47 protein-coding genes (1 of these 47 running past the window's edge) are annotated in these 57,671 nt (G+C 74.0%); 23 read left to right on the forward strand and 24 right to left on the reverse strand.

The window, feature by feature from the left end:
• Positions 1 to 543 (forward strand): hypothetical protein (locus FHL80_RS25220; RefSeq protein WP_216870425.1); only part of this gene is annotated, 543 nt, incomplete at its 5' end.
• Between the two features lie 12 nt (positions 544 to 555).
• On the opposite strand, the gene FHL80_RS04670 is transcribed toward FHL80_RS25220, so the two are convergent.
• Together FHL80_RS04670 and FHL80_RS04675 are read right to left on the reverse strand one after the other, a co-directional pair.
• Positions 556 to 1,461 (reverse strand): GNAT family N-acetyltransferase, encoded by a 906-nt coding sequence (locus tag FHL80_RS04670; protein ID WP_246078458.1) that lies wholly within the window; start codon positions 1,459 to 1,461, stop codon positions 556 to 558.
• Between the two features lie 198 nt (positions 1,462 to 1,659).
• Positions 1,660 to 2,010 carry a WhiB family transcriptional regulator gene (locus tag FHL80_RS04675; RefSeq protein WP_439331084.1) on the reverse strand — a complete coding sequence of 117 codons (351 nt, stop codon included), beginning with the start codon at positions 2,008 to 2,010 and terminating at the stop codon, positions 1,660 to 1,662.
• A gap of 295 nt (positions 2,011 to 2,305) precedes the next feature.
• On the opposite strand from FHL80_RS04675, the gene cofD reads away from it, so the two are divergent.
• From cofD to FHL80_RS04690, 3 genes are read left to right on the forward strand one after another with little or no spacing between them, the layout of a single operon-like run.
• Positions 2,306 to 3,256 (forward strand): 2-phospho-L-lactate transferase, encoded by a 951-nt coding sequence (gene cofD, locus FHL80_RS04680; protein WP_138732297.1) that lies wholly within the window; start codon positions 2,306 to 2,308, stop codon positions 3,254 to 3,256.
• Positions 3,249 to 4,316 carry a coenzyme F420-0:L-glutamate ligase gene (locus FHL80_RS04685; RefSeq protein WP_138732298.1) on the forward strand — a complete coding sequence of 356 codons (1,068 nt, stop codon included), beginning with the start codon at positions 3,249 to 3,251 and terminating at the stop codon, positions 4,314 to 4,316. Before cofD ends, FHL80_RS04685 begins: the two co-directional genes overlap by 8 nt.
• Positions 4,317 to 4,363: 47 nt before the next feature.
• Positions 4,364 to 4,966 (forward strand): dTDP-4-dehydrorhamnose 3,5-epimerase family protein, encoded by a 603-nt coding sequence (locus tag FHL80_RS04690; RefSeq protein ID WP_138732299.1) that lies wholly within the window; start codon positions 4,364 to 4,366, stop codon positions 4,964 to 4,966.
• Positions 4,967 to 5,017: 51 nt separating this feature from the next.
• On the opposite strand, the gene rfbD is transcribed toward FHL80_RS04690, so the two are convergent.
• Together rfbD and rfbB are read right to left on the reverse strand one after the other, a co-directional pair.
• On the reverse strand, positions 5,018 to 5,905 hold the full coding sequence (rfbD, locus tag FHL80_RS04695) for a dTDP-4-dehydrorhamnose reductase (RefSeq protein ID WP_138732300.1): 888 nt from the start codon (positions 5,903 to 5,905) through the stop codon (positions 5,018 to 5,020).
• Positions 5,902 to 6,897 (reverse strand): dTDP-glucose 4,6-dehydratase, encoded by a 996-nt coding sequence (rfbB, locus tag FHL80_RS04700; RefSeq protein ID WP_138732301.1) that lies wholly within the window; start codon positions 6,895 to 6,897, stop codon positions 5,902 to 5,904. Before rfbB ends, rfbD begins: the two co-directional genes overlap by 4 nt.
• A 123-nt stretch (positions 6,898 to 7,020) precedes the next feature.
• Here rfbB and rfbA point away from each other — a divergent pair, with 123 nt between their 5' ends.
• Positions 7,021 to 7,884 carry a glucose-1-phosphate thymidylyltransferase RfbA gene (gene rfbA / locus FHL80_RS04705; protein WP_138732302.1) on the forward strand — a complete coding sequence of 288 codons (864 nt, stop codon included), beginning with the start codon at positions 7,021 to 7,023 and terminating at the stop codon, positions 7,882 to 7,884.
• A 345-nt stretch (positions 7,885 to 8,229) separates the two neighbouring features.
• Positions 8,230 to 9,897 (forward strand): arabinofuranosyltransferase AftB family protein, encoded by a 1,668-nt coding sequence (locus tag FHL80_RS04710; protein ID WP_138732303.1) that lies wholly within the window; start codon positions 8,230 to 8,232, stop codon positions 9,895 to 9,897.
• A 29-nt stretch (positions 9,898 to 9,926) separates the two neighbouring features.
• On the opposite strand, the gene FHL80_RS04715 is transcribed toward FHL80_RS04710, so the two are convergent.
• Both FHL80_RS04715 and FHL80_RS04720 read right to left on the reverse strand, forming a co-directional pair.
• Positions 9,927 to 10,880, reverse strand: a complete 954-nt coding sequence (locus FHL80_RS04715) for a DNA-3-methyladenine glycosylase family protein (RefSeq protein ID WP_246078459.1) — start codon at positions 10,878 to 10,880, stop codon at positions 9,927 to 9,929.
• Positions 10,881 to 10,903: 23 nt separating this feature from the next.
• Entirely contained in the window at positions 10,904 to 11,674 is a 771-nt protein-coding gene (locus FHL80_RS04720; protein ID WP_138732304.1) for an SDR family NAD(P)-dependent oxidoreductase, read from the reverse strand.
• Positions 11,675 to 11,888: 214 nt separating this feature from the next.
• On the opposite strand from FHL80_RS04720, the gene FHL80_RS04725 reads away from it, so the two are divergent.
• Positions 11,889 to 13,853 carry an arabinofuranosyltransferase gene (locus FHL80_RS04725; RefSeq protein ID WP_138732305.1) on the forward strand — a complete coding sequence of 655 codons (1,965 nt, stop codon included), beginning with the start codon at positions 11,889 to 11,891 and terminating at the stop codon, positions 13,851 to 13,853.
• 53 nt (positions 13,854 to 13,906) lie between these two features.
• Here the strand turns inward: FHL80_RS04725 and FHL80_RS04730 are convergent, their stop codons facing one another.
• Both FHL80_RS04730 and FHL80_RS04735 read right to left on the reverse strand, forming a co-directional pair.
• Positions 13,907 to 15,022, reverse strand: a complete 1,116-nt coding sequence (locus FHL80_RS04730; RefSeq protein ID WP_138732306.1) for a mannose-1-phosphate guanylyltransferase — start codon at positions 15,020 to 15,022, stop codon at positions 13,907 to 13,909.
• 10 nt (positions 15,023 to 15,032) lie between these two features.
• A complete protein-coding gene (locus tag FHL80_RS04735) occupies positions 15,033 to 15,938 on the reverse strand; it encodes a glycosyltransferase family 2 protein (protein ID WP_138732307.1) in 906 nt (301 codons plus the stop codon).
• 186 nt (positions 15,939 to 16,124) lie between these two features.
• On the opposite strand from FHL80_RS04735, the gene FHL80_RS04740 reads away from it, so the two are divergent.
• From FHL80_RS04740 to FHL80_RS04750, 3 genes are all read left to right on the forward strand, one after another.
• Positions 16,125 to 18,095, forward strand: coding sequence for an arabinofuranosyltransferase (locus FHL80_RS04740; protein WP_216870426.1), 1,971 nt, complete (start codon positions 16,125 to 16,127; stop codon positions 18,093 to 18,095).
• A 129-nt stretch (positions 18,096 to 18,224) separates the two neighbouring features.
• Entirely contained in the window at positions 18,225 to 19,412 is a 1,188-nt protein-coding gene (gene glf, locus FHL80_RS04745) for a UDP-galactopyranose mutase (protein WP_138732309.1), read from the forward strand.
• A gap of 18 nt (positions 19,413 to 19,430) precedes the next feature.
• Positions 19,431 to 21,350: a glycosyltransferase gene (locus FHL80_RS04750; protein ID WP_138732310.1), complete on the forward strand. Its 1,920-nt coding sequence runs from the start codon at positions 19,431 to 19,433 to the stop codon at positions 21,348 to 21,350.
• Positions 21,351 to 21,362: 12 nt separating this feature from the next.
• On the opposite strand, the gene glfT1 is transcribed toward FHL80_RS04750, so the two are convergent.
• Genes glfT1 through wzm form a run of 3 tightly spaced genes read right to left on the reverse strand, consistent with a single transcriptional unit; the run spans position 21,363 to position 23,951 of the window.
• The gene (glfT1, locus tag FHL80_RS04755) at positions 21,363 to 22,283 is read right to left on the reverse strand and encodes a galactofuranosyltransferase GlfT1 (protein WP_138732311.1); all 921 of its coding nucleotides are present in this window, start codon (positions 22,281 to 22,283) and stop codon (positions 21,363 to 21,365) included.
• Positions 22,280 to 23,095: a galactan export ABC transporter ATP-binding subunit Wzt/RfbE gene (wzt, locus tag FHL80_RS04760; RefSeq protein WP_138732312.1), complete on the reverse strand. Its 816-nt coding sequence runs from the start codon at positions 23,093 to 23,095 to the stop codon at positions 22,280 to 22,282. The genes glfT1 and wzt overlap by 4 nt, the downstream gene beginning before the upstream one ends.
• Before the next feature lie 22 nt (positions 23,096 to 23,117).
• Positions 23,118 to 23,951, reverse strand: a complete 834-nt coding sequence (wzm, locus tag FHL80_RS04765) for a galactan export ABC transporter permease subunit Wzm/RfbD (RefSeq protein WP_138732313.1) — start codon at positions 23,949 to 23,951, stop codon at positions 23,118 to 23,120.
• Between the two features lie 150 nt (positions 23,952 to 24,101).
• Between wzm and FHL80_RS04770 the strand changes: the two genes are divergently transcribed.
• Positions 24,102 to 27,158, forward strand: a complete 3,057-nt coding sequence (locus tag FHL80_RS04770) for an arabinosyltransferase domain-containing protein (RefSeq protein WP_138732314.1) — start codon at positions 24,102 to 24,104, stop codon at positions 27,156 to 27,158.
• A gap of 19 nt (positions 27,159 to 27,177) precedes the next feature.
• Here the strand turns inward: FHL80_RS04770 and FHL80_RS04775 are convergent, their stop codons facing one another.
• Together FHL80_RS04775 and FHL80_RS04780 are read right to left on the reverse strand one after the other, a co-directional pair.
• Positions 27,178 to 29,031 carry an arabinofuranosyltransferase gene (locus FHL80_RS04775; protein ID WP_216870427.1) on the reverse strand — a complete coding sequence of 618 codons (1,854 nt, stop codon included), beginning with the start codon at positions 29,029 to 29,031 and terminating at the stop codon, positions 27,178 to 27,180.
• Positions 29,032 to 29,235: 204 nt separating this feature from the next.
• Positions 29,236 to 31,701: an N-acetylmuramoyl-L-alanine amidase gene (locus tag FHL80_RS04780; RefSeq protein WP_138732316.1), complete on the reverse strand. Its 2,466-nt coding sequence runs from the start codon at positions 31,699 to 31,701 to the stop codon at positions 29,236 to 29,238.
• 379 nt (positions 31,702 to 32,080) lie between these two features.
• Between FHL80_RS04780 and FHL80_RS04785 the strand changes: the two genes are divergently transcribed.
• From FHL80_RS04785 to FHL80_RS04795, 3 genes are read left to right on the forward strand one after another with little or no spacing between them, the layout of a single operon-like run.
• Positions 32,081 to 33,625 (forward strand): LCP family protein, encoded by a 1,545-nt coding sequence (locus FHL80_RS04785; protein ID WP_138732317.1) that lies wholly within the window; start codon positions 32,081 to 32,083, stop codon positions 33,623 to 33,625.
• Between the two features lie 23 nt (positions 33,626 to 33,648).
• Complete coding sequence (locus FHL80_RS04790; RefSeq protein ID WP_138732318.1) at positions 33,649 to 35,292, forward strand: LicD family protein; 1,644 nt, start codon at positions 33,649 to 33,651, stop codon at positions 35,290 to 35,292.
• Positions 35,274 to 35,717: a DUF6752 domain-containing protein gene (locus FHL80_RS04795; protein WP_138732319.1), complete on the forward strand. Its 444-nt coding sequence runs from the start codon at positions 35,274 to 35,276 to the stop codon at positions 35,715 to 35,717. The genes FHL80_RS04790 and FHL80_RS04795 overlap by 19 nt, the downstream gene beginning before the upstream one ends.
• 16 nt (positions 35,718 to 35,733) lie before the next feature.
• On the opposite strand, the gene dprE2 is transcribed toward FHL80_RS04795, so the two are convergent.
• From dprE2 to FHL80_RS04815, 4 genes are all read right to left on the reverse strand, one after another.
• Positions 35,734 to 36,489 carry a decaprenylphospho-beta-D-erythro-pentofuranosid-2-ulose 2-reductase gene (gene dprE2 / locus FHL80_RS04800; protein WP_138732320.1) on the reverse strand — a complete coding sequence of 252 codons (756 nt, stop codon included), beginning with the start codon at positions 36,487 to 36,489 and terminating at the stop codon, positions 35,734 to 35,736.
• Positions 36,486 to 37,871, reverse strand: a complete 1,386-nt coding sequence (gene dprE1, locus FHL80_RS04805) for a decaprenylphosphoryl-beta-D-ribose oxidase (protein WP_138732321.1) — start codon at positions 37,869 to 37,871, stop codon at positions 36,486 to 36,488. The genes dprE2 and dprE1 overlap by 4 nt, the downstream gene beginning before the upstream one ends.
• Complete coding sequence (locus FHL80_RS04810; protein WP_246078460.1) at positions 37,864 to 38,796, reverse strand: decaprenyl-phosphate phosphoribosyltransferase; 933 nt, start codon at positions 38,794 to 38,796, stop codon at positions 37,864 to 37,866. The genes dprE1 and FHL80_RS04810 overlap by 8 nt, the downstream gene beginning before the upstream one ends.
• Before the next feature lie 65 nt (positions 38,797 to 38,861).
• The gene (locus tag FHL80_RS04815) at positions 38,862 to 39,359 is read right to left on the reverse strand and encodes a phosphatase PAP2 family protein (RefSeq protein ID WP_246078461.1); all 498 of its coding nucleotides are present in this window, start codon (positions 39,357 to 39,359) and stop codon (positions 38,862 to 38,864) included.
• 127 nt (positions 39,360 to 39,486) lie between these two features.
• Here FHL80_RS04815 and FHL80_RS04820 point away from each other — a divergent pair, with 127 nt between their 5' ends.
• The 7 genes from FHL80_RS04820 to FHL80_RS04850 all read left to right on the forward strand — a co-directional run bounded on the left by FHL80_RS04820 (position 39,487) and on the right by FHL80_RS04850 (position 47,713).
• Positions 39,487 to 40,290, forward strand: coding sequence for a TIGR03089 family protein (locus FHL80_RS04820; protein WP_138732324.1), 804 nt, complete (start codon positions 39,487 to 39,489; stop codon positions 40,288 to 40,290).
• 36 nt (positions 40,291 to 40,326) lie between these two features.
• A complete protein-coding gene (locus FHL80_RS04825; protein WP_138732325.1) occupies positions 40,327 to 41,124 on the forward strand; it encodes a CoA transferase subunit A in 798 nt (265 codons plus the stop codon).
• Between the two features lies 1 nt (position 41,125).
• The gene (locus FHL80_RS04830) at positions 41,126 to 41,794 is read left to right on the forward strand and encodes a CoA transferase subunit B (RefSeq protein WP_138732326.1); all 669 of its coding nucleotides are present in this window, start codon (positions 41,126 to 41,128) and stop codon (positions 41,792 to 41,794) included.
• Between the two features lie 85 nt (positions 41,795 to 41,879).
• Complete coding sequence (locus FHL80_RS04835) at positions 41,880 to 42,701, forward strand: DUF1028 domain-containing protein (protein ID WP_138732327.1); 822 nt, start codon at positions 41,880 to 41,882, stop codon at positions 42,699 to 42,701.
• A 224-nt stretch (positions 42,702 to 42,925) separates the two neighbouring features.
• Positions 42,926 to 44,323: a glycosyltransferase family 87 protein gene (locus FHL80_RS04840; protein ID WP_138732328.1), complete on the forward strand. Its 1,398-nt coding sequence runs from the start codon at positions 42,926 to 42,928 to the stop codon at positions 44,321 to 44,323.
• A 247-nt stretch (positions 44,324 to 44,570) separates the two neighbouring features.
• The gene (locus FHL80_RS04845; protein ID WP_138732329.1) at positions 44,571 to 45,116 is read left to right on the forward strand and encodes a hypothetical protein; all 546 of its coding nucleotides are present in this window, start codon (positions 44,571 to 44,573) and stop codon (positions 45,114 to 45,116) included.
• Complete coding sequence (locus FHL80_RS04850) at positions 45,113 to 47,713, forward strand: lysozyme M1 (RefSeq protein WP_138732330.1); 2,601 nt, start codon at positions 45,113 to 45,115, stop codon at positions 47,711 to 47,713. Before FHL80_RS04845 ends, FHL80_RS04850 begins: the two co-directional genes overlap by 4 nt.
• Before the next feature lie 67 nt (positions 47,714 to 47,780).
• Here the strand turns inward: FHL80_RS04850 and FHL80_RS04855 are convergent, their stop codons facing one another.
• From FHL80_RS04855 to FHL80_RS04865, 3 genes are read right to left on the reverse strand one after another with little or no spacing between them, the layout of a single operon-like run.
• Positions 47,781 to 48,935 carry an acyl-CoA dehydrogenase family protein gene (locus FHL80_RS04855; RefSeq protein WP_138732331.1) on the reverse strand — a complete coding sequence of 385 codons (1,155 nt, stop codon included), beginning with the start codon at positions 48,933 to 48,935 and terminating at the stop codon, positions 47,781 to 47,783.
• Positions 48,936 to 48,977: 42 nt separating this feature from the next.
• Positions 48,978 to 49,490 carry a 5-(carboxyamino)imidazole ribonucleotide mutase gene (gene purE, locus FHL80_RS04860; protein WP_246078462.1) on the reverse strand — a complete coding sequence of 171 codons (513 nt, stop codon included), beginning with the start codon at positions 49,488 to 49,490 and terminating at the stop codon, positions 48,978 to 48,980.
• Between the two features lie 9 nt (positions 49,491 to 49,499).
• Positions 49,500 to 50,705, reverse strand: a complete 1,206-nt coding sequence (locus tag FHL80_RS04865) for a 5-(carboxyamino)imidazole ribonucleotide synthase (RefSeq protein ID WP_138732332.1) — start codon at positions 50,703 to 50,705, stop codon at positions 49,500 to 49,502.
• Positions 50,706 to 50,827: 122 nt separating this feature from the next.
• Between FHL80_RS04865 and FHL80_RS04870 the strand changes: the two genes are divergently transcribed.
• Positions 50,828 to 51,328, forward strand: coding sequence for a GtrA family protein (locus FHL80_RS04870; RefSeq protein WP_138732333.1), 501 nt, complete (start codon positions 50,828 to 50,830; stop codon positions 51,326 to 51,328).
• A gap of 32 nt (positions 51,329 to 51,360) precedes the next feature.
• Here the strand turns inward: FHL80_RS04870 and FHL80_RS04875 are convergent, their stop codons facing one another.
• The 4 genes from FHL80_RS04875 to FHL80_RS04890 all read right to left on the reverse strand — a co-directional run bounded on the left by FHL80_RS04875 (position 51,361) and on the right by FHL80_RS04890 (position 57,093).
• A complete protein-coding gene (locus FHL80_RS04875; RefSeq protein ID WP_138732334.1) occupies positions 51,361 to 54,321 on the reverse strand; it encodes an AAA family ATPase in 2,961 nt (986 codons plus the stop codon).
• Entirely contained in the window at positions 54,318 to 55,466 is a 1,149-nt protein-coding gene (locus FHL80_RS04880) for an exonuclease SbcCD subunit D (protein WP_138732335.1), read from the reverse strand. Before FHL80_RS04880 ends, FHL80_RS04875 begins: the two co-directional genes overlap by 4 nt.
• Positions 55,467 to 55,546: 80 nt before the next feature.
• Positions 55,547 to 56,113, reverse strand: a complete 567-nt coding sequence (locus FHL80_RS04885; RefSeq protein ID WP_138732336.1) for a PH domain-containing protein — start codon at positions 56,111 to 56,113, stop codon at positions 55,547 to 55,549.
• Between the two features lie 164 nt (positions 56,114 to 56,277).
• Positions 56,278 to 57,093, reverse strand: coding sequence for a biotin--[acetyl-CoA-carboxylase] ligase (locus tag FHL80_RS04890; protein WP_138732337.1), 816 nt, complete (start codon positions 57,091 to 57,093; stop codon positions 56,278 to 56,280).
• Between the two features lie 171 nt (positions 57,094 to 57,264).
• Between FHL80_RS04890 and FHL80_RS04895 the strand changes: the two genes are divergently transcribed.
• Positions 57,265 to 57,671, forward strand: the 5' end (the start) of a protein-coding gene (locus FHL80_RS04895; protein ID WP_138732338.1) for an acyl-CoA carboxylase subunit beta. It continues 1,222 nt past the right edge of the window; only the first 407 of its 1,629 coding nucleotides appear in the window; its start codon is at positions 57,265 to 57,267; its stop codon lies off the right edge, out of view.

Genomic DNA, 57,671 nt, shown 5'->3' on the forward strand with positions numbered 1-57,671 from the left:
GCCGTCCCCGCACCGGCCACCGACACCGCAGCGGCCGCGCTGGCCTTCGAGTCCGTGCCGCTCGGCCCGGCCGGCGTGGCCGCGAGCGTGACGTTCGAGGGCGTCGTGCTCGAGCCGCGCGCCGTCGGGCTGACCGTGACCTACCCCAGCGTCAGCGTCACCACCGACGGGCGCCGGTCGCTGGCCCACGTGCGGCTGCCCACCTTCAACTGCCTGACCACCGAGCCCCCGGCCGACCCGGTGGGCGCCGGCTGCGCCCGGTCGCTCACCGAGTACGCCGACCTCGCCGACCCGGACCTGCAGCTCTCCCGGGACGGCGACCGGATCGACCTGGTCGGGCGGTTCGCCACCTACACCCGGCCCAACGGCAGCGCGCCGGCCTACACCGGCCGGGCGTACCAGCTCACCGTGGCCGTCAGCGCCGCCGGAGCGGCCCCGGCCGCCGGGGCTCCGGTCCCGGCGACCGGCGTCGTGCGGCTCGGCCTGGACAGCGCCTCGACCACCGCCGACCGCGGGGTCAACGTGCTGCAGCTGCCCGGTTGACGGACCGGTCGACTACCCGGCCAGCTGGCGGGCGGCACCGCGGCGGCCGAGCCGGCGCAGACCTGCCGAGGCGGTGAGCGCCACGGTGGGCGAGCCGAGCTCCCGGCGCAGCCCACCGACGTCGCTCGACCCCCACCACGGCCACCGGTCCTCCCCGGCGGGGCGACGGTCCAGCAGCGTGAGCAGGACGGCGGCCGGCCCGTCCACCGCCGGGACCACCGCCACCTCCAGCTGGCCGATCGCCGCGTGCAGCCGGGCCGCGGCGCGCACGAAGGTCCGCTGCCGGTCGGGCACCCGGGCCAGCACGTCGGGCAGCCGGCGCTCCACCTCGGCGGGGTCGCGACTGCGGCGCACCTCGCCGACGGTGTCCAGCTCGTCGACCAGCCGGCGGCTGCGACTGGTGGCCAGCGACGAGTCGGGCATCGCCGCGGCGAGGCGTCGCAGCGTGGGGTCACCCAGCGGCAGGCCGGCCAGGTGCAGGGTCCACGGGCCGCGGAGACCGTCGAGCAGGTCGGCGACCCCCTCGGCCAGCCGACCCGCCACCTCGTCGTCCCGCGCGTACAGCCGGCCGGTCGGTCGGCCTCCGGGGAGCGGACCCGGGTCCGCACCCAGCAGGGTGACCGCCGTCGCCGGACCGCGACGCCGGAGCGACAGCAGGGCCAGCCCGTCGGTGGGAGGACCTCCCTGCCCCCCACCGCTCGCAGGCTCGCGACGGGCCCCTGCAGGAAGGCCTGACTGCTCGACCACCACCGCCCGGGTGGAGACCGGCGCGAACGGGCGGACGGGCTGCGCGTTCAGGGTCGCGGTCAGCCACGGCCCTGAGGCGGGGACGGGAGCAGCGAGGTCGGCCATGAGGGGGGTGGCGGCGCGGATCTCCCGGACCACGCGGGCCCGGCCGTCGACGACCCGGGTGGACACGGGTCCAGTCGACCACATCAGGGCAGGTGCCCCGCGCGGAGGTCGGCCCACCCGCGAGCCGGCGCCTCGTTGCGCCGACCGTGCGAGGGGAGGTGGTGCAGGTGACGCGATGGAACGGCCCGAGGTGACGGGCTGGAACGGCTCCTCGCAGGGCCCCGCCGCGAGCTCGCGAGTGGTGGGGGGCGAGGAGGTCCTTCCTCAGACGGCGCGACGGCGCAGCCGGCGGCGCTCACGCTCGGACAGTCCGCCCCAGATGCCGAAGCGCTCGTCGTTGGACAGCGCGTACTCCAGGCACTCGGTCCGCACCTCGCAGCCGGTGCAGATCTTCTTGGCCTCGCGGGTGGAGCCACCCTTCTCGGGGAAGAACGCCTCGGGGTCGGTCTCGGCGCACAGCGCCTGCTCCTGCCAGCCCTGGTCGTCGGCGTCCATGCCCGGGAAGCCGGCGTCGAAGGACGCGGCCCTGCCCAGCACGTCCGCTCCGTAGGCGGCCGGCGTCGACTCTGCTGCTGCGCTCTTGTACTCGCTCAACCACGACACCTCGGCCATCACGTTGCGTCCCCTCGCTCCGTCACGGTGCTCGCTCCGGGCTCTTCCCGGACCGCCAGCGCCTGATGACAACGTCGGAATTACACGCGTGTCGTTGAGTCGGGGTCAAGTCGGGTCGGTGTAACGAGCGGTACCACGCGTCCCACCAGTCACAACATGTACTGATGTGGTGACAGCAGACCCCGACACGCCGTCTAGCACAGCACCATCTGCCGAGGTCATCGGGCGTGTTTCGTATAGATCGGCAAGAGCCCATCCGGTGCACAGTGCACATCTGACGATCAGGCACCATGGTGGCGTGCACATCGTCGTTCTCGCCGGGGGCGTCGGCGGCGCCCGGTTCCTCCGTGGCGTGCTCGCTGCAGTCCCTGCAGCGGAGGTCACCGCCGTGGTCAACACCGGGGACGACGTGACCCTGCACGGGCTGCGGATCTGCCCCGACCTGGACACCGTGATGTACACGCTGGGTGACGGGATCGACGAGGACCGCGGCTGGGGACGACGCGGCGAAACCTGGACGGTCAAGGGCGAGCTGGCCGCCTACGGTGCCGAGCCCACCTGGTTCGGGCTCGGCGACCGGGACCTCGCCACGCACCTCGTCCGCACCCGGATGCTCGACGCCGGCTACCCGCTCTCCGACGTGACCGCCGCGCTCGCCCAGCGCTGGCAGCCCGGGGTGCGGCTGCTGCCGATGAGCGACCAGCGGGTCGAGACCCACGTCGTCGTCACCGACCCCGGCACCGGCCGCCCGCAGGCCGTCCACTTCCAGGAGTGGTGGGTGAGGCACCGCGCGGCCCTCGATGCGCAGGCCTTCGTCCAGGTCGGGGTGGACGACGCACGCCCCGCCCCGGGCGTCGTCGAGGCCCTGACCTCCGCCGACGCCGTCCTGTTCGCCCCGTCCAACCCGGTGGTGTCGATCGGCACCGTGCTGGGCGTGCCGGGCATCCGGGACGCCGTCCGCGCGGCCGCCGGCCGCGTCGTCGGGGTCTCCCCCATCGTCGACGGCGCGGCGCTGCGCGGCATGGCCGACCGCTGCCTGCCCGTGGTCGGGGTCGAGGTCAGCGCCGAGGGCGTCGGCAGGCACTACGGAGCCCGGTCGGCCGACGGCGTCCTGGACGCGTGGCTGGTGCACACCGGGGACCGCGCCACGGTGCCGGGCGTCGACGTCCGCGCCGTCCCGCTGCTGATGAGCGACCCCGAGGCCACCCGCGCGCTCGCCCGCGCCGCGCTCGACGCCGCCGGTGCCTGAGCCGACGGCCGGCATCTCGGTCCACCCGGTGCCGGGGCTGCCGGAGTTCGGGCCCGGTGACGACCTCGCCGGGGCGCTGGCCGGCGCGGCCCCGTGGCTGGCCGACGGCGACGTCCTGGTGGTGACCTCCAAGGTGGTGGCCAAGGTCGAGGGCAACCTCGTCCGGGTCGAACCGGGCACCGACCGGGAGACGGCCCGCCAGCGCGCCATCGACGCCGAGACGGTGCGGGTGGTCGCCCGCCGCGGCCCGCTCCGGATCGTGGAGACCCGGCACGGGTGGGTGGTGGCCGCGGCCGGCATCGACGCCTCCAACGTGGCCAGCAACGCGCTGGTGCTGCTGCCCGAGGACGCCGACGCGTCCGCCCGCCTGCTGCGCGCCCGGCTCCGCGAGCTGCTCGGTGTCACGGTCGCCGTCGTCGTCAGCGACACCTTCGGCCGGCCGTGGCGCGACGGCGTCAGCGACGTGGCGATCGGCGCGGCCGGGCTGCCCGCGCTGGTCGACCACCGCGGGTCCGTCGACGCCCACGGCAACCGGCTGGAGACCACCCAGGTGGCCGTGGTCGACGAGCTGGCCGCGGCCGGCGACCTGGTGAAGGGCAAACTCGCCGGGGTGCCGGTGGCGGTCGTCCGCGGCCTGGCCTTCACCGCCCCCGACCCCGACCCGGGGGCCCGCCCGCTGGTGCGGCTGGGGCCCGGCGACCTGTTCAGCACCGGCACCCGCGACGTCGTCCCCGGCCGCGCGCCGGCGGACCGGCTCATCGCCCGGGCCGGCGCGCTCGCCGCGGCCACCGACGCGTTCCGAGTCGCCGTGGCCGCGCTGCCGGAGTTCCCCGTGGTCTTCCGCTACGGGCCCGAGGAGGACGGCGACGACGGCGACGTGATCGACGTCCACCTGGCCGAGCCGGTGTCCCCCCGGGCCACCCTCGCCGTCGGTGCGATCGTCGGCGCGGCCCTGGTCCAGCTCTCCGCCGAGGGCTGGGCGACCCGCTGGCAGCCGGTGGCCACCCTGGGCGGCAGCGGACTGGTCGGCCGGCTGCGGATGGGCGCACTCCCCACCTGAGGGGGACGTCCCGCCGAGCGCCGACCGGCGGCCGTTAGCGTCGTGGCGTGCAGATCCGCGAACTCGCCGTCCCCGATGCCTACGTGCTGGACCTGGTGCCGCACGGGGATGCCCGTGGCCGGTTCACCGAGTGGTACCGGGCCGACGTGCTGGCCGAGGCCACCGGGTTCGGGCTGACCCTGGCGCAGGCCAACCACAGCGTGTCCGCCCGGGGCGTGCTGCGCGGGGTGCACTTCGCGCTGGTGCCGCCCGGGCAGGCCAAGTACGTGTACTGCCCGGCCGGGAAGGTGCTCGACGTCGTCGTGGACGTGCGGGTCGGCTCGCCGACGTTCGGGGTGCACGACGCGGTGCTGCTGGACAGCGAGCAACCGCGGGCGGTGTACCTGGCCGAGGGGCTGGGGCACGCGTTCGTGTCGCTGGCCGACGCCAGCTCGGTGACCTACCTGGTGTCGAGCGGGTACTCACCGGGCCGGGAGTTCGGGGTGCACCCGATGGACCCCGAGCTGGACCTGCCCTGGCCGGCCGACGTGGAGTTCGAGCTGTCGGCGAAGGACCTGGGCGCGCCGACCCTGGCCCAGGCCCGTGAGCAGGGCCTGCTGCCGACCCTGGAGCAGTGCACCGCCCGCTACACCGAGCTGCGCGACGCCTGACCCGTCCGCGGTTCGCCGAGAGCACGCCTGTGGCGAACTGCGGACGGCCGGTCAGGAGCGGAGGGCGCCGAGCTGGGCGAGGCAGGCCCGGAGCGACTCCTGCCAGGGCGGCAGCGCGGGGAGCCCGGCGGCGGTCCAGCTGGCCGGGTCCAGCACGCTGTAGGCGGGCCGGTGCGCCGGGCGGGGGAACGCATCCGTCGAGGTGGGGTGCACCCGCGCCGGGTCCGCGCCGGACAGCTCGAACACCGCCCGGGCCAGACCGTGCCAGGTGGTGGCGCCGCTGTTGGTGGCGTGCAGCAGCCCGGTGACGTCGGACAGCGCCGCCTGCACCAGCCCGCGGGCCAGGTCGGCGGACCACGTGGGGCTGCCGGTCTGGTCGGCGACGACGGAGACGGTGTCCCGCTCGGCCTCCAACCGCAGCATGGTGCGCACGAAGTTGCTGCCGTGCGCCGCGTAGACCCAGGCGGTGCGGACGACGACCGCCTCCCCACCGGCGGCCGCCACGGCCCGTTCCCCGGCGAGCTTGGTGCGGCCGTAGGCGGTGCGTGGTGCCGGGTCGTCGTCCACGGCGTAGGGCTCGGTGGCGGTGCCGTCGAAGACGTAGTCGGTGGAGACGTGCACCAGCCGGCCGCGGCCGGCGAGCTCCTGCGCCAGCCAGCCCGGCGCGGCGCCGTTCACCAGCTCGGCGGTGGCCTCGTCGGTCTCCGCGGCGTCGACGGCGGTGTAGGCCGCGGCGTTGACCAGCACCGGACGCCGTCCGGTCGACCCGTCCAGCCACTCCCGGACGACCGAGCGGACGGCGGCCTCGTCGGTGAGGTCGACCCGGTCCCGCCCCACGGCGGTGACGGTGTCCCCGGGGCGGCCGGCCAGCACGGCCTGCAGGTCGGTGCCCAGCTGCCCGGCAGCGCCGGTCACCAGCCAGGAGACGGGCGTGCTCACGCGCGGGCGGTGGCGGCGGCGGCCTTGAGCGGTTCCCACCAGGCGCGGTTGTCCCGGTACCACTGCACGGTCAGCGCCAGGCCGTCCTCGAAGCCCATCCGGGGGGCGTAGCCCAGGGCGGCGGTCTTGGAGTAGTCCACCGAGTAGCGCAGGTCGTGCCCGCCGCCGCGGGGGTCGACGATGTTGTCCACGTAGGACCAGTCGCGGCCGGTGGCCTCCAGCAGCTTCGCGGTCAGTTCCTTGTTCGACAGCTCCCGGCCGCCGCCGATGTTGTAGAACTCCCCGGTCGCGCCCTGCTCCAGCACGAGCTGGATGCCGCGGCAGTGGTCGTCGACGAACAACCAGTCCCGGACGTTGGCGCCCTCGCCGTAGAGGGGCACCTTGTGCCCGTCGAGGAGGTTGGTGACGAACAGCGGGATGACCTTCTCCGGGAAGTGGTAGGGCCCGTAGTTGTTGGAGCAGCGGGTGATGGAGATGTCCAGCCCGTAGGTCCGGGCGTAGGCGCGGGCGATGAGGTCGCTGGATGCCTTCGCCGCCGAGTAGGGCGAGTTGGGCTCCAGCAGGTGGTCCTCGGTCCACGAGCCGTGCTCGATGGAGCCGTAGACCTCGTCGGTGGACACGTGCACCACCCGGCGGACCCGGTGCCGCAGGGCGGCCTCGAACACCTGCTGGGCGCCCAGCACGTTGGTCAGCACGAACCCGGCCGCGCCGGTGAGGGAGCGGTCGACGTGGGACTCGGCGGCGAAGTTGACCACCACGTCGTGCCCGGGCAGCGCGGCGTCCAGGTCGGCGGCCACGCAGATGTCGCCCTGGACGAACCGGTAGCGCGGGTTGTCCGCGACGGGGGCCAGGTTGGCGAGGTTGCCGGCGTAGGTGAGCTTGTCGAAGACGGTCACCGCCGCGTCCTCGAAGCCGGGGTAACCCCCGGAGAGCATGGTGCGCACGTAGTGCGAACCGATGAAGCCGGCACCGCCGGTGACCAGGACGCGCATGACCGCAGACGCTAGCCAACCCGGCGCGCGCAGCGCCGACCGCCACGGCGGAGCTCATCCCGGAGGGTGACCTCCGCCTCCCCGCCGGCCGGGATCACCGCGCGGACCGCATACGGTCACCTGGTGCGCGGGATCATCCTGGCCGGTGGGACCGGCAGTCGGCTGTGGCCCATCACCCTGGGCGTGAGCAAGCAGCTCATGCCGGTCTACGACAAGCCGATGATCTACTACCCGCTGTCCACGCTGATGATGGCGGGGATCCGCGAGGTGCTGGTCATCACCACCCCCGACGACCGGGACGCCTTCGCCCGGCTGCTGGGGGACGGCAGCCGGCTGGGCATGCGCATCGAGTACGCCGTCCAGCCCCGCCCCGAGGGCCTGGCCCAGGCGTTCCTGATCGGCGCGGACTTCCTCGCCGGGCAGTCCGCGGCGCTCGTGCTGGGGGACAACATCTTCTACGGCGCCGGCCTGGGCACCGCCCTGGCCCGGCTGCCCGAGCCCGACGGCGGGCACGTGTTCGCCTACCACGTGGCCAACCCCACCGACTACGGCGTGGTCGAGTTCGACCAGGCCGGACGGGTGCTGTCGATCGAGGAGAAGCCGGCCACCCCGAAGAGCTCCTACGCCGTGCCCGGGCTGTACTTCTTCGGCCGCGACATCGTCGACGTCGCCCGGACCATCACCCCCAGCGCCCGCGGCGAGCTGGAGATCACCGCCGTCAACGAGCACTACCTGCAGGCCGGCCGGCTCACCGTCACCGTGCTCGACCGCGGCACCGCCTGGCTGGACACCGGCACCTTCGCCTCGCTGCGCCAGGCCACCGAGTTCGTCTCCGTCGTCGAGGAACGCCAGGGCCTCAAGATCGGCTGCATCGAGGAGGTCGCCTGGCGCAACGGCTGGCTCGACGACGACGCCCTGCGCGCCATCGCCGAACCGCTGGGCAAGAGCGGCTACGGCGCCTACCTGCTGGGACTGCTGACGGGCTGAGCGCCCCACGGGAGGCCGATGGCACGTGACAGCGGCGCCTCGGTCCCGCGGAGGTCCTCGCCCACCCTGCTGCGGAGCCGGACGGGTGGACGATTTCGCGCAGGAGCGTCCACCTCGTATCGTGCCCTGCGGGGGCCACTCACCGGGCGCCCGCCTGGGGTCTTGGCGGGCCAGACCGTACTGCTCGTCCGCCCGCCTTCCGAGGCGAGACATGCGAGAAGGGGCGAGCTCTTGTCAGGAAGCACGTCAGTCGCGACGCCACCGGACCGGTCCGGCCCTGCGCGATCCGCGGACGCTCCCGGCCGGCGCCGTCCCACGCTCCACCACGGGCTCACCGCCCTGGTCGTGCTCGCCGTGCTGGCTCTCGGCTGGAACCGGCGGTGGACCTCCGACGACGCCTTCATCAACTTCCGCGTCGTCCAGGAGCTCCTCGCCGGGCACGGACCGGTCTTCAACGCCGGCGAGCGCGTCGAGGTGGCCACCAGCCCGCTGTGGCTGTTCGTGCTCACCGTCGTCGACGCGATCGTCCCGGGCAACGCTGCGCCTTGGGCGAGCGTCCTGCTCGGGCTCGCCCTGACCGCCGTCGCGGTCACCCTCGCCTCCCTGGCCGCCGGCCGGCTGTGGTCGAAGGCGGCCTCCTGGGTGACCGTGCCCTTCGGCGTCGTGGTGTTCGCCGCACTGCCGCCCACCTGGGACTTCACCACGTCCGGCCTGGAGACGGGGCTGTCGTTCAGCTGGATCGCGCTGACCTTCTGGGGCATCGTGCGCTGGGTCCAGACCGAGCGGCCCGCCCCGCACCGGCCGGTGTGGCTGCTCGTCGTCCTCGGGCTCGGGCCGCTGGTGCGCCCGGACTTCGCGGTGATCGCCGGCATCCTGCTGCTGTTCGTGGTGATCGCCGGCGCAGGACGCTGGTGGCAACGGGTGCTGGGCCTCGTGCTCGCCGGCCTGCTGCCCGTCGCCTACCAGGTCTTCCGGATGGGCTACTACGGGCTCCTGGTGCCCAACACCGCCGTGGCCAAGGAGTCCAGCCGCCCCCTGTGGAGCCGCGGCTTCACCTACCTCGCCGACCTGGTGGCCCCCCACCTCCTCTGGGTGCCCGCGCTGATCGCCGTGCTGCTGCTGGCCGTGCTCGCCCCCCAGGCGCGCTGGCAGCGCCGGGAGTGGGCGCTCGTCCTGGTCGTCCTCGGCGCGGCTGCCGTGCACGCGCTGTACGTGGTCCGGGTCGGGGGCGACTTCATGCACGCCCGTCTGCTCATGCCCAGCGTCTTCCTGGCCCTGTGCCCGGTGGCCGCCCTGCCGCTGACCCGGCGTCGGCTGGCCGTCACCGGCGCGCTGGTCGCTGCGGCCGCGGTCTGGGCCGTCGCCTCCGTGTTCGCCCTCCGGATCAGCTACCCGGACGGCGTCGCCGACAGCGGCATCGCCGACGAGCGGGGCTTCTACGCCGCGCTCGCCGGGGTCGAGCACCCGGTGACCCTCGCCGACCACGGTGGCGCCGGTGTGTCCCAGTACTCCGACCAGGTCGTCCGGGCTGACCGCGAGGGCATGGACGAGATCGTCGTCCAGGTGGTGCCGGTGACGACGACGACCCCGTTGGAGGTGATCGGTCCGTCCTCCGGGGGGATGGTCTTCTCCGTCGGCAACGCCGGCTTCTACGGCGTCGCGGCGGGTCTCGACGTGTTCGTCATCGACGGGTTCGGGCTCACCGACCCGATCGGCTCGCACATCGCCCCCGGCCCACCCGGTCGCCCGGGCCACGAGAAGGTCTTCCCGCGGGAGTACCTGTTCGCGCGCTTCGGGGCCCCCGACGACGTCGGGACCGGCGCCCAGCCGGACACGTCCCCGGTCGGTACCGCCCGGCAGGTCCTGGCCTGCGGCGAGGCGGCGGAACTGATCGAGGCGACCAGCGGGAGGCTCACCGTCAGCCGGTTCCTCAGCAACATCGTCCACTCGCCGGAGCTGACGTCCTTCCGGGTGCCGGGGGACCCGGCCCAGGCGCGCGACCAGCTCTGCTGATCCGGCCGGTCCGCCGCACAGGCCGGGGGTCAGATCCGGCGGTGGTCCGTGGGGCTCATCCGCGGGCCCCGCTTGGGCGGCATGCTGCCGCCGACCTCGAGCAGCCGGACCACCCGCTGGCGGTGACCCCGCCAGGGCTCCAGCAGCTCCAGCATCCCGGCGTCGTCGGTCTTCCGCCCGGCCAGCGACCAGCCGACCAGGTTCTTGAGGTGGTAGTCGCCCACGCTCACCGAGTCCGGGCAGCCGATCGCCCGCTGGGCCACCTCGGCCGCCGTCCACACCCCGATGCCGGGGACCGACTGCAGCCGCCGGCGCAGGTCGGCGCAGTCCGCCGCGCAGCCGTCCTCCCCGTGCGCGGCCGCCTCCAGCCGGGACGCGACCGAGGCCACCGCCCGCAGCGCCCGCCGGCGCGCGCCGTCCAGGCCGCAGCGGTGCCACTCCCAGTCGGTCACCGCGAGCACCTGCTCGGGCGAGGGCACCACCCGCATCCCGGCCGGCGCCGGGCCGGGCGCCGGGTCCCCGGTCAGCCGCAGCAGCTCCCGCCAGGTGCGGTGCGCCTCGATGCCGGTCACCTTCTGCTCCAGGACGGCGGGCACCAGCGCGTCCCAGACCCGGCCGGTGCTGCCGAGGCGGAGCCACGGGGTGGTGCGGTGGACCCGGGCGACCAGCGGGTGGACGTCGGCGTCGAAGCCCGCCACCCGGTCCTCGGCGCCCAGCCAGCGCGGCACCCGCCGGCCGGCCCAGTCCGCCCCCGGCCCCCAGGCCTGCACCCGCAGCGCGGTCACCGAGCCGGTCAGCCGCACGGTGGCCGGCCCGTCCGGCGTCGTCGTGGTGCGCCACAGGCCGTCCTCGGCGATGCGCAGCGTGGGGTCGCCGGTGCCGCGCCTGTCCCGGGAGACCACCCGGCGCACGTCCAGCGCCCAGCCCGGCGCCCAGACGTCCTCGTACGCCGGCGCGTCGCGCACCAGCAGCTGCTCCCCCACGGCCCGTCCCTCGGTGCTGCGCGTCAGCGCGGCGCCATCCGGAGCGCGCCGTCCATCCGGATGACCTCGCCGTTCAGGTAACCGTGCCGCACGATGTCCAGCGCCAGCTCGGCGAAGTCCTCCGGGCGCCCCAGCCGCTTGGGGAACGGGATGCCGGCGGCGAGTGCCGTGCGGGCCTCCTCCGGCAACGAGGCCAGCAGCGGGGTGTCGACCAGGCCGGGGGCGATCGTGCACACCCGGACGCCGACCGAGGACAGGTCCCGCGCGGCCGGCAGCGTCAGCCCGACGATGCCGCCCTTGGAGGCGGCGTAGGCGATCTGGCCGATCTGGCCGTCGTAGGCGGCGATCGAGGCGGTGTTGACCACGACCCCTCGCTCGCCCTCCCCGTCGGGCTCGGTGCGCGCCATCGCGGCGGCCGCCAGCCGCAGCACGTTGAAGGTGCCGATCAGGTTGACGCCGACGGTGCGGGTGAACGCGGCGAGCTCGTGCGGCGACCCGTCGCGGCCCAGCACCCGGGCGGCGTAGCCGATGCCGGCGCAGTTGACCGCGATGCGCAGCGGCCGGTCCTTGCCCGTGGCGTCGTCGATCGCCGCCTGCACCGACTCCTCGTCGGTGACGTCGGTGCGCACGAAGGTGGTGTGCCCCCCGAGCTCGGCGGCGAGCGCCTGCCCGCGCTCCCCGTTGAGGTCCAGCACGGTGACCGCCACGCCCGCCGCGGTCAGCGCGCGGGTGGTGGCCTCCCCGAGGCCGGAGGCCCCTCCGGTGACGACAGCGGCGACATCGAGGTCCTTCACATCGGCGAGTGAACCACGCGTCCGGATGCCCCCGGGGGCCGGTGCGGCTCCGACCTCACGAGTCCCATCCGACTCGGCGTGCCCCACAGGACGAGACGCGCCCCACGGGTGGCCGCGGGTCGGCCGGGAACGGATGGCCCTCCGGTAGGACCAGTCCCGTGACACCCGTTCCCTCGACCCGGACCACCGGCGGGGCCACTACCCGAGGACGTGCATGAACCTCCAGGCCGACCTGGTCGTCCCGACGACCCCGCGCCTCGCCTCCGACGTCTGGAGGACCGCCCGAGGGGACGACCGCCTGGCATCACGCGTCCCTCGGGGCTGGTCGGTCCCGGTGGTCCTGCCCTGGGTGGTCGTGCCGCTGCTCGTGGCGGTGGTCTACCGCCTCCTCCCCAGCGCGACGGAACTCCGAGCGCACTACCAGGGGGCGGCGGTGGCCCTGGTCACCGCGCCGGCGCTGGCGTACCTGCTCACCCGCACGAGCCGTTGGGCCCACCACACCGCCGGCGCGCTGGTGGCGGCGGTCCTCCCCGGTCTCACCCTCATCTCCCTGCACGGCACCGGCTGGTTCTTCTCCGGTCCGTTCGGTGACCAGTCGTTCCGCCTCGAGTACGCCACCCGCTTCGCCGCCGACCTGGGCAGCCTGCAGGACTACACGTACCAGGACGCGCCGTCCTTCTACTCCCCCGGCTGGTTCTGGATCGTCGGACTCGTGGCCCGGGTGAGCGGCACGCCGGCCTGGCACGCCTACAAGTGGGTGGGCATCGCCACGCTCTACGTGGCCGTCGCGGTGGCCTTCTCCCTGTGGCGGCGGACGTGCAGCACCCGGCTCTCCGCCGTCCTGGTGACGGTCACCGTCATCGGCCTGCCGTTCGCCGGGGCCGGCTGGCTGGGCGGCGAGACGCTCATGTTCTCCGGGGGCTACGAGCCCTACGGCTGGCTCGTCGTCCTGCCGCTGCCCGCGCTCCTCACCTGGTTCGCCGGCCGCAGCGGACCGTTCCAGCTCCGCCGGGCCCTGCTGCTGGGCGCCGCGATCGCGGTGGCCGCGTGGCTGTACCTCCTCTACGCCGTGGTGGCGGTCGTCGCCGTCCTCGTCCTGGCCGCCCTGCGGTGGCGGGAGCGCAGCGTGCTCCTCGAGGTGCTGACGGCCGGACTGGCGACGGTGGTCCTCGTGTCGCCGTGGCTGGGGCCGTTCGTCGTCGCGTGGCTGCGGGCCGGCCGGCCGCACGCCCTCGCCACCACGTACGTGCAGAACGACTCCTACGTGTCGCTCATCACGCCCGCCGCGTCCCCCTGGGTGGTCCTGGCGCTCGTCGGGGCGGTGGCCGTCCTCGCTGCCCGCCGCTGGCACGGCTCGGGGCTCCTGGGCTGCCAGGCCGTGGGCGGCGCCCTCGCCGTCCTGGGCCTCGGTCAGGTCTTCCTCGGCCAGTCCGGTGCCGGGGTGCTCTTCCACCGCCTGCTCATCGTCCTGGGCGTCGCGCTGCTCGCGGCCGGCGTCTTCGGAGCGCAGAAGCTGCTGGCCACCCTGCCCGAGGGCTGGCTCGGCCGGCTGGGGCCGCTGGTGACGTCCGGCAGCGTGCTCATGGCCCTCCTGACCGTCGCCCTCTTCATCGGCGTGAACGGACACGCCCGCGAGTGGACGAACGGCGACGCCGACCTGCGGAAGCTGGCGCACGACGTGCCGCAGCCCGACGGCGAGCTCTCCCCGCTGTCCCGGCCGGAGACCCGTGAGGCCCTCGCCGGCCGGGCCTCGCTCGACCAGCTGGCGGAGACGGCGGAGCGCGTCGCGGCCCGTGCCGGGCAGCCCGAGACCGGCGTCGTCCTCACCGACGACGAGGCGCTCCTGGCCACCTCGCCGTTCTTCGGCTACATCCAGTGGTGGGAGCTGTACTCGAGCCCGCTGGGCGAGTACCCCGAGCGCAGGGCCTTCCTCGAGCAGCTCGCCACCGAGCCGGCTGATCAGCTGGCGAGCGCCCTGCGGGCGAACGCGGACGCGCCCACCGTCTTCGTCCTCGAGGTCGACGGCACGGACGTGACCTTCGGGTCCGCGGCGTGGGACGGCGCGTCGGGCTCCTCGGCGCCGTGGACGGTGCGGCTGCCGGTGAGCGCCTTCTCCTCGGACGACTTCGTCACCACCCGGGTCGACGGTCGGCTCGTCGCCGCACTGCGCGAGGGGTGAGCACGCGGGCGACGTGACGTGCTGGAACGGCCCCCCTGCAGGCAGGCCCTTCGTCAGCTGTAGCGGGTGCCGGAGCGTTCCTCGACCGCGGCCAGCAGCTGCTTGACCCGCTCGGCGTCGGTCACCGGGCAGACCATCGTCACGTCGGCCGTGTGCACCACGACGCTGTCCCGGACCCCGACCAGGGCGACCAGGTGCTCGGGGTCGTCGCTGAGGACGACGTTGCCGGCGCTGTCCAGCAGCACGGTCAGGCCCCGGGTGGCGTTGCCCGCCCCGTCGGTGGTCAGCGTGTGGGCCAGGGCGGGCCAGGAACCGACGTCCAGCCAGTCGACGTCCAGGTCGACCACGACCACCCGGCCGGGCTCGGCGGCCGCGGGCTCCAGCACGGCGTAGTCGACGCTGATCTTCGGCAGGGTCGGGAAGACCTCGGCCAGCACCGCCTCCCGCGCCGGCCCGGCCGGCGCGGCCACGATCCGGTCCAGCCCGGCGGCCGACTCGGGCAGGTGCTCCGCGAGCGCCGCCAGCACGGTGCTGGCCCGCCAGACGAACATGCCGGAGTTCCACAGGTACTCACCGCTGGCCAGGTACGCCTCGGCGGTGGGGCGGTCGGGCTTCTCCCGGAACGACGCCGCCTCGGCCGCGCCGGTGACCTCGGTCGGCGCGCCCTTCTGCACGTAGCCGAAGCCGGTCGCCGGCGACGTCGGGGTCACCCCGAGCGTGACCAGCGCGGTCGGCCGCACGGCCAGGACGTCGTAGGCGGTGCGCAGCGCGGCGGCGAAGCGCTCGACCGGCCGGATGACGTGGTCGGCGCTCACCACGGCGAGCTCCGCGTCGGGGTCGACGTCGGCGACCAGGGCCGCCGCCAGGCCGACCGCGTTGGCGGTGTCCCGGGCCACCGGCTCGAGCACCAGCCGGTCCGGGCGCAGCGCGGGCAGCGCCGCCTGCACCGCCGCGGCGTACCGGGCCGCGGTGCAGACCCAGATCCGGTCGGCCGGCAGCACCGCCTGCAGCCGGGTGAACGCCTCGGCCAGCAGGCTGTGCGCGCCGTCCCCGTCCCCGTCGCCGTCGCCGTCGGCGACCACGTCCAGGAGCTGCTTGGGCCGCGCCGACCGGGACAGCGGCCACAGCCGCGTCCCCGAGCCGCCGGCCATGATCACTGCGTGCTGCACCGTGCCGCCTTCATCGGTCCAACTCGTCGGCGGCCCGCTGGAAGCGCGCCCCGGCGGCCACCCGGCCGCTGACCCAGGAGACCAGCAACCGGGCCCCCAGGCCCAGCCTCAGCACCGTCCGGAGGGGCAGGTTCACCCGGCCGGGGTGCTCGGCGGACAGGTAGCGCAGTGCGCTGGTGTGGTGCACCCGCTGCATCCGGTGCGGTTCCCGGCGGGTCGCGTGCCCGCCCTCGTGGACGACGACCGCCGACGGCGCGTACACGTTCAGCCACCCGCGCCGGCCCAGCCGCGCGGCCAGGTCGACGTCCTCGAAGTACATGAAGTAGCCCGGGTCGAAGCCACCGACGGAGTGGAACGCCGCCAGGTCGACCAGGAAGCAGGACCCGGACAGCCAGCCGGCCGGCCGTTCCCGCGGGGCCTCCCGCTCACGGCGGTAGCGCGCCGTCCACGGGTTGGCCGGCCAGACCCAGCCGAGCAGCGCATGGCCGATCCCGGTGGACAGCCGCGGCAGGTCGCGGGCGGAGGGGTACAGCTCGCCCTCCGGGGTGCGGATGGCCGGGCCCACGGTCGCGGCGCGCGGCCACCGTGCGGCGACCGCGAGCAGCTCGTCCACCGACCCCGGGCTGAAGCGGACGTCGGGGTTGGCCACCAGCGCCCAGCCGGTCGGGACGTCGGCCAAGCCGGCGTTGGCCGCCGCCCCGTAGCCGACGTTGCCGCCGGTGCGCAGCAGCCGGACGTGCGGGTGTGCCGCCGCGACCCGCTCGGGGGCGCCGTCGGTGGAGCCGTTGTCGGCCAGGACGACGTCGGTCGGTGCGGTGGTGGCCTCGGCCAGCGACTCGACGAAGCCGTCGAGCGACTCCCCCGGGGAGTACGTCACGGCGACCACCCGCAGCGGCGGCTCGTTCAGGGCGGACACCGGGCCAAGGTAACGGCCGGTCCGCCGGGCGGCTGCGGCGGCCGCAGGCCACCCGTACCCGCCCTCGCCGACCGGGCCCGTGGCCGGCCGCCCGACGACCCCTGTTTGATGGCACGGCGCGCACGGCCACGTTCCCGCAGCGGAGCACGGCACGCGCAGCCCTGCCGCCCGTGGATGAGGACGTACATGGAGTCCGACCCGAGGACCGCCGACGTGCAGGACGTGGTCGAGCCCGACGTCGTCGCCGAGGTCCCTCCCGGGGACACCGAGGACACCGAGGACACGGCGCCCGTCCAGCCGGCCGGCCGCTCATGGCGGGCTCCGGGTGCGCTGGGGCTGTTGCCCTGGGCCGTGGTGCCCGCCGCCCTGTGGCTGCTGCACACGGTGCTGACCGACGTCGGCGAGCTGCACCTGCAGTACCAGGCGTCCCTGGTGGCGCTGCTCACCGCCGGCCTGCTCGGCTGGCTGCTCACCCGGCGGGCCGCCGTGGCGCACCACACCGCCGCTGCCGGGGTCGCCTGCTTCCTGCCGGCGCTGACCGTCATCTCCCTGCAGGGGACCGACTGGTTCTTCTCCGGCCCGTTCGGCGACCAGTCCTTCCGCCTGGAGTACGCGACCCGGTTCGCCGACGACCTGACCAGCCTCGCCGACTACACCTACGCCGACGCCCCGGCCTTCTACTCCCCCGGCTGGTTCTGGCTGGTGGGAGCCGCCTCGGCGACGACGGGCGTCCCGGCCTGGCAGGCCTACAAGTGGATGGCCGTCGTGACGATGTTCCTGGCCGCGGCCCTGGCCTTCTGGCTCTGGCGGCGCACCTGCAGCACCCGGCTGTCCGCGCTGCTGCTCGCGGTGACGATCATCGGTCAGCCCGCCACGTCCGCCGCCTGGCTCGGCGCCACGACGCTGCTCGGCGCCGGCGCGTCGGAGCCCTACAGCTGGGTGGTGACCCTGTCGCTGCCGCCGCTGCTGACCTGGTGGGGCGCACCCCGCGGGCCGGTCGGCTGGCGCCGGGGGGTGGCGCTCGGCGTCGCGCTGGCCGCGGCGGCCTGGTTGTACCTGCTCTACGCCGCCGTGGGCGTGCTGGCGGTGCTCCTGGTGGCCGCGCAACGCGGGATCCGCGCGACGTGGCGGGAGCTGGCGGTCGCCGGCCTGACGTCGGTCCTGCTGGTGCTGCCCTGGCTGGGTCCCTTCGCGCTGGCCTGGGACGACGCCGGCCGACCGTCCTCGGCGGCCACCTCGTGGGTGGAGGGTGAGTCCTACGTGCACCTGTTCACCGTCACCGGGTCGCCCTGGTTCGCCCTCGCGGTGCTCGGCGCCGTGGCGCTGCTGGGCCTGTCGGGGCGGGCGCACCCCCGGCTGCGCGGTTGCCAGGGACTGGTGGTGACCGTCCTGGTGCTGAGCGTGGTCCAGCTGGTCCTCGGGCAGCTGGGCGGCGGTGTCCTGGCGCACCGGCTGGTCCTGGTGCTGTCGACCGCGCTGCTGGCCGGCGGGACGCTCGCCGTGGTGGAGTTCCTGCCGCAGGCCGCCCGCTGGACCCGCCGCCGGGACTGGCGGCGACCGGCGGCGGCGGCTCTCGCCGTGGGCCTGTTCGTCGGGACGAGCGCGCACGCCCAGGAGTGGCTCTCCCTCGACAGCGACCTGCGGGACCTCGCCCGGGGCGTGGCCTACCCGGACGGCTCACACCCCGTGGTGGCCAGCCCCGCCATGCGGCAGCAGTTCACCGGGGACCCCTCGGCCGACGAGCTGTACGCCGCGGTGGAGCGGACCTCCCGCGCGGCCGGGCAGTCCGAGACCGGGCCGGTGCTGACCGACGACATCCCGCTGATGGCCACCACCCCGCTGCACGGGTACGTCCAGTGGTGGGAGCTGTACTCCAACCCGGTGGGCGACTACCGCCAGCGCCAGGAGTTCCTGGAGGACCTGGAGGGGCGGTCGCCGGCGGAGGTGGTGGCCGCGCTGCGCGCGGACCCGACGGCGCCCACGGTCTTCGTGCTGGCCCTCGACGAGGACGGCTACCGGTTCTCCTCCTCGTCGTGGGACCCGTTCACCGCGACCTCGACCGCGTGGTCCGTCCGGCTCCCGGCGGACCTCTTCGACTCCCCCGACTTCGTGAGCACGCAGGTCGGCGACCGGACCGTCGCCGCGCTGCGCCCCTGAGGGTCGTGCGGAGGCGTCCGGCCGCGCCGGTGGGTCGCCGGGCCCCGGGTGTGACCGATGGGGTGGGCGGGGCACCGGGGCCCCGGCAGGGACGGCCCGCCCCCGCCCGCGACGGTATCGTCGCCAGCCGTGACTACAGGCAGCCCTGACCTCGTCGTCGTCGGCTCGGGCTTCTTCGGCCTCACGGTCGCCGAACGCGCCGCCACCCAGCTGGACAAGCGGGTGCTGGTCATCGACCGCCGCGACCACATCGGCGGCAACGCCTACTCCGAACCCGAACCCGAGACGGGCATCGAGATCCACCGCTACGGCGCGCACCTCTTCCACACGTCCAACAAGCGTGTCTGGGAGTACGTGAACCAGTTCACCGAGTTCACCAAGTACCAGCACCGGGTCTTCAGCATCTACGACGGCCAGACCTACTCCCTGCCGATCAACCTCAGCACGATCTGCCAGTACTTCGGCAAGAGCTTCAGCCCCGCGGAGGCCCGCGCCCTGGTCGCCGAGCAGGCCGGTGAGATCGACACCGCGTCGGCCGCCAACCTCGAGGAGAAGGCGATCTCGCTGATCGGTCGCCCGCTGTACGAGGCGTTCATCCGCGCGTACACGAAGAAGCAGTGGCAGACCGACCCCACCGAGCTCCCCGCCGAGGTCATCGCCCGGCTGCCGGTGCGCTACACGTTCGACAACCGCTACTTCAACGACGACTTCGAGGGTCTGCCCGTCGACGGGTACACCGCCTGGCTGACCAGGATGGCCGACCACCCGAACATCGAGGTGCGGCTGTCCACGGACTTCTTCGACGTCCGCGACGAGCTGCCCGCCGACGTCCCGACCGTCTTCACCGGGCCGATCGACAAGTACTTCGACTACTCCGCCGGCGAGCTGGGCTGGCGGACCCTGGACTTCGAGCAGGAGGTCCTGCCGATCGGCGACTTCCAGGGCACCTCGGTGATGAACTACGCCGACGAGGACGTCCCCTACACCCGGGTCCACGAGTTCCGGCACTTCCACCCGGAGCGCGCCTACCCGACCGACAAGACCGTCGTGGTGCGCGAGTACTCGCGCTTCGCCGAGACCGGTGACGAGCCGTACTACCCGATCAACACCCCCGAGGACCGGGCCAAGCTGGAGACCTACCGCGAGCTCGCCGCGAGGGAGGCCGCCGAGAAGCGGGTCCTCTTCGGTGGCCGGCTCGGCACCTACAAGTACCTGGACATGCACATGGCGATCGGGTCGGCACTGAGCATGTTCGACAACCGCATCCGCCCCTTCTTCGACCAGGGCGCGTCGCTCGACGGCCGCCTGGACGACTGACCGAGGACTGATCCCACCATGACGAGCACTTCGGTCAACCCCGACCTGGTTGCCGACCTGGCCCCCGAGGACCTCGTCCCCGGCAAGGCCGTCACCCTGCTGCAGCGGGTCCTCATGCCCCGGCCGGCCGACCCCCGCAAGGTCCGCACCCTCTACGTCGACGAGGAGCGCTCCGAGCGCGTCCGGGTGCGGTCCCGCTCGACCGGTGAGCTGAGCGCCGGCGACGAGGTGTCCTTCGCGACCTACTTCAACGCCTTCCCGGCGGCCTACTGGCGGCGCTGGACCTCCCTGCCCACGGTGACCCTGCGGCTGAGCCTGTCCGGTGCCTGCCGCATCGACGTCTACCGCAGCAAGGCCAACGGCGACGTCATCCACGCGGCCGGGGCCACCGTCGCCGGCACCGAGCGCACCGTGGAGCTCGAGCTGGACCTGGCCCCGTTCATCGACGGCGGCTGGTACTGGTTCGACCTCACCGCCGACGAGGACGTCGTCATCGAGGAGGCCGGCTGGTACGCCGACCGCGAGCCGCTGCGGCCCGGTCGGCTGGCCGTCGGCATCTGCACCTACAACCGGCCGGTCGACTGCCTGGCCGCGGTTGCGACGATCGCCGAGGACCCGGTCGTGCTCGCCGAGCTGGCCGCCGTGGTCGTGGCCGACCAGGGCAACCGCAAGGTGCGCGACGACGCCCGCTACGCCGACCTCGCCGGGTCCCTGGGCGACCGGTTCCGGCTGGTCGAGCAGGGCAACATGGGCGGCAGCGGCGGGTTCGCCCGGGCCATGCACGAGTCGCTGGAGAACACCGACGCCACCCACGTCCTCTTCCTCGACGACGACGTGCAGCTCGAGGCGGACAGCCTGCACCGGGCGCTGGCGCTGAGCCGCTTCACCGATGCCCCGATGCTGGTCGGCGGGCAGATGCTGGCGATGCAGGACCGCTCGGTGCTGCACACCATGGGCGAGGTCGTGGACCGGTACTCGTTCCTGTACCGCCCGGCCGCGCACGCCGTCATGCAGCACGACTTCGCCCACCACTCGCTGCGCCGGACGCCGGCGCTGCACCGCCGGGTGGACGTCGACTACAACGCCTGGTGGATGTGCCTGATCCCGCGCGAGGTGGCCGAGCAGGTGGGGCTGCCCCTGCCGCTGTTCATCAAGTGGGACGACGGCGAGTACGGCCTGCGGGCCGGTGCCGCCGGGTACCGCACGGTGACCCTGCCCGGTGCCGCGATCTGGCACCTGGCGTGGACCGACAAGGACGACGTCACCGACTGGCAGGCGTACTTCTTCGCCCGCAACCGGCTGATCGTCGCCGCCCTGCACAGCCCGCACAAGCGCGGCGGCGGCATCGTGCGGAGCGCGCTCAAGGCCGACCTCAAGCACCTGTTCCGGCTGGAGTACGCGGCCGTGGCGCTGCACGTGCGGGCCTACGAGGACTTCCTCGCCGGTCCCTCGGCGGTGTTCCCGGCGCTGAAGGAGGCGCTGCCCAGCGTGCGCGCCGAGCAGGCCTCCTACGTCGACGGCCGGGTCATCACCCAGCGGTCGGACATCCCCGAGCCGGAGATGAGCGCGGTGGTCACCGAGGGCATGGCACAGCCGCCGGTGGGCAAGAGGTCGATCGCGATCGCCGCCGTCCGGGCGATCCGGAACAACCTGCGGCCGATGGCCGAGGAGCGGCCCCGGCCGCAGCTGGAGATCCCCTCGCAGGACGCGCAGTGGTTCGTCCTGTCCCGGCTGGACAGCGCCACCGTGGGCACCGCCGACGGTCGTGGCGTCACGCTGCGCCGCCGCAACCCGGCGGTCTTCTGGCGGCTGGCCAAGAGCGCCGTCCGGCTCAACGTGGAGATCGCGCGGCGCTTCCCGCAGGCCACCGCGGACTACCGCGGTGCCTACGGCGAGCTCACCTCGGCGGAGAACTGGCAGAAGGCCTTCACCCAGTGACCGGCGGGGCCGTCAGGGGCGGGTGAACCGCTCCTGACGGCCCTGGCGGACCAGGCCCAGCCAGGTCCGCAGCCCGCGCACGTCGCGGCGGCCGAGGAAGAACCAGCTGAAGCGGACGAGCTCGAGCGGGAACAGCCAGCGCATGCCCGGCTGGCTCATCAGGTAGCCGCGGTTGCGGTAGGTGAAGAACCGCTTGGCCTCGTCCGGCGGGTACTGCGCGGACAGCCGGCCGCCGGCGATGGGCAGGAACTCCTGGGTCCCCTCGGGGTGCACGTACGCCGCCTGCAGGCAGGTGCCGAACGGCAACCCGGAGCGCACCAGCCGTCGGTGCACCTCGGTCTCGTCCCCGCGCAGGAACAGCCGGTAGTCCGGCACGCCGACCGCGTCGAGGGCGTCGGCCCGGAACAGCGCGCCGTTGAACAGCGACGCGTAGCCGGGGAGGAAGTCCACGTCGGCGAACTCCTGGAGCGAGCGCCGCCACCGCAGACCGCGCCGCAGCGGGAAGGCCAGCAGCGTGGGGTCGGCCTTGTCCACCACCGCCGGGCTCACCTCGGCCAGGCCGCGGTCCCGGGCGCAGGCCAGCAGGGTGGCCAGCACGTCGTCCCCGGCGGGCCGACCGTCGTCGTCGGCGCACCACACCCAGTCCGCGCCCATGCTCAGCGCGGTCAGCATGCCGAGGGCGAAGCCGCCGGCCCCGCCGAGGTTCCGCTGCGAGGGCAGGTAGGTCACCGGGAGTCCCGAGGCGGCGACCACGTCGGCGGTCTCGGCGTCCGGGCCGTTGTCGACGACCAGCACGTGGTCGACGGTCCGGGTTTGCGCGGCCAGCGCGGCCAGGCTCTCGGCGAGCAGCCCGGGGCGGGCGCGGGTCACCACGACCGCCACCACCCGCTGCCCGTCCGGGCCCGCCGGGAGGCCGGCCGTCGGACCGGTCACGACCGGCCCGACGGGAGCGGGGCCGGCCACGGGGCGGCGGGCACGGTCACCGGCGGGTCGTTGGGGAACGGGTCGTGGCCCTTGTAGGAGGTCAGCACCTCGCGCAGCTCACCGGTCTGCTTGACCTGGCCGTGCTCCATCCAGATCGCCGAGGTGCACAGCTGCTTGAGGAACTCGTCGGAGTGCGAGGCGAACACCAGCAGCCCGGCCCGCTGCACCAGCTCGGACAGCCGGTCCCGTGCCTTGTCCAGGAAGGCGGCGTCCACCGCGCCGATCCCCTCGTCGAAGAGCAGGATCTCCGGGTCGATGCTGGTGACCACACCCAGCGCCAGGCGCACCCGCATGCCGGTGGAGTAGGTCCGCAGCGGCATCGCCAGGAAGTCGCCGAGCTCGGTGAACTCGGCGATCTCCTCGACCCGGGCCTCCATCTGCTTGCGGTTCATGCCCAGGAAGAGCCCGCGGATCATGATGTTCTCGTAGCCGGAGATCTCCGGGTCCATGCCGACGCCGAGGTCGAAGACCGGCGCCACCCGGCCCTCGATGGTCGCCGTCCCGCGGGTGGGCTCGTAGATGCCCGACAGCAGCCGCAGCAGCGTCGACTTGCCGGCGCCGTTGTGCCCGACCAGGGCGACCCGGTCACCCTCCTCGATGCGGATGTCGATGTCGCGCAACGCCTCGATGACGGGCACCTTGCGCTCGTCGGAGGCGATGTTGCCGCCGACCATGCCGAGCACCGCCTTCTTCAGCGACCTCGTCTTGGCGTCGAAGATGGGGAACTCGACGCTGGCGTGGTTGGTCTCGATGCGGACCACGGGTGCAGCCTCTCTCTCGCCGTCAGACCCAGTAGGAAACGCGCGACCGGTAGCGGCGCAGCGCCCACAGGGTGACGACCCAGCCGACGACGGTGATGGCGAGCACGATGACCCAGCTGTGCCAGACCAGCGACTCGCCGAGCATGGGCCGGCGGATGATCTCGATGAAGTGCAGGAACGGGTTGACCTCGGCGATCCGGGCCCGCTCCGCGGTGGTCGGGTTGGGGCTGTTGAGCAGGTCGTCGTAGATCCACACGACCGGGGTGAGGAAGAAGGTCAGCTGGACCAGGCTGCCGATGATCGGGTTGAGGTCACGGAAGCGGGCGCTGGCCATGCCGAACAGCAGCGCCACCCAGGCCCCGTTGACCGCCAGCAGGAGGAACGCGGGGAAGGCCATCAGGCTCGACCAGTGCAGCGCCCGCGGGAAGACCATCAGCATCACCGCGTAGACGATCAGGTTGTGGGCGAACAGCAGCGTCTGCCGCCACACCAGCCGGTAGACGTGCACCGAGATCGGCGCCGGCAGGTGCTTGATCAGCCCCTCGTTGGCGATGAAGACGTCGGCGCCCTCGAGGATGCAGCCGGAGATGAACGCCCAGACGATGAACCCGACGAGGATGTAGGGCAGCTGCTTCTCCAGCGGGTTGCCGAACAGGCCCGCGTACAGCACCCCGAGCGCGACGGCGGTGACCGCCATGCTGATGGTGATCCAGATCGGCCCGAGCACCGACCGCCGGTAGCGCTGGCGGATGTCCTGCCAGCCGAGATGCCCCCACAGCTCCCGCTGCCGCCACCCTCCGACGAGGTCGGCGCGGGCGGCAGCCCAGGCACCGCCGGACACATTGGTGACAGCCACGTCCGCGAAGGCTACCGCCGCGGCCGCCCAGCGGCCGCAGCGCCCGACCGAACCGTGGCGGCGGGGGCGGGTGGGACGACCGTGACGAACGAGTCCCCACGCACTCGGCACGCCCCGGGGGTCAGCAGGTCCGCTGTCTAGTCTCCCGGTGTGTTCCAGGACAGCCAGCCCTCCGTCCCTGCTCCGCGGGTCCGCCGGGCGGTCCTGGCCCTGGCGTTGGTCTCGCTGGTCTCCTCAGTGCTCTACGTGGTGGCGCCCGTGCAGCGCCCGGAGGCCGTCTACGCCTGGCCGAGCACGGCCGGGGACGCCTCGGCGGTCGCCATCCCGCTGATGCTGTACCGGCCCGAGCGGCTCGAGGCCTCGGTCAGCTGCACGGACGCCCGGGCCTCCTCCGACGCCGGCCACGTCCTGGTCAGCACGACGCCGGTCGACGCCGCTCCCGGGCCCGGGCTGCCCGACGGGCTCACCGTCCGGTCGACCGACGGCCGGCTGCAGGTCGACGTGGGCGGGACGTCGCTGGACCCGGTGCCCGTACCGGCGGACGGAGACTGCTCCTGGACGCTGGTCAGCACCGTCACCGGGACCGCGCTCAGCCGCGACGGGCGGGTCCTCCAGCAGGTCGACGGGGACGTCCGGCCGGGCGTCGCCGGGGTCTTCAGCGAGCTCGACTCCACGCGGGGCAGCCGGGTGGCAGTCACCGCCGACACGGTGTTCCAGACCTCGCCGACCGGCTGGAAGTACACCCTCGGCGTTCTCGCCGTGGTCAGCCTGCTCGCCGCGATCGTGCTGGCGGCCCGGGCCGACCGGCGTCGTCCGGCGTCCGCCGACCCGGGCCGGCCGGTCCGGGCGCGCGCCCGCTGGGTCGTCGACGTGCTGGTCGCGCTGGTCCTCGCGGGCTGGACGGCGATCGGGCCGCTGACCATCGACGACGGGTACATCTCCGGGATCATCCGCAGCCGGGAGGGCAACGGGTACGTCAGCGACGTCTACCGGTGGCTGGGCGCGCCGGAGGCACCCTTCGGCTGGTTCTACGAGGTCCTCGGCCTGTGGACGCGGATCAGCGACTCGACCCTCTGGCTCCGCGTGCCCTCCGCCCTGCTGGGCCTGGCGGCGTGGCTGGTGCTGGGCCGGGCGGTGCTCCCCCGGCTGGGCGCGGCCGGCGCAGGGCTGCGCCGCTACGTCCTCGCCGCCGTGGTGTTCGGTGCGTGGTGGCTCCCCTTCGGGCTCGGGGTCCGCCCGGAGGCCTGGGTCGTCGTCGGGCTCGCCGTCTCCCTGGTGCTGGTCGAGCGCGCCCTCGAGCGGCGCGCGGTCGCCCCGCTGGCGGTGGGCCTCGTCGTCGCCGGGGCCACGCTGGCCGTCACCCCGACCGGCGCGGTCGCGTTCCTGCCGTTCGTCGCGGCTGTCGTGCCGCTGCTCCGGCTGTGCCGTGAGCGGCGGGACCTGGGCTGGTGGGCGCTGCTGGCGCTCGCTGCGGCGGGTGCCGCGACCACCGTGCTGTTCATGTTCGGCGACCAGTCGCTGGCGGCGATCCGGCTGGCCAACCGGATCCGCACCGACCTTCCCGGGTCGCTGCCCTGGTACCAGGAGTACGAGCGCTACTCACTGCTGCTGACCGCCGGTGACGTGCAGGGCCCGATCTCCCGGCGGGTGCCGGTGCTGCTGACCCTGCTGGCCACGGCCGGGATCCGTTGGCAGCTGCGCCGGGTGGCCGCGGACGTGCGCCCCTTCGTCCTCCGGCTGCTGACCGGCCTCGGGCTGTCCCTGGTGGTCCTGCTGTTCACCCCGACGAAGTGGACGCTGCACTTCGGCGCGTTCGCCGTGACCGGCACGGCGGTGCTGCTGGTGGACCTGGAGCTGTTCTCCCGGCGCGGCCTGGCCGACCGGGACGACCTGGCCGGCTCCGTGCCCGGGGCGCCGGTGCGGTCGGTGCCGGTGGGCTGGGTGCGGACCTGGGGCACGGCGACGACCGCCGTGGCCATGGTCGCGGCGCTCTCCTACGCCGGGTACAACCAGTGGGCCTACCTCTCCGACCTGGCCATCCCGTGGAACGACCTCTCGCCGCGGCTGCTGGGGATCACCGCGTCGGGGGCGGCGCTGGCCCTCGCTGTGGTGGCCGGCCTCGGCACTGCTGCGCTGTGCGTCGCCGCGGCGCTGCGGGACGAGACGGAGGTCCGGCTGCGAGTGGTGCGGCTGCTCCCCTCCCCCGCGGCGATCGCCGTGCTGGTGCTCGCGGCCACGGTCGCGCTGGAGCTGCTGAGCTTCGCCAAGTCCAGCTACGAGCGCCGGGACACCTACTCGTTGGCCAGCGACACCGCTGAGACGCTGACCGGCGAGCCGTGCGGCCTGGCCGAACGGCTGTCGGTGGAGACCGACCCGGTGGCGGGGCTGCTGGCACCGGCGGTCGGGGTCGTCGGCGACACCCCCGTCACCGACGGCTTCGCCGAGGTCGAGGGCGGCGAGCTGGTGATGGCCGGCGTCGACCTGCCCGGTTGGACGGCGTCCGACGCGCACCGTGACGGGGCCGGCGACGGCCCGGCCCGGCTGGTCACCGGCTGGTACCCGCTGACCGAGCCGCTCCGCACCGGCGCGGTCCCGCTGACGGTCACGGTCGACGGCCCGCTGAGCGTCGGCACCCGGTTGGTCGCGGAGTTCGGCCGGCAGTCCGGCGCCGACGTCGAGACCCTGGGCGAGATCGGCTTCAGCGACCCGGAGGGCGGGCTCGGCACCCGCGACGTCCGGCTCGACGTCCGGGCAGCGGGTGCCGACGCCGACCTCGTGCGGCTGGTCGCCGAGGACGGCGGCACGGACTCCGCTGAACCGCTCGCCGTGTCCGCGCCCCGCGCACCCGGGACGACGCCGTTCAGCGACGTCGTCCCGGCCACCGAGCCGGCCCTGGTCGACTGGCCGGTCGCCTTCGTGTTCCCCTGCCAGCGGCTCAGCGTGCAGGCTCAGGGCACCACCGACGTGCCCACCTGGCGGATCGCCGCGGCCTACCCGAACCACGCCGGGGACATCATCGTCGCGGCGGCGGTGGGCGGGCCGTACGCACCGGCCGCGCAACTGGTCGACCAGGTCGTGTATCCCGTCTACCAGGACGGCGTGCCGCTCGAGCGGCCGATCACGCTGCTGCGCTGGGTGCCCCGGGAGGCACTGGCCCAGCCCGAGGTGACGGTGGAGGACCGAACCGTCGCGGGGTGGGCCAGCTGATGACGCGGCCGGCCACCCCTCACGCGGACGGTGTCCGCCGGACCGCGATCAGGTAGGGGCCGACCTCCGCTGTCGTGAACGCCGGGGACGCGAACAGGTCAGCACCGAAGACCACGTCGAAGAACTGCACGTTCGGGTCGGCCGGGAAGACGTCCCGACACAGGCGGAGGTGCAGGCCGTCGGGCTGGACGCCCAGCACGAAGACCGTCGGCGGGGTCCACGTCGCGGCGTCGAGGCCGGTGAGCAGCTCACCGGTGCTCGAACTCGCTGCCAGGTCTTCCAGGTAGGCGGTGCGGTCGGGGTAGTCGGCGAGCGGGTTGGCGTAGTGCGGGGTGATCTCCTGGAAGGACCGGTAGGGCTGGAAGGACAGCAACGAGTAGTTGGTCGTGAGAACGACCAGGTCGTGGGCGTCCGCGCTGGTCAACCGGCTGATCTCGGCCGCCAGCGCGTCGCTCCACCCCTCCTCCCGCCCGGCGTCCTGGCGGCCCAGGGCGTCGGCGCCACTGGGGTAGGGGGTGCTGTATGCCTGCTCGACCCGCGGCTCCAGGTCTTCGCTGCGGTCCGTGACGACCTGGGTGGTGGCCAGGACCACCAGCACGCCCGCGGCCACGCCCAGCCGCCGGGCCGCGAGCCCGTGCCGCGCCAGAGCGGCTGCGACGACCGGGCCGAGCTCGGCCGTCGCCAGCACGCCGGCGATGCCCAGGCAGAGGACGAGGACGGTCTCGATGCGGAAGCTCAGCAGCGTGGTGTGTGCCAGGACGGCGGCGGTGCTCAACCCGTACCAGCCGTAGGCGCAGCCGACGCCGACCAGGAGCGGGGTGAAGACGGAGGAGTGCCGGGATGAGCGCCCGCACAGTCGTGCCAGGAGCGCGACGAGTCCGGCGATGAGGAGCAGTCCCCATGGATCGCCGTGCAGGACGCCGGGCAGCTCCGTGGAGCTGGTCGGCAGGAACCTGGCGGCGTGGTTGTCACCCAGGCCCGAGTGCACGGCCTGCAGGAGGAAGGGCGACCAGGCCAGCAGCGCGATGACCGAGGCCGTGACGGCCACGGTCGTCAGCCCCACCACCGACTCGCGCAGCGACGCCGTCCGGCGTTCCCGCCGTCGGGTCAGCACGTGCACGACAGCCAGGACGCAGAACAGCACCGCGGCGAACAGCGCGTACAGGGTGTACGTGCTCACACCCAGCCCCAGGTACAGGCCCACCGGGACGAATCCGCGGAGCGATGGTCCCGCCGACCGGGACATCTGTCGCCAGAAGTGCACAGCGGCAGGCGGGAGCAACGCGGCAACCGGCCAGGAGTACGGCTCGGTGGCGACGAGCGAGATCGACAGGACGAGCGTGACCCCCGCGATCGCGACGGCCGGACGCCAGCTCACCAGGCGTTCCCAGACGCAGAAGACGAGCGCCGGTGTCAGCCCCACCGTCGCCAGTGCGATCGGCTTGTAGGCCGCCCACGCCTCCAGGCCGGACAAGGCCGCGATCCGGCCGGCCGGCCAGAACCACCCCGCGGGGTAGAACGGCGGCAGGTCCGGGTAGCTCATGTCCGCGAGGGCCGCGCTGTCGGTGAGCCGGGTCAGGTACTGGGTGCGGAACTCCTGGTCGCTGATCAGTCCGCCGAAGTAGTACGACGTGCCGTGCAGCGGCCAGGCCAGCAGCGCGGTGGCGGTCGCGGTGAGGGCCACCACGACCACCAGGGACCTGACCCAGCGCGGGACGCCGGTGGCCAGCACGGCGCACGCGAGCACCGCCGTGCCGAGCACCGCAGTCCACGTTCCAGCCGCTGAGGCGACGTTCGACTCGACCGGCACGTCCACGGCGGAGACGACCCACTGGACGACCACGGTGACCAGCCCCGCGACCCCCAGCAGCACCGGGACTCCCTGCCAGGGTGCCGGTCGCTCCCGAGCGGGGACGAGCGCTCCTTGCTCGCCCTCGGGGCCCCGGAGGCCCCGTCTGTCCATCTCCACCGTGTCCTGTGCCACGTTCCCCCGCTACGCCGAGCCCGACGGCAGCTGCCCCTCCGGGTGAGGGGCTCGTCCCGCTGCCACGCACAGGGTGACATGCCGTTCCGGAACTCAGTCGTAGCTGACGGTGATCACATTGGGCGCGGCGGTCCAGGTGATCCGGCCGTGCTCGAAGTCGCTGGCCCGCCCCCCGGGGACGGCGTACTCGCTCCTCGTCGGGTAGCCCAGCTGCGACGTCACGCCGCCCAGCGCGGCGTACCGGGTGTAGATGCCGCCGTACACCGCGCGCGCCCCCGTCGCCGGCGACCAGATCACCGCACCCGTCTGGAACGTGTTGACCCGGCCCCCGCCGTCCGCGGTGTCCAGCTCGTCACTGGTCGGGTACCCCAGGATCCCGGTCTCCCAGCCCATGGACGCCCACAGGTCCCGGATCTGACCCTGCACCGCATGCGCCGAGGTGGCCTGGGACCAGTAGATCGACGCCCCACCCGCGAAGTGGTTGAACCGACCCACCCGGTCGGGAGGGGTCAGCTCATCGGTGACGGGCAGCCCGTAGCCCCAGTCCAGGCCACCCAACGCCGCCCAACGCCTGGCGATGGCGCCCTGCACCACCCGCACACCGCCCGCCGGGGTCCAGTAGACGACCCCGTCCTGGAAGGTCGAGGCCAGCACCCCGGGTGCCTCGGCGTGCTCATCGGAGACCGGGAGCCCCAGCGGCCCGGTCGGCCCGCCCGTGGCCAGCCACCGGGCCCGGATCAGCCCCTGCACCACGCGTGCACCCGTGCTCTGCGACCAGTAGATCGACCGCTCACCGCTGAAGGTGTTGTACACACCGGCACCACTCGTCGCCTGGCTGCTGGTCGGCACCGCCCAGGACAACCCGCCCCGGGCCGACCACTCGGCTGCCACCGGCCCGTGCACCTCCACGGCACCACCCGCCGCCGTCCAGAACACCGTGCCCCGCTGGAAGGTGCTGTACCGGCCGCCGGCAGCAGGGACCTCGCCGCTGGTCGGGTAACCCAACGGCCCGGTCTCCCAGCCGGTCTGCTGCCACAGGTTGCGGATCTGCCCACCCACCAGCTGCGCACCCGTGGCCGGCGTCCAGTAGATCGACGCACCGTTGGCGAAGTGGTTGAAGCGACCCACGCGGTCCGGTGTCCCGAGCTCGTCGGTCAGCGGCGCACCCAGCGCCGCCGGGCCACCGGCAGCGGCGTACACGCCCCAGATCTGACCCGCGACGACGTGCGCGCCGGTGCTGGCCGTCCAGTACATGTAGCCGCGCTCGTACTGCTGCCAGGAGACCCCGGCCGTCGACCCACCCGAGCCCACGGCCGCGCCCAGCGATGCGCGCAGTGCCGGGTCGGAGGCGTAGCGGGCGGCGATGGTCGGCTCGGAGCCGGCGGCCATCAGCGCGGCCACCCCGGCCCTGATCTCGTCCATCCGGGCGTAGCCGTACCGGCCGGGGCAGGCGGTGGAGCCGACGTCGCGGTGGGCGAAGACGGTCGGTTCGGTGACCGTGACGCCCGCGGCGTACTTCGACGTGCCGCCTCCGCTCGAGGTGAGCCTCGCGGTCCCCCTCGGGTCGACGCCGTACAGCGAGAACTTCCAGGCGATGATCGCCTCGACCGCGTCGATCATCGGCTGGGTCGTCGGGGCGATGTCGTAGTTGCCCAGCATCGAGACGCCGAAGGTGGCGGTGTTGAACCCGCCGGCGTGCGCGCCCATGACCGTGCTGGACAGCCCGCCGTACCGGCCCTCCCACAGCCGGCCGAACTTGTCGGCGATCACGTTGTAGCCGATGTCGCCCCAGCCGAGGCTGACGGTGTGGTACCGGTAGATCGACCGCATGATCGCCGGGACGTCGGCGGCGGTGTAGTTGTTGCTGTCCGCGGTGTGGTGGATCGTCGCGGCCTTGATCGTCGCCGCGTACTGCGGGGCCCAGGTCCGGATCTTCTCGTCGGCACCCCACTGGGCGCGGGAGTAGACCGCGGGCATGGTCGTGGCGGCGTGCGCGGTGTCGGTGACCTCGGGTGCGCCGGGCGCGCTGTCCGCGGCGCTCTCCCCCGGGTCGACCAGGTCCAGCGTCACGTCGGTCGGCTGGGCACCCGAGCGGGTGACCAGCTCGACCTCGACCCCGGTGCTCGGACCGGTCCACAGCGGCGAGGTGCCCCCGCGCAGCTGCGCCCCGGTGTCGGCGGCGGACTGGTCGGCGGTCTCCTGGGCGACCTCCGTCCACGGCCCCCACGCACCGTCGGCGTCGGAGACCCGGACCTGGACCAGCGTGTCGGTGACCGCCGGGTCCTGCGCCCAGGTGACGCCGACGAGGGAGAAGGGGTCGGTGCCGGTCCTGCTCACGGTCAGCGTCGGCGTCGATGCGTCCACTCCGGCCACCGGGTCGGTGGTGCCCTCCTGGACGTCCGCGGCCGGCGCCGGGTCCTCCACCGAGCCCATGACCACCTCGTCGGACGAGGTGGTCACCGGCACGGCCTCCGGGAGGGGTGCGGCGTAGACGGGGACGACGAGCAGCGTCGCGGTCAGTGCGAAGAAGGCGGTGGATCCGGCCAGGATGCGGCGCACGGAATGGGCCTCCGATCAGCGAGTGGCAGCCGCCGAGGCGGCGTCTTCCGCGTAGTTCATCGTCCAGCCGGGCCCCGACCTTGAGCCGTCCGCGGCACCGGTCTCCGGCCGGCACCGGCCGGGAACCGGCGTCGGCACCTGGTCACCGGTCGGTCGGACCGTCCAGGCGGGGACGCCGCGCCGGTGCGGACGACGACCCCTCCGGGACACGCCCGAGGCGGGAGTGCCGGGTGGTGGCGGAGGGGCGAGACACGGCGCCGACGCCCCCGAGCGGCGGGCCGGACGACCGGGACCCCGGTCGTACAGTGACCAGCACACGCCGCCTGACGACGGGCCACTGGGCACCTCACCGACGTCGGCAGCCCGACGTGAGGACGACATGAGCACTGACGACCGCGACGCGCCGGGGAGCTCCCGCCCGTTGCCCCCGCGACTCGATCCCCGGGCCGGTCGGCCGGCCCGCGGCCGGTCGGGGTCCACCGGTGCCACCGCCACCGCGACGTCCGCCGCCGGCGGCCGCCGGATGGTCTGGACCGGCCGGGTCGTCGCGATGCTGCTCTCGCTGGCCGTGCTGGTCACCAGCGGCTGGGGCTGGTACCTCGGCCGGGTCGCCGACGCGACTGTCAACCGCACCGACGCCATCCCGACGTCCGGCAACGACGAGACCGTCGAGACCGGCGCGGCGATGAACCTGCTGCTCGTCGGCAACGACAGCCGCTCCTCGCTGACCGAGGAGCAGCTCTCCGAGCTCAACGCCGGCACCGACTCGGGCACCAACACCGACACGATGATCCTGGTGCACGTGCCCGCCGACGGGTCGAAGGCGTCCTTCGTCTCCTTCCCGCGCGACTCCTACGTGCAGATCCCGGGCCACGGCTGGGACAAGCTCAACGCCGCCTACGCCTACGGCCGGCAGGACGCCCCGGACGGCGCCTCCGACGCGGCCCGCTCCGCGCAGGGCGCCCAGCTGCTGGTGAAGACCATCAGCGCGTTCACCGGCCTGCGCATCGACCACTACGCAGAGGTCGACCTGCTCGGTTTCTTCGAGCTCAGCAGCGTCGTCGGCGGCGTCGAGGTGAACCTCTGCAACGCGGTCGACGACTCCTTCTACTCCGGTGCGGTGTTCCCGGCCGGCGTCCAGACGATCAGCGGCGCGGACGCGCTGAAGTTCGTCCGGCAGCGGCACGAGCTCCCCCGCGGCGACTTCGACCGGATCATCCGCCAGCAGGTGTTCATCGCCGGCGTGCTGCGCAAGATGCTGTCCGACGACGTCCTGCTCGACCTCGGCAAGCAGCGGGAGCTGGTCTCGGCGGCCTCGAAGTCGCTGACGGTGGACCAGAACCTCAACCTGCTGCAGCTGGCCCAGCAGATGCAGTCGGTGACCGCCGGCAGCATCGACTTCCAGACCGTGCCCTACGTCGGCGACGACACCGACGACGCCGGCCGCTACATCCTGCGGCTGGAGGACGAGGACGCGCTGCACTCGTTCTTCGCCGCGCTCTCCGCCGAGCCGCAGCAGACCGCCGCCCCGACCACAGCGGCGCCCGCCACCGTGGCCCCTGCGGACGTGTCGGTCGCGGTCTTCAACGGCTCGGGCACCAGCGGCCTGGCCGGCGAGGCGGCGACCCAGCTCGAGAGCGCCGGGTACACGATCACCGAGACCGGCAACGCCGACTCGATGGACCACACGACCACCGAGATCCGGTACGCCGCCGGCGACGAGGCACTGGCCACCACGCTGGCCGGGTCCGTCCCGGGTGCCACGACCGAGCAGGTCGACGACGCCACCAGCGGGACCGTCCAGCTCGTCCTGGGCTCGGACTTCAACGGGGTCGGCCAGGCGGTGACCGCCCCGGCGGCCCCTGCCCCGACCACCGAGGGCGAGGACCAGCGCACCGCCGCGGACACCAGCTGCATCAACTGACCCCCGCAGCCGAGGAGACCCCCGTGCTGACCGACCTGACCGTCGACGAGACGGGCGTGGTGTTCACCGCGGCCGCGGAGGACCGCCTCCGGGCGGTCGACGTGCTGCTGGACGGCCGGCGGATCTGGTCCTTCCGGATCGCCGACGCCGCGGCCGCTGCCGAGGACGACCCCACCCGGTTCCGGATGCCCTGGCCGGCCGTCCTGCTGCCCTACCTGGACGGCTGGTCGACCGTCGGGCTGCGCCCGGTCGACGGCCGGGACGGCCTGCAGGTCGCCACCGCCCGCTTCGGCACCGGGGGCCACCCGGTCCGGTTCGAGGACGCGCACGGGCTCGGCCTGATGGTCAACAAGTGGGGGACGATCGGCCACGCGCTCGCCGACTACCCGGCCGGCATCGAGCAGCGCCTGCTCGACCGGGTCGACCGGGTGCGGGAGGTGATCGCCGCGGCCGTGGACGTCGACGTCTACGTCACCGGGGGCACCCTGCTGGGCCCGTACCGGGACGGGCACGTCATGCCCAACGACGACGACGCCGACCTCGCCTACCTGAGCGGTCGCCGGCACCCGGCCGACGTGGCCCGGGAGGGCTTCGTCCTCGGCCGGGCCGTCGCGGCCGCCGGCATCACGGTGCTGCGGCTGTCGGCCGGGCACCTGCAGCTGCACTTCGAGCACGAGGGCCGGCCGGACGGCTACGTCGACATCTTCACCGGCTGGATCGACGACGCCGGCTGGTGGTACCAGCTGTTCCCGATCCGCGCGCAGGTCCGGCGGGAGCAGCTCGTCCCGCCCGCGACGCTGGACGTCGAGGGGCATCCCGAGCCCATGTGCCGGGAGCCGGAGCTGATGCTGGAGGAGCTGTACGGCCCCGGCTGGCGGTCCCCCGACCCGGCGTTCTCCTTCGACGTGCCGCGGACCACCTCGGACCGGTTCTACGGCTGGATGTCCGACCAGCACATGGACCGGGAACCGTGGGAGGACCACTACCGGTACGACGTCCTCGGCGGCCGCGTCGAGCTCGGCACCGAACCGACGGCGTACGCGCAGGAACTGGCCGGGCGGCTGGCACCCGGGACGACGATCGTCGAGCTCGGCGCCGGCCGCGGCCACGACGCGCTCTGGCTCGCGCAGCAGGGCCACCGGGTCCAGGCCCTGGACTACGTCCGCTGGCCGATGCTCCGGGCCGCGGAGGCCGCGGCGCAACGGGGGCTCGACGCCACCTTCCGCACGGTCAACCTCTACGACCCGCGGCGGGTCCTCGCCCTCGGCGCCGAGCTGGCCGCCCGCGACGAGCCCACGGTGGTCTACGCCCGCGACCTGCTCGCCACGCTCTGGGACGTCGGCCGGCCCGGCCTGCACCGGCTGCTGTCGATGCTGCTGCGCCGCGGCGGCGAGGCCCACCTCGACGTCCCCCGCTCCAGCCTGCGTCCCGACCCGTCCCGGGGCGGCCTGCTGCACCGGGCCGTCGACGTCGACGTGCTCGCGGCGGAGATGGCCGGCTACGGGCTCGTGGTGCGCGACACGGTCGACGTGGTCGAGGAGGTCGCCTGGCCCGGCGGCCGCCAGCAGCCCGGGGCGACCGACCCGACCGCCGGCAGCGAGACCGGGGGCGCGAGCTCCCGGCTGGAGAAGACGAGGATGGTGGTGGCATGGCGGCGACGTCGCTGAGGCAGGCCCTCGGGGGCCCGGTGCGCCTGGTGCGCGGGCGGCTGCGGCTGGGGACCCGGCTGCGGGAGCGCATCGTCCCGGAGATGGACGAGCTCCTCCGCAGCAACGCCGAGCTCCGGGCCGACCGGGACCGGCTGTTCACCGAGCTGCGGCTGGCCTTCGAGTCGGTCACCGCGGCCCACCAGGGCATCGCGGACCTGCAGACCGAGCAGCGGGCGCTGCGCGAGCGGCTGGACACAACGCTCCGGCTCGCCGAGTCCGCGCCACCGCGCCTGGACGTGCTGGAGGACGGTCTGCACGAGGCGCGGCGGCTGAACCTGCGCATCGCCGAGCTGACCGACGTCGTCGCCGAGGTCGTGCTCCCGCTGCACGACCGGGACATCGATCCCGCCGCGATCGACCGGCTGCGGGCCGACACGCTCTGAACGCGACGAGGAGCTGTCAGATGGGCAGCTTGCGGAACACCGCCCGCGGCGTGTGCCGCAGGCCGCTCATGACCCAGCGCATGGCGCCGGGCACCCACACGGTGTGCCGGCCCTTGCGGACGCCGGTGACGATCGCCTCGGCGACCGCCTCGGGCGTGGTGGCCAGCGGCGCGTCGGCGATCCCCTCGGTCATCTTCGACCTGACGAAGCCGGGACGGACCACGAGGACCGAGACGCCGGAGCCCACCAGGGAGTCCGCGAGACCGGAGTAGAAGGCGTCCAGACCGGCCTTGGTCGACCCGTAGACGAAGTTCGACGCCCGCGGCCGTTCCCCGGCGACCGAGGAGAGCGCGACGATGACCCCGTGCCCCTGCCGGCGCATGAGGTTGGCCAGCTCCGTGCCGACCACCGTGGGCGCCACGTAGTTGACCTGCGCCAGCTGGGCGACGGCGGCGGGCTCGGTGCGCAGCTGGTCGGCGTCGCCGAGCAGCCCGAAGGCGACCACCGCGACGTCGACGTCACCGCCGGCGGCCGCCGCGGCGACCATCGACGCCGGCGAGGAGGCGTCGTCGGCGTCAAAGTCGACGACCTCGACGGTGCCACCCGCGGCCTTGAGCTCGTCGGCGACGGCGCTGCGGCGCGGGGTGTCCCGCGCCGCCAGGACGATCCGCAGCGGCCGCTCGGCCAGGTACCTGCGGGCGGTGGCCACGGCGATGTCGGAGGTGCCGCCGACGAGCAGCAGCGAGCTGGGGGAACCGAGTGCGTCGATCACAGTGCGAGCCTCCTGGCCAGGTCGGAGGTGAAGACACCGTCGGGGTCCACCCGCTTGCGGACGGCCCGGAAGTCGTCGAGCCGGTCGTACATCTTCTCGAAGGTCTCCGGGCGCACCCGGGAGTCCTTGGCCAGGTAGGTGCGGCCCGCCGCGGCGATGACGACCTCGTCGAGGGAGTCGAGCAGGCCGGCCAGCCCCTTCATCACCGGGATGTCCAGCGCGAGCGTCCAGCCGGGCGAGGGGTAGGACAGCATGCCCGGGTTCCCCGGGCCGAACCGCTTGAGCACGGCGAGGAAGGAGGCGGTCCCGAAGGAGCTGAGCCGGTCCAGCACCTCACGCATGGCCTCCTCCTGCCCGAAGGGCACGGTGACCTGGTACTGCACGAAGCCGCGCGGCCCGTAGATGCGGTTCCAGCCACCGACGGCGTCCAGCGGGTGGAAGAAGGTCGGGATGCTCTGCAGCTGGTCCCGCTTCTTCTTCGGGGCCTTGCGGTACCAGACCTCGTTGAACGCCGCGACCGTGGCCAGGTTGAGCAGGCCGGGCGGGAAGACGTCGGGCACCGAGGCCTTGACCGAGCCGTGGTACTTCAGCGGGTCGGTCCGGCGCTTGGCCGGCAGTTCGTCCAGCTTGGCGAACCGGCCGCGGGTGACGACCGAGCGGCCCATCCGCTTGCCCTTGGCGAGGGTGTCGATCCAGGCCACCGAGTACTCGTAGAGGTGGTCGGTCTCGGTGAGCAGCGTCATCAGCGAGTCCAGGTCCTCGGTCCGGTCGGTGTCGACCAGGCAGCGCGAGGACTCGATCGCCTTCATCTGCACCTGCGCCCGCAGGATGACCCCGGTCAGGCCCATGCCGCCGGCGGTGGCCCAGAACAGGTCGGCGTCGGACTCCGGGCTGATCCGGCGGACCTGCCCGTCCGCCGTCAGCAGGTCGATCCAGCGCACGTGAGAAGCGAAGCTGCCGGCGACGTGGTGGTTCTTGCCGTGGATGTCGGCGGCGATGGCCCCGCCGACGGTCACCAGCCGGGTGCCCGGCGTCACCGGGACGAAGAAGCCCTGCGGGACGAACTGGTTCATCAGCTCGTCCAGGGAGATCCCGGCCTCGACGTCGACCAGGCCGGTCTCCAGGTCGGCGTGCAGCACCCGGGCGGCGGCGGTCATGTCCAGCACGGTGCCGCCGGCGTTCTGCGCGGCGTCGCCGTAGCTGCGGGCCAGGCCGCGGGCCACGACACCGCGACCGGTGGCGGCCAGCACGGCGGCGCGGACGTCGTCGTCGTCGTGGACCGGGGTGAGCGCGGCACGGGTCGGGGCGGTGCGGCCCCAGCCGACGAGCGGGACGCGGGGAGGTTCGGGTGCGGTGGTGGAGAGGAGAGCGGTGTCAGCCACTGAATACCCCCAGGGCGACGGTCAGCGCCCAGAGGGCGCCGAGGATGAGCAGGACACGGTCGTGCATGACGATCTCCTCGGGGGCGCCGGCGGCGCCCTTGTCGACGTCCCGCGCGTACCGCAGGATCGCCAGGACGAAGGGGGCGATGGAGAAGGTGGCCCACGGGACGCCGTCCTGGGCCTCCGCCATCTCGAAGGCCCACAGGCTGTACGCGGACAGCGCCACCGCGGCCGAAAGACTCCATACGAAACGCAGGTAGCTCGCGGAGTACTCCCGCAGGGTCTTCCGCGTCGCGGCGGCGTCGCCGACGACGATCAGCTCGGAGTAGCGCTTCCCGGCCACCATGAACAGCGAGCCGAAGGCCGCCACCAGCAGGAACCACTGGGACAGCACCAGCCCGGCCGCCACACCGCCGGCGATGCCGCGGAGCAGGAACCCGGAGGCGACCACGGCCAGGTCGATGACCGGCTCGTTCTTCAGGAAAGTGCAGTAGGCCAGCTGGATGACCACGTAGCTGGCCAGCACCCACGCCAGGGCCGGCCGGGTGAGCAGCGCGCCGGCGGTCAGGGTGCCGGCGAAGAGCACGACGGCGATCGCGACGGCCGCCGAGCGCGGCACCAGGCCGGCGGCGATCGGCCGGAACCGCTTGCGCGGGTGCCGCCGGTCCTCCTCGACGTCGATCGAGTCGTTGACCAGGTACACGCCGGAGGCGGCCAGGCAGAACAGCGCGAAGGCGACGGCGGTGGGCCCCATCACGTCGGGGTTGAACACCTCGCCGGCGGCGAGCGGCGCCGCGAGCACGAGGACGTTCTTGACCCACTGCCGGGGCCGCAGTGCGCGGACGAAGCCCCAGGGGCGAGAGCCCCGGAAGCCCGGCGTCCGCGGCGGCGGGGCGACCTTGCCGGGTTGACCCGTGCCTGCCACCGGGCTGAGCGCCGGACCCGTGCGCACGGTCCCGGGAGAGGTGGGGGCCGGTTGCGGCTGAGCGGTCACGATCGGGCCTTCCTGGAGGTGGGGGAGGTCATGCGGCGCCGGACGACGGTGGCCACGGTGGCCCCGAGCGCGGCGCCGGAGAGGACGTCACTGGGGTAGTGCACACCCAGCAGCACCCGCGAGACCAGCATCGCGCCGGTCGCCGTGGCCATCACCGGAGCACCCAGCATGGGGGCGAAGCCGACGGCGGCTGCGGCGGTCGAGGTGCTGTGCGCGCTGGGGAAGGACAGCCGGCTGGGCGTGGCGACCAGGGCCGGCACGTCCTCGAGGGCGGGGCGCACCCGCCGCACCACCCGCTTGACGACCACGCCGGCGGCGTGGGCGACCACGACACCGACGGTCCCGGCGACCCACTCGTCCCGCCGGCGGCCGGAGAGCCAGCCGACGGCGCCGAGGGCGATCCAGCCCAGGGCGTGCTCACCGAAGTGGGACATCCCCTGGGCGACCGGGACGGCGGGGGTCTCCCCGAGGGCGCGGCGTGTGGAGCGGAGCACGGCGTGATCGAGACGGATCAGGCCGGTACCGCGGGCAGCAGTCATCGGGGGCTGACTCTAATCGGGATGGCACCGCGGACGCGGGAGCGTGGCGGACCGGTCCGGCTTCAGCTGTCACTCTGTTCTCGTGCCCCCCTCTTCCCCCAGGACACCCGCCGCCCTGCTCACCGAGGCCCTCCGCCGGGATGCCGCGGCGCCGCTGGTGACCTACTACGACGACGTGTCCGGCGAGCGGGTGGAGCTGTCGGCCACCACGCTGGCGAACTGGGTCGCCAAGACCGCCAACCTGCTGCAGGAGGAGTTCGACGTCGGGCCGGGCAGCGTGGTCGCGGTGGCGCTGCCGGTGCACTGGCAGACCGCCGCGGTGCTGCTGGGCACGTGGAGCTGCGGCGCCGCGGTGCTCGACACGGCCGGGGAGGACGACGACCGGTTCGCCGAGGCCGACGTCGTGCTGGCCGCCGCCGACCGGCTGCCCCCGCTGGAGGAGCAGGCCCTGCCCGAGCTGATGGGCCTGTCGCTGCACCCGATGGGCCTGGGCATGGCCGGTTACGTCGGCCCCGCCCGCGACTTCGCCCTCGAGGTGCGCGGGCACGGCGATGTCTTCAGCCCGTGGCAACCGGTCGACCCCGGCGGCCCGGGGCTGGTCCTGGGCACCGGCGAGCTGACCCTGGGCGGTCTGGTCGAGGCGGCGACCGAGCTCGCCGACCGGCTGGGCATCGGAGCCGGCGACCGGGTGCTCGTCGACGAGCGGACCGCGCTGGAGGCCGGGCCGGTGGCCTGGCTGCTCGCACCCCTGGTCGCAGGCGCCTCGCTGGTGCTCTGCCGGTCCGCGGACCCCTCGGGACTGGCGCACCGCGCGGAGGTCGAGCGGGTCACCGCTACGCTCGGCCTCACGCTCGACGGGATCCGCGAGCTGGGCCGCCCCGCCTGACCCATTCCGCCCAGCCTTGATGGACGGTGGTCAGCAGTGGACAAGGTCGTCGCCAGCACCCGTGAGGCCGTGGCGGACATCCCCGACGGCGCGACCCTCGCCGTCGGCGGGTTCGGGCTCTGCGGGGTGCCGATCGCACTGATCGACGCGCTTCTGGAGCAGGGCACCCACGGGCTCACCACGATCTCCAACAACTGCGGGGTCGACGACCAGGCGCTGGGCGTGCTGCTTTACGCCGGCCGGATCGGAAAGACGATCAGCTCCTTCGTCGGCGGCAACAAGGAACTCGCCCGGCTCTACCTCACCGGCCAGATGGAGGTCGAGCTGACCCCGCAGGGCACGCTCGCCGAGCGGCTGCGCGCCGGCGGCACCGGCATCCCCGCGTTCTACACCCCCACCGGCGTCGGCACCCTGGTCGCTGACGGCGGCATCCCGGTGCGCTACGACGCCGAGGGCAACGTGGTGGCCACCAGCGCTCCCAAGGAGGTGCGCGAGTTCGACGGCCGCCAGTACGTGCTGGAGACCGCGCTCACCGCCGACTTCGGGCTGGTCCGGGCCGCGGTGGGTGACCGGCACGGCAACCTGGTCTTCCACGAGTCCGCGCGCAACTTCAACCCGCTGGCCGGCATGGCCGGGCGGGTCACCATCGCCGAGGTCGAGCAGCTCGTCGAACCCGGCGAGATCCGTCCCGAGGACGTCCACCTCGCCGGGGTCTACGTGCAGCGCGTCGTCGAGGTCGGCGCCGAGGGCAAGAAGATCGAGTTCCGCACCACCCGCCCCCGCCGGAGCGCGTCCACCCCCGCGGCGGCCGGCACCGAGACGACGGAGGCCTGACATGGCACTCACCCGCAACGAGCTCGCCGCCCGCGCCGCCCTCGAGCTGGAGGACGGCCAGTACGTCAACCTCGGCATCGGGATGCCGACGCTCGTGCCCAACTACGTGCCCGACGGCGTGCACGTGGTGCTGCACAGCGAGAACGGCATCCTCGGCGTCGGCCCCTACCCCTTCGAGGGCGAGGAGGACGCCGACCTGATCAACGCCGGCAAGGAGACCGTCACGATCCTGCCGGGCGCGAGCTTCTTCGACTCCTCGATGTCCTTCGGCATCATCCGCGGCGGTGCCCTCGACCTCGCCATCCTCGGCGCCATGCAGGTCAACCCCCGCGGTGACCTGGCCAACTGGCTCATCCCCGGCAAGATGGTCAACGGCATGGGCGGCGCGATGGACCTGGTGCAGGGCGCCAAGCGGGTGATCGTGATGATGGAGCACGTCGCCCGGGACGGGTCGCCGAAGATCGTCGAGGAGTGCACCCTGCCGTTGACCGGCAAGGCGTGCGTCGACCGGATCATCACCGACCTGGCCGTCATCGACGTCACCGAGACGGGCCTGGTGCTGCGTGAGGTGGCCCCGGGCAGCACCGTCGAGGAGGTGGTCGCCGCCACCGGCGCTGCCCTGCAGGTCAGCGGCGACGTGCCGACGACGACCCTCCCGGCTGCGGTGTGAGGAAGGACCCCCCTGCCCCCCACGCCTCGCACGCTCGGCGCGGGCCCCTGCAGGGGGGCCGTACACGGTGCAGGAACGAAGGTCGATGACCTTCTCCGTCATCGCCCGGGACGCCGCCACCGGTGACCTGGGCATCGCCGTCTCCTCCTGCATCCTGGCGGTCGGCCGGGCGGTGCCGACCGTGCGTCCCGGGGTCGGCGTCATCGCCGTCCAGGCCCGCAGCCGGCGCGGGCTGGGCGCCTCGCTGCTGGCCGGGCTCGCCGAGGGCCGCTCGCCGCAGGAGCTGGTGCGGCACGCCTCGCACGCCGCGGAGGACGTCGACCGGCAGATCGCCGTGCTCGACGCCACCGGGCAGGTCGCCGCCGACACCGGCCGCGGGTCGCTGCCGGCCAGCGGCCACCTGCTCGGTGAGGGCTTCAGCGTGCAGGGCAACATGCTCGCCTCCCCCGACGTGCTGCCGGCCATGTCGGCCGCGTGCGCCGCGGCGGGCGGGTCGCTCGCCGACCGGCTGCTGGCGGCGCTGACCGCGGGCCAGGACGCCGGTGGGGACCTGCGCGGCCGGCAGTCCGCCGCCCTGCAGGTGGTCACCGGCCACCCGGCCACCGCCGACGACGACGGCGTCCGGGTGGACCTGCGGGTCGACGACTCCGGCGACCCGGTCGCGCAGCTGCGGATGCTGCGCAACCTGCAGCGCGCCTACGACGAGCGCGACTACGAGACCCTCGCCGTCTTCGCCCCCGAGGGCGCCCGCGACCTCTATGCGGCGCTGGCCGCGTCCCGCCGCGGCGACCGGGCAGCGGCACGCACGGCGCTGGAGGCGGTGCGCACCCGGCCGGGCTGGTCGACGTGGCTGGCCTCGATGGCGGGTGACTCCCGGCTGTCGGCGGTCTCCCAGCTGCTGGACTGACCCGGGCGGACCGCCCGGGCGCCTGCTCCCGGCGACACGTCTGGGGCACAGCGCGGCCAGTGGGACGGCAGGGTCCTGCTGGGCCCGTCAGCGCTGCTGCCGCTGTGTCGGACGACCTACGCTCCGCCGCAGAAGACAGCGGTGCAGCCGGCCCGTTCCGGAGCGATGCACCCGCCGCCGGCGCCGGAGTCCCGGCCGCGGTCCAGCCCACCTCAGGAGACCCCTTGCGTCGATGGCTCTGGCCCGCCCTGGCTGCGGCGGCTTTCGTCCTCTACAACGTGCAGCACTGGTGGGACGCCCCGGGTGACGACTGGTCGTCGATCTGGGTGGGGGCCGCCATGGTGGCCGGTGGCCGAGCCGATCTCCTGTACACCATCGACCCCGACCGCTTCACCGACGTCGGGGACCCGGCAGCCTGGTCGGCGTTCGCCGAGGTGGTGGGCCGGCAGACGCTGGGGCACCCGTACGTGCACGAGCCCGGGTTCGCCTACGCGCTCAGCGTCCTGGCCGGCCCCGGCTCGTGGTCGACGTCCCTGCACGTGCTGCTGGTGCTCGACGTGCTCGCCCTCGTGGGCATCACCTGGATCGTGGGGCGCACGTGGGCTCCGGTCCTGCTCCAGCCGGTGCCCTTCGCCGTCACCCTGCTCGTCCTGTCGCTCAGCGAGCCCGTCCGGTACGGGCTCTGGCTCGGCCAGACGACGCCCCTCATCCTGCTGCTGACGATCGGGGCCGTGGCCCTGGCGCGGCGCCACCCCGTGCTCGCCGGCCTGCTGCTGGCCATCCCGGTGTCCATCAAGATCACGCCGGTGCTGATCGCAGGCTGGTGGCTCCTCGACCGCCGCCGTCGCACGGCCCTGCTGGGTCTGCTCGGGGGCCTCGCCGGGCTGGCGCTGGTGCAGCTGGTCCTCGTCGACCGGAGCGTGGTGACGGCGTTCGTCACCGCTCTCCGGCACGTGCAACGCACCACGACGACGGGCTTCTCCAACCAGAGCCTGATCGCCTGGCTCGAGGACCTCCACGTGACCGACCCCCAGGGCAGCTACCCCACGCTGGAGGTCACCGGTTGGGTCAGCGCACTGTCCACCGGTCTGCTGGTGGTGGTCGTCGTCGCCGTGCTGTCCCGCGCCGTCCGGATGCAGCGCGCGGGCATCGACGCGGAGCGCTTCGCCGCCGCCGGCCTGCTCACCGCCAGCCTGCCCTTCACGTCCCTGTCCTGGACCCACTACTGCGTGCTGCTCCTCGTGCCGGCCGCCGTCCTCGTCTCCGCAGCGCGGTCGGGAGCCGGCCGCTGGCCGTACCTGGCCGTCGCCGTCCTCGTCGCGCTGAACATGCAGCCGCTGGCCGTGGACGGGCCGTCCAACCTCGCGACCCCCGACGTGCTCATCCGCTCCCACCTGTTGGCCGCGCTGGTCGCGCTGGTGGCGGTCCTCGCGCTCCCCGCGCGCGTGTGGGGCCAGGCGGCGGCACGACCGGACGCGGAGGACGGCGCTGGGACCAGCCCCGTGACCGAGCCGCTCACGCCGATCGCGACGACCCGCGACGACGGCGCGCCGGGCGCCCCCGACCCCGTGGTCCCCAGTCCGCCCGCACCGCTGGTCACCCAGGGGCGGTCACTCGGCTGAGCAGGCAGCTCCCGAGGCGGGCGTCTCGCCGGTCGTGGGCTGTGCTCGCACCACGGCAACCGGTCACGTCGCCGTCCTGACGCGCCGATGACCCACCCGGGGCTCGGCTCCGCCCAGTTCCCGACCCAACGCAACGCAGAGGCCGCAACCGGACGACCCCGGACGGCGACACCGGCAGGGGTCGTGGACGACTCGCTGCGGCAACGGGCCGCTACCGGTGCCGCTCCTGCCTGATCGAGGAGAAACCGTGCCCCCAGTCCCACGTCGATGGTTCGTCCCCGCGCTCGCGCTCACCGCGGCTGCGGTGCTCGGTGCGTGCGGGGCCGCACAGGCCCCGGAAGCCACCGAGGCCCCCACCGGCACGCCCGCTGCAGCCTCCTCCGCCGTCGGGGCTGCGGGTGCCGGTGACCCGGCCGACCCCGCGCCGGGCTCGACGCTGGAGACCGGACCACCGTCCGCCGTGGCGACCGATGAGCCGGTGACCGTGACGAACGGGCAGGCGTCCGTCAGCCTCACCTTCGCCGACTGGGACGACGCCACCGGTTCGGTCCAGGCCGGGGGCTTCGTCAGCGGTCTCGTCGAGTCCGGCGGACGCTGCACCCTGACCCTGACCCAGGGCACCGACGAGGTGACCGCGGAGACCGACGGCACACCCGACGCCACGACGACGCTCTGCACCGGCCTCGAGATCGCCGGCGCCGACCTCGCCTCCGGCACCTGGGCAGCGGTGCTGAGCTACGCCTCGGACGAGGCAACGGGCGCTTCCGACAGCGTCCCCGTGGTGGTCCCATGACGGCGCGCCCCGACGTCCGCCGGTCCGCGCTCCCCCTCGTCGCCGTCCTGGCGGTGATCACCGTCCTGCTGATCGCCCCCTGGGCTGCGGGACCTGCCACGGTCGGCCCGAGCGAGCCGGACCTGGCGCTCGCTGCCGACACCAGCCAGTTCCAGGCCGGCAACATCATCAGCGACGACCTGTTCTTCGACGGCAGGGCGATGTCCGCCGCCGACGTGCAGTCCTTCCTGGGCACCAAGGGCCGCAGCTGCACCAGCCGCTGCCTCAAGGACTTCCGCCAGGACACCGTCAACAAGGCCGCGGACGCCTACTGCGGCGGCTACGCCGGGGCGCCCGGGGAGACCGCCGCGTGGATCATCGCGAAGGTCGGCCAGACCTGCGGGGTCAGCCAGCGCGTCCTGCTGGTGATCATGCAGAAGGAGCAGTCGCTCGTCACCGGGAACGGCACGGACAGCCGGTACCGCAGCGCCCTGGGCTTCGGCTGCCCGGACACGGCGGCCTGCGACAGCCAGTACTACGGGTTCTTCAACCAGGTGTTCAACGCCGCGCGACAGTACAAGGTCTACGCGTCGAACCCGACGCGCTACAACTACCGGGCCGGGGTGACCCGGGCGGTGCTCTACAACCCGACTGCCGCGTGCGGCAGCAGCCCGGTCTACATCGCCAACCAGGCGACGGCCGGGCTGTACAACTACACGCCCTACCAGCCCAACGCCGCTGCACTGGCGGCCGGCTACGGTGCCGCCGAACCCTGCGGGGCCTACGGCAACCGGAACTTCTGGCTGTACTACACCGACTGGTACGGCTCGACCCAGTCCCCTGGCGGCAACGCCGTCGTCGTCCGGGCCACCGCGCTCAACGGCGCGCTGGGTTCGGCGACCTCCGCGGTCGTCTGCGGGCTGCGGGACGGCGGGTGCTTCCAGCACTTCCAGACCGGCTCGATCTACTGGTCCGCAGGCACCGGCGCCCGGGTCGTGAAGGGGGCCATCCGCGACCGGTGGGCTGCACAGGGCTGGGAGGGCGGCTCACTGGGCTACCCGACCGGCGAGGAGATCTGCGGGCTGCGCAACGCCGGCTGCCTGCAGACGTTCCAGGGCGGGTCGATGTACTGGTCCGGCAGCTCCGGCGCCCACTCGGTGTCGGGTGCGATCGCCACCGCCTGGGGCCTCCAGAAGTGGGAGACGGGCGCGCTGGGCTATCCCACCGGCAACGAGATCTGCGGGCTGCGCGACGGCGGCTGCCTGCAGACGTTCCAGGGCGGGTCGATGTACTGGTCCCTCTCCAGCGGCGCGCACAGCGTCGTCGGCGAGGTCCTCGCCAAGTGGGGTGCGGCCAGGTGGGAGGCCGGCGCGCTCGGCTACCCGACCAAGGACAGCTTCTGCGGCCTGCGGAGCGCCGGCTGCTTCGGCGAGTTCCAGGGGGGCTCGATCTACTGGACGTCGACCACCGGGGCGCACGTCGTGTCCGGCGCAGTGCTCACCAAGTGGGCCGGCCTCAGGTGGGAGACCAGCGCGCTGGGCTACCCCACCAAGGACACGGTCTGCGGCCTGAAGGACAGCGGCTGCTACGCGGAGTTCCAGAACGGGGCGATCTACTCCTCGGTGAAGTCCGGCACCCACGTGGTCAGCGGTGCGGTTCGCGACCGGTGGGCGGCACAGGGCTGGGAGACCGGCCCGCTGGGCTACCCGACCAAGGACACCTTCTGCGGGCTGGCCGCCGCCGGCTGCTTCGGCGAGTTCCAGGGCGGGTCGGTCTACTGGACCACTGCCACCGGTGCGCGGGTGGTCAGCGGCAAGGTGCTCACCACCTGGGCGGCACAGGGCTGGGAGACCGGCGGCCTCGGCTATCCCACCGCGGACACGGTCTGCGGCCTGGTGGGCGGTGGCTGCTCCGGCACGTTCCAGGGCGGGGCGGTCTACTCCTCCCCGGCCGGGACGTTCGTCGTCACCGGCCAGGCACTCACCACCTGGAGCGCGCAGGGTGGGGTGGACGGCAGCCTGGGCTACCCGACCCGGGACGCGTTCTGCGGGTTGCGGTCGAGCGGCTGCTTCCAGGACTTCACGGGCGGGTCGGTCTACTGGACCCCGACGACCGGTGCGCACGTCGTCAGCGGCGTCACCAGGACGGCGTGGGGCGCCTCGGGGTGGGAGCTCGGAGCTCTCGGCTACCCCACCGCCGACCAGGTCTGCGGCCTCCCCGGCGGCGGTTGCTCCCAGCAGTTCCAGGGCGGGAGCGTCACCGGGACGCCGGCCACCGGTGCCCACGCGGTCTCCGGCGCGATCGGCACCGTGTGGACGACGGCAGGCCAGGAGAAGGGCGCGCTCGGGTACCCGACCCGTGACGTGTTCTGCGGCCTGACCCGCAACGGTTGCTTCCAGGACTTCCAGAACGGCTCCGTGTACACCACGCCGACCGCGGGCACGCACGCGGTCAGCGGTGCCATCCGGACGTACTGGGGCACCCAGGGCTGGGAGCTGGGGGCTCTGGGTTACCCGATCGGGGACGCGGCGACCTCATCCGGCGAGATCACCCAGCGCTTCGAGGGTGCCACCGTGGTGCAGGACCGCGCCTCGGGGGCGGTCACCACCCGGCGCTGACCGGCAGCGGACACGACAGCGGGGCCCGGTCCGGTCGGACCGGGCCCCGCTCTGTTCGTCCGATGCCCTACCTCAGCAGACTCCGCGCGATCACCATGCGCTGCACCTGGTTGGTGCCCTCGTAGATCTGGGTGATCTTCGCGTCGCGCATCATCCGCTCGACCGGAAAGTCCTGGGTGTAGCCGGCCCCGCCGAACAGCTGGACGGCGTCGGTGGTGACCTGCATGGCGACGTCGGAGGCGAACGCCTTGGCCGAGGCCGACACCATGGTCAGGTCGGGGCCGCCCTGCTCCCCACGCGCGGCGGCGACGTAGACCAGGTGGCGGGCCGCCTCGATCTTCATCGCCATGTCGGCGAGCATGAACTGCACGCCCTGGAAGTCCGAGACCGCCGAGCCGAACTGGCGGCGGTCCTTGGTGTAGGCGATCGCGGCGTCCAGCGCGCCCTGCGCCACGCCGACGGCCTGGGCACCGATGGTCGGCCGGGTGAAGTCCAGCGTGCGGAGTGCGGTTTTGAAGCCGGTGCCGGGCTCACCGACGACCCGGTCGGCCGGGATGGTGCAGTCGGTGAAGTAGAGCTCGCAGGTCGGCGAGCCCTTGATGCCCATCTTCTTCTCCTTGGGGCCGACGGCGAAGCCCGGGTCGTCGCGGTGGACGACGAAGGCGGAGATGCCGTTCGCGCCCTTGTCCGGGTCGGTCACCGCCATGACGGTGAACCACTCGGAGACGCTGGCGTTGGTGATCCACGCCTTGGTGCCGTTGAGCACCCAGCTGTCACCCTCGCGCCGGGCGCGGGTGCGCATCGATGCCGCGTCCGAGCCGGCCTCGCGCTCGGAGAGGCCGTAGCTGATCATCGCCTCGCCGGCGGCGATCGAGGGCAGCACCCGCTGCTTGAGGTCCTCCGACGCCGACAGGATCACCGGCACCGAGCCGAGCTTGTTGACCGCGGGGACCAGCGAGGCGCTCACGTCGACCCGGGCCACCTCCTCGATGACGATGCAGGTGGCGATCGCGTCGGCGCCCTCGCCGCCGTAGGCCTCGGGGATGTGCGTGGCGTGGAAGCCCGCGGCGGTGAGGGCCTTCTGCGCCTCGACCGGATAGCGGGAGTCGGCGTCCACCTCCGCGGCGTAGGGGGCGATCTCCCGCTCGGCGATCTCGCGGACCGCCTCCCGGACAGCCTCGTGCTCCTCGGTCAGCGCGTACAGCCCAGCGTTGTTACCCACGGGTAGATGCTAGGCCGACGACGCACTGTCGGGGAAGCCGCCTCACCCTCCCGGCGGGGGATCGACGCGGGCCTGCAGCGCGGCGTCGCGGGCGAGCACGGACTCGGCCAGGTCGGTCTGGAAGCGGGTGACCGCCGCGCGCAGCCGGTCGTCGCCGGCGGCCAGGATCCGCACCGCCAGCAGCCCGGCGTTGCGGCCGCCGCCGATGGAGACGGTGGCCACCGGCACCCCGGCGGGCATCTGCACGATGGACAGCAGGCTGTCCAGGCCGTCGAGCCGGTCCAGCGGCCGCGGGACGCCGATGACCGGCAGCGGGGTCGCCGCCGCGATCATGCCCGGCAGGTGGGCGGCTCCCCCGGCGCCGGCGATCATCACCCGCAGGCCCCGGTCGGCGGCGCTCTCGGCGTAGTCGAGCATCCGCCGCGGTGTCCGGTGCGCGGAGACGACGTGCGCCTCGAAGGGGACGTCGAACTCCCGCAGCGCCTGGGCGGCGGGCTCCATCATCGGCCAGTCCGAGTCGCTGCCCATGACGATGCCGACGATCGGGTCGCTCACGGGGACTCCTCAGTGCTCGTCGTCGAAGGCGAACGCCGGATCGACCACACCGTCGGCGAGGTAGCGGGCCGCGGCGACCGCGCGGGTGCGCACCTCGGCCAGGTCCTCGCCGAGGGCGGTGACGTGCCCGAGCTTGCGACCGCGGCGCTGGCCCTTGCCGTACCAGTGCAGCTTCACATCTGGCCAGTGCGCCATCAGGTGGTGCACCCGCTCGTCGAGCGACGGGCCGGCCCAGTCGGCGTCGGCCGTGGCGCCGCCGAGCACGTTGGCCATGACGACGACCGGGGCGGTCATCGCGGTGGAGCCCAGCGGGTAGTCCAGGACGGCGCGGAGGTGCTGCTCGAACTGGCTGGTCCGGGCACCCTCGATGGTCCAGTGCCCGGAGTTGTGCGGCCGCATGGCCAGCTCGTTGACGACGATGCCCTCCGCGGTCTGGAACAGCTCGACGGCGAGCATGCCGACCACGCCCAGCCGGTCGGCGATCCGGACGGCCAGTTCCTGGGCAGCGGTGGCGAGCTCGTCGGGCAGGCCGGGAGCCGGCGCGTAGACCTCGTTGCACACGCCGTCGCGCTGCACGGTCTCCACCACCGGCCAGACGGCGACCTGCCCGAACGGCGACCGGGCCACCTGCGCGGCGAGCTCGCGGACCATGGCCACCCGTTCCTCGGCCAGCAACGGACCGTGCTGCTCGAGGAGGTCGGCCGCCTCGTCCGGGCCGTCGATGACGAACACGCCCTTGCCGTCGTAGCCGCCCCGGGGCGTCTTGAGCACGACCGGCCAGCCGACCTCGTCGGCGAAGGCGGCGACCTGGTGGACCGTGCGCACCTCGGCCCAGGCCGGCTGCGGCTCCCCAGCCTCGGCCAGTGCCCGGCGCAGCACCAGCTTGTCCTGCGCGTGGACCAGGGCGGCCGGTCCCGGCGCGACCCGGTGACCGGCGGCCTCGAGCGCGCGCAGGTGCTCGGTGGGCACGTGCTCGTGGTCGAAGGTGACCACCGTGGCGCCCTCGGCGAGGCGGCGCAGGTCGGCCAGCTCACGGTGGTCACCGAGCTGGACGTCGGCGGCGGCCAGGGCGGCGGACTCCGTGGGGTCGCCGGCCAGCACCCGGAGCGACTGCCCCAGCGCGATCGCCGCCTGGTGGGTCATCCGGGAGAGCTGCCCGCCGCCGACCATCGCGACGACGGGAAGTCCGGTCGTCGGCTGGAGCGGCGCGTTCATGGTGGTCAGCCTAGTGAGGCCCCTCCCGCCTCCTCCGCGGTCCCACCGGTGGTGCGACCGCGGCCGGCGCCGTCGGTCGCGGTGACGCGACCGAACAGCGGTGGGCTCCTTACCATCGGCGGGTGCCCTCAGTCCTGGACCGCGCCCGCCGGGTGCACTCCCGGTCCCGCGTCGTGCTGAAGGAGCTGAGCGCATTCGGGGTCGTCGGTGCGGCCTGCTTCGTGCTGGACATCGGGCTGTTCCAACTGCTCTACGCGCACCTGTCCGTCGGCGCCGTGACCGCCAAGCTGGTCACCACCCTGGTCTCGATGACGGTGGCGTTCTTCGCCCACCGGCACTGGTCCTTCTCGCACCGCGCCCGCACGGGGGTGCGACGCGAGTACTCCCTGTTCGCACTGGTCAACGGGACGACGCTGCTGCTGGGACTGGCCGTGGTCGCTGCGGTCCGCTACCCGCTCGGGCAGGACAGCGCGCTGGTGCTGCAGATCGCGAACGTGGTCTCGATCGTGCTCTGCTCGGCGCTGCGGTACTTCTCCTACAAGCAGTGGGTGTTCCCCGCGCAGACGGCCGCGACCGGGGGCGCCGTCCCGGTCCAGGACGGCGACGCCCGGATCGTCGCCTGACCGACCCGGCGCACCGCTGAGCCGGGTGGGCGTCAGCCCGCCAGCCGGGACCCGTGCCGGCCGGTGACCACCTCGAGGCGGCTGGTGATCCTGGTCCGCAGCTCCTCCACGTGGCTGATCACCCCGACGGTCCGGCCACCGCGGCGCAGCTCGTCCAGGACGGTCATCACCGCGTCCAGCGACTGCGGGTCCAGGGTGCCGAAGCCCTCGTCGACGAAGAGGGTGTCGATCTGCACACCGCCGCTCTCCGCGGTGACCACGTCGGCCAGCCCCAGCGCCAGCGCGAGGGAGGCCATGAAGCTCTCCCCGCCGGAGAGCGTCTTGGTGGGCCGGCGCGCGCCGGTGTACTCGTCGAGGACGTCCAGGCCGAGACCGCCGCGGGCGCCGTGCCGAGCCTGGGCGTCGCTGTGCAGGAAGGTGTAGCGCCCGCCGGACATGTCACGCAGCCGCCGGCTGGCCACCTCGGCGACCTGCTCCAGCCGGGCGGCGAGGACGAAGGACTGCAGCCGCATCCGCAGCGTGTTGGCACCCCGGCCGTTGACCAGGTCGGCGAGGGCGGAGACCTGCTCGGCATCGGTCCGCCGTTCGTCGAGCTCGACCTCCACGGCGGTGAGCTCCGCGGACAGCCCGTCGAGCGCCGCGGTGCAGCGGCGGGCCTCGGCGAGCGCGGCCACCGCGTCCTCGCGCACCGCGGTCGCCGACCGCAGGGACTCGGTCATCGTCGGGAGGTCCGGCCGGGGCGCGAGGTCGGCGAGCTCCGGTTCGGCGAGGGTGGCCGTGACGACCGACCACTGCTGGTCGTGCCCGGTCACCCGCTCCCGCACCCTCGCCGCCCGTGCCGGGTCCAGCAGGGCGTCGGCTGCGGCCAGCAGGTCAGGGAAGCCGGCCTCGATCACCCGCTCCTCGGCGTGCCGGCGCGCGGCGTCCGCAGCCGTGCGGGCCCGGAGCTCGGTCGCCTCCGCCTCGACGACGGCCTCGCAGCAGTCGGCCTCGACGGTGAGCCGGCGGATCCGGGCCGCCAGGTCGGGGTCCTCCCCCTGCGCTGCGGCGACCCGCTGCCGGGCCTCGGTCAGCGCCTCCTCCGCCCCGTGCAGTTCCGCGCGCCGCTGGGCCAGCTGCTCGCGGGTGGCCGCCCAGGCGATGGTGGCCTGGTCACGGGCGGCCAGCAGCGCCGCGAGTTCGCGCCGCGCCGCCGGCAGCATGCCGGCCAGCTCCCGCACCGCCCGCTCGGCAGCGACCGCCTCGGCGAGCGCGCGCTCCTGGTCGGCCAGCGGCTCGGGGCCGGCCTGCGCACGCAGCGCGGCCAGCTCCCGCTCGGTGGCCTCCACGGCCCGCTGGGCCGCGAGGAGCCGTTGCTCCTGCTCGTCCACGACCGTCCGCGCCTGCTCCTCGTCGGCCTGGGTGACGACCGGGCCGTCGGTGTGGGCCAGCCGCGGGTGCTCGACCGCACCGCAGACCGGGCAGTCCTCGCCGTCGGCCAACCCGGCGGCGAGCTCGGCGGCCATGCCCGCCAGCCGGCGGCCACGCAGCTCGGTCCAGGCCTCGCGGGCGTCGAGCCAGGCCTCCCGGGCAGCGCTGCTGGCGGCGCGCCGACCCTCGGCCTCGACAGCGAGCTGCCCGGCGGCGCGCGCAGCGGCCAGCGCCGACCGGGTGCGCTCCAGCGCCGCGGTCACCCCGGCGAGGCGGGCGTCTGCGCCGGCTGCCGCCTCGACGACCGCCTCCTGCTCGGCCAGCCGGGCCGGCCAGCCGGCGGCCGCGGCGTCGTCGGCGGCGCACTGCGCGGTCAGCGCGTCCACCTGCTGAGCGGTGCGGGCGACCGACGTGGCCAGCGCGGCCGCGCGGTCGACCTCGGGCAGCACGGTGCGCAGGGCGGCGACCTCGTCGCGCAGGCTGCGGGACAGCAGCGTGTCCGCCGCCCGACCGCCGGCGACCGCGGCCCAGCTGCGGCGGACCACCGCCAGCGCCTCCTCGGCGCCCTCGGCAGCGAGCGCGGCATGCCCGGCTGCCTCCAGCACGTCGCGCACCGGGTCCGCCCGGGCGGCGGCGTCGAGGGCTGCCCGCAGCGGGAGGAGCTCGTCGGCCTCGGCCTGCAGCCGGGCCAGGTCGGCGCGGGCCCGGTCGCGCCGGGCGTGCCGCTGTTCCTCGACCCGCGCAGCGGTCAGGGCCGCATCGACGCGGGTGACCTCGGCGGCGGCGGCCGTCGCGGCCGCCTCCCGCTCGGCCAGCCGCTGGGCCACCTCGGCCCGCACCCGGTGCACCCACGCGCCGGCGTGCGCGGCGGAGGCGGCGCCGACGAGCTCCGGTGCGAGGTCCTCGGGCACCTCGACGTCGGCGACCTGGGCGACCCGGGCCAGCAGGGTGCTCGCCGACAGCCGCGCCTCGTCGAGCTGGCCGCGGGCGGCGCGGCGCTGGTCGTCCAGCCAGTCCTCCACCCGGGCGAAGCGACCGACGTCGAAGAGGGTGCGCAGCAGCCGGCTGCGGTCCTCGGGTTCGGCCCGCAGGAAGCGCGCGAAGTCCCCCTGCGGCAGCAGCACGACCTGGCAGAACTGCTCGGCGGACAGCCCCAGCCGGGTGCGCAGGTGCTCGGAGCCCTCGTCGATGCGGGTGCTCACCGGCTCCCAGCCCTCCGGGGTCCAGCGCTGCACGGTGAGCTTGGCCTGCTCGGTGGTCCAGCCGGTGCCGCGCCGCTTGGGGCGGAGCTGTTCGGGGCGGCGGACGACCAGCAGCCGCTCACCGCCCAGCGTCACCTCGCACTCGACCTCGGTGCGCACGTCGTCGGCGGCGTGGTCGCTGCGCAGCCGCTTCTCCTCGCCGCGGGCACCGGGGACCGTGCCGTACAGCGCGTAGACGATGCCGTCGAGCAGCGTCGTCTTGCCGGCGCCGGTCGGCCCCCACAGCAGGAACAACCCGTCCCGGCCGAGGTCGTCGAGGTCGACCGCCACCTGCTCGGCGAAGGGTCCAAAGGCGGTCAGGGCCAGCCGGTGGACCCTCACAGCCGCGCGTCCTCTCGTGCCGCCGCGGCCAGGGCCCGGCCGAGCAGATCGGACTCCGCCGCTGTGGCGGCGAGCCCGCGGACGTGCAGCACGAACTCACCGGCGACCTCGAGGTCGCTGCGGCCGGTGAGCCGCTCGGTGTAGCTGCGACCGTCGGCCGGCGCACCCGACCCGGTCCACTCCAGGTGCACGCAGTGCGGGAACCGCCCCTGCAACTGGCGCATCGGGTCGACCGGGCGCACCGGGTCGGTCAGCCGGGCGGAGACGAAGTCGTCCTCGACCGAGGTGAGTGCGGGGTCGGCGAGGAGGTCGGCCAGCTCGCCGCGGAGCACGGTCAGCTGCCGCGGGGTGGGGAGGGGCACCGCGCGGACCCCGGCCAGGCCGGCGCCGTCCAGGTCGACCAGCCACGCCTGCTTGACCTGGCCGGCCTCGCCGAAGGAGTAGGCGAGCGGGGAGCCGCTGTACCGCACCCGGTCGGTGAGGGTCTGGGGCCGGTGCAGGTGGCCCAGCGCGACGTAGTCGACGCCGTCGAAGACCGCCGCCGGCACGAGGTCCACCCCGCCCACGCAGATGTCCCGCTCGCTGTCGCTGGGCACCCCGCCACCGACGAAGGCGTGCGCCAGCACCACCGACCGGGCACCCGGCCGGAGGAAGAGGTCGGCGCGGACCCGGTCCATCGCGGCGGCCAGCACGGCCTCGTGGCTGCGACCGTCGGCCAGCCCGAGCTCGTGCCGGGCGATCTCCGGCTCGAGGTAGGGCAGCCCGTAGACGGCGACGTCGCCGTGCTCGTCGGAGAGGACGACGGGCTCGTCGAGCGCCGGCGTGACCGCCCGGACGTGCACGCCGGACCGGGCCATCAGGCCGGCGCCGAACGCGAGCCGCCGGGCCGAGTCGTGGTTGCCGGGGGTGAGGACGACGACCGCCCCCGCGCTGCGCAGCCGCATCAGGACCCGGTCGAGCACCGCCGTGGCGTCGGCGGAGGGCACCGCGCGGTCGTACACGTCACCGGCGACGACCACGACGTCGACGGACTCGGCGACCACCACCTCCGCCAGCCGCCCCAGCACCTCCTCCTGCTCGGCGAGCAGGTCGGAGCCGTGCAGGGACCGGCCGATGTGCCAGTCGGAGGTGTGCAGCAACCGCATGGCCGGAAGGTAGGTCGGAGCACCGACAGAACCGCCCAGGCGCGCCGTGACGGAACCGTCACACGCAGAGCGGGAGTGCCTCAGAACTGCTCGGTGGGATGGTGACCGTCCCGGGGGTGGTACTCGCCCAGGTGGGCCGCGCCCTCCTGCGCCCGCCGGTCGGCGTCCTCCTCGACCAGCTGGTTGAGCAGCTGCTGCACCCCGTCGCTGTCCGGGATGGCGGAGAAGACGGTGGGGCCGCCCTCGCCGGCGGTCTCTATCGACACCGTGCCGGAGTTGATGACCCGGTCCCACAGGGACTGCCGGTAGGAGACGTCGGTGATCCGGGAGAGCCCGATGTCGCGGCCGTGCCGGGACAGGATGCCGGTGCGGTGGAGCAGCCGGTGGGTGGTGATCACGTAGTGCGTCGTCCGCCAGCGCAGCAGCGGCACGGCGACGAGCCAGAGCGCGAGGACGACGGCGGCCCCGACGACCACCAGCCGCCACAGCCCCTGCTCCGCGCCGTCGGGCACCAGCGCGGCACCGAAGGAGGCCACCCCGACCAGGACGAGGAACCCCACAATCGGCCAGAAGACGGTCAGCCAGTGCGGGTGCAGGTGCCGGACGACCTCCTCGTCGTCCCCCAGCACCTTGTCCGGATAGGCCACCCGACCAGCATGACCGACCTCCCGACCCCAGTCACGCACCCGGACCTCCGGGCCACGGCGGGGAGGCGGCTCGGCACTGGTGCATGAGCCCGGACGGCCGTCCGTGGTGGTCTCCGAGCACGCCACCCGTGGATCCTCCGCGGTGCCCCCCGGAGGCCTCGAGGTCAGCGCCGCCGGACGTGCCGGACGTCGCCCGACGCCAGCTCCACGACACCTGCGTCGGTGCGGACGACGAGCCGCCCGTCCCAGTCGACGGCCTCGGCGACGCCCTCGAGGGCCGAGCCGTCCGGCATCGTCACCGTGACGGTCACCCCGACCGTGCTGCACCAGGCGAGGTAGTCCTGCGCCAGGCCCGAGGAGACCGGGTCGCCGAGGACCTGCACCCATCGGGAGTACCGGCGCTCGAACGAGCCGAGGAACGCCTGCAGCACGCTCGCGCGGTCGACCGGCCCGCCCGCCACCAGTGCCAGCGACGTCCCGGTGTCCGGGAGCTCGTCCCGGCGGGTCGAGACGTTCAGCCCCACCCCCACCACGACGGCGGTGCCGGCGGTCTCGGCCAGGATCCCGGCCAGCTTGGTGCCGTCGGGAGCCAGCAGGTCGTTGGGCCACTTGAGCGAGGTGCGGACGCCGGTCACCTCCGACACCGCCTCGGCCAGCGCCACCCCGGTGAGCAGCGAGAGCCAGGCGCGGCGGGCGGCGGGCACGTCGGGGCGCAGCAGCAGCGAGACGGTGAGCCCGGCCCGGGGCGGGGAGGTCCAGCTGCGGTCCAGCCGGCCCCGCCCGGCCTGCTGGTGCTCCGCGACGAGCACCAGCCCCTCCGGCTCGTCGGCCGCGGCGCGGGCGACCAGTTCCGCGTTCGTCGACCCGATGGCCTCGACCACCTCGACGGCGCGCCACAACCCGCTGCCGGTCACCGCGGCGCTGAGCGCGACGCCGTCCAACGCCGGCCGGTCGGGTCGTGGCGAGTCGCTGTCGGTCACGTCACTACGCTACGGACCCGTGAGCGAGCATCGCAGCGAGCGCAGGAGCCGACAGATCGCGAGCATCGCAGCGAGCGCCAGCGAGCGAGGAGTGGAACGACCGCGAAGGCGACCCGTGACTGGGCGAGCGAGGAGCGGAACGAACCCCCGAGCGAAGCGAGGCATGTCGTCGTGAGCGCCGCCGAGCTCGAGAGCGCCGGGGAGCACGTCCCCGGCGAGATCGACATCCACACCACCGCCGGGAAGCTGGCCGACTTCGAGCGCCGGGTGCAGGAGGCCACGCACGCCGGCTCCGCACGCGCCGTGGACAAGCAGCACGCCGCGGGCAAGATGACCGCCCGGGAGCGGATCGAGGCGCTGCTGGACCCCGGCTCGTTCACCGAGCTGGATGAGTTCGCCCGGCACCGGTCCACCAACTTCGGCATGGACGCCCGGCGCCCGCCCGGGGACGGCGTGGTCACCGGCCACGGCACGGTCGATGGCCGCCCGGTGTGCGTCTTCTCCCAGGACGTGACCGTGTTCGGCGGCAGCCTCGGCGAGGTGTACGGGGAGAAGATCGTCAAGGTGCTGGACCTGGC

This window comes from Modestobacter excelsi (genome assembly GCF_005930495.1).
Taxonomy (GTDB): domain Bacteria; phylum Actinomycetota; class Actinomycetes; order Mycobacteriales; family Geodermatophilaceae; genus Modestobacter; species Modestobacter excelsi.

Excerpts from the sequence above, each read along its gene's own strand:
- rfbB (WP_138732301.1), bottom strand. The coding sequence starts at position 6,897 with ATGCGCGTCCTGGTCACCGGCGGTGCCGGCTTCATCGGTTCGCACTAC.
- FHL80_RS04725 (WP_138732305.1), top strand. The coding sequence starts at position 11,889 with ATGAACCTCCAGGCCGACCTGGTCGTCCCGACGACCCCGCGCCTCGCC.
- FHL80_RS04740 (WP_216870426.1), top strand. The coding sequence starts at position 16,125 with ATGGAGTCCGACCCGAGGACCGCCGACGTGCAGGACGTGGTCGAGCCC.
- FHL80_RS04750 (WP_138732310.1), top strand. The coding sequence starts at position 19,431 with ATGACGAGCACTTCGGTCAACCCCGACCTGGTTGCCGACCTGGCCCCC.
- FHL80_RS04785 (WP_138732317.1), top strand. The coding sequence starts at position 32,081 with ATGAGCACTGACGACCGCGACGCGCCGGGGAGCTCCCGCCCGTTGCCC.
- FHL80_RS04795 (WP_138732319.1), top strand. The coding sequence starts at position 35,274 with ATGGCGGCGACGTCGCTGAGGCAGGCCCTCGGGGGCCCGGTGCGCCTG.
- FHL80_RS04830 (WP_138732326.1), top strand. The coding sequence starts at position 41,126 with ATGGCACTCACCCGCAACGAGCTCGCCGCCCGCGCCGCCCTCGAGCTG.
- FHL80_RS04835 (WP_138732327.1), top strand. The coding sequence starts at position 41,880 with ATGACCTTCTCCGTCATCGCCCGGGACGCCGCCACCGGTGACCTGGGC.
- FHL80_RS04850 (WP_138732330.1), top strand. The coding sequence starts at position 45,113 with ATGACGGCGCGCCCCGACGTCCGCCGGTCCGCGCTCCCCCTCGTCGCC.
- FHL80_RS04865 (WP_138732332.1), bottom strand. The coding sequence starts at position 50,705 with ATGAACGCGCCGCTCCAGCCGACGACCGGACTTCCCGTCGTCGCGATG.
- FHL80_RS04880 (WP_138732335.1), bottom strand. The coding sequence starts at position 55,466 with ATGCGGTTGCTGCACACCTCCGACTGGCACATCGGCCGGTCCCTGCAC.